At 62.8% G+C, this 46,486-nt stretch carries 31 protein-coding genes and 1 pseudogene; 18 read left to right on the forward strand and 14 right to left on the reverse strand.

The annotated features are described in order from the left end of the window. Nucleotides 1–98: 98 nt before the first annotated feature. Complete coding sequence (leuD, locus tag HX807_RS30740; RefSeq protein ID WP_003208984.1) at nucleotides 99–713, reverse strand: 3-isopropylmalate dehydratase small subunit; 615 nt, start codon at nucleotides 711–713, stop codon at nucleotides 99–101. Then, entirely contained in the window at nucleotides 710–2,131 is a 1,422-nt protein-coding gene (gene leuC, locus HX807_RS30745; RefSeq protein ID WP_177052110.1) for a 3-isopropylmalate dehydratase large subunit, read from the reverse strand. Before leuC ends, leuD begins: the two co-directional genes overlap by 4 nt. A 251-nt stretch (nucleotides 2,132–2,382) precedes the next feature. Here leuC and HX807_RS30750 point away from each other — a divergent pair, with 251 nt between their 5' ends. The 8 genes from HX807_RS30750 to HX807_RS30785 are packed head-to-tail and all read left to right on the forward strand — an operon-like array spanning nucleotide 2,383 to nucleotide 8,531. Beyond that, nucleotides 2,383–3,585, forward strand: coding sequence for a PepSY domain-containing protein (locus HX807_RS30750; protein ID WP_177036844.1), 1,203 nt, complete (start codon nucleotides 2,383–2,385; stop codon nucleotides 3,583–3,585). Next, nucleotides 3,582–4,121, forward strand: a complete 540-nt coding sequence (locus HX807_RS30755; protein ID WP_008431660.1) for a hypothetical protein — start codon at nucleotides 3,582–3,584, stop codon at nucleotides 4,119–4,121. The genes HX807_RS30750 and HX807_RS30755 overlap by 4 nt, the downstream gene beginning before the upstream one ends. Then, nucleotides 4,118–4,447 carry a hypothetical protein gene (locus HX807_RS30760; protein WP_003208992.1) on the forward strand — a complete coding sequence of 110 codons (330 nt, stop codon included), beginning with the start codon at nucleotides 4,118–4,120 and terminating at the stop codon, nucleotides 4,445–4,447. Before HX807_RS30755 ends, HX807_RS30760 begins: the two co-directional genes overlap by 4 nt. Next, the gene (locus tag HX807_RS30765) at nucleotides 4,444–5,004 is read left to right on the forward strand and encodes a DUF6162 family protein (protein ID WP_102605703.1); all 561 of its coding nucleotides are present in this window, start codon (nucleotides 4,444–4,446) and stop codon (nucleotides 5,002–5,004) included. The genes HX807_RS30760 and HX807_RS30765 overlap by 4 nt, the downstream gene beginning before the upstream one ends. Nucleotides 5,005–5,030: 26 nt before the next feature. Then, a complete protein-coding gene (locus HX807_RS30770; protein WP_023659272.1) occupies nucleotides 5,031–5,951 on the forward strand; it encodes a metal ABC transporter substrate-binding protein in 921 nt (306 codons plus the stop codon). Further along, complete coding sequence (locus tag HX807_RS30775; RefSeq protein WP_102369603.1) at nucleotides 5,948–6,694, forward strand: metal ABC transporter ATP-binding protein; 747 nt, start codon at nucleotides 5,948–5,950, stop codon at nucleotides 6,692–6,694. Before HX807_RS30770 ends, HX807_RS30775 begins: the two co-directional genes overlap by 4 nt. Beyond that, nucleotides 6,691–7,584, forward strand: coding sequence for a metal ABC transporter permease (locus HX807_RS30780; protein ID WP_177052113.1), 894 nt, complete (start codon nucleotides 6,691–6,693; stop codon nucleotides 7,582–7,584). Before HX807_RS30775 ends, HX807_RS30780 begins: the two co-directional genes overlap by 4 nt. Beyond that, complete coding sequence (locus tag HX807_RS30785; RefSeq protein ID WP_003208999.1) at nucleotides 7,584–8,531, forward strand: metal ABC transporter solute-binding protein, Zn/Mn family; 948 nt, start codon at nucleotides 7,584–7,586, stop codon at nucleotides 8,529–8,531. The genes HX807_RS30780 and HX807_RS30785 overlap by 1 nt, the downstream gene beginning before the upstream one ends. Nucleotides 8,532–8,680: 149 nt before the next feature. Here the strand turns inward: HX807_RS30785 and HX807_RS30790 are convergent, their stop codons facing one another. The 5 genes from HX807_RS30790 to HX807_RS30810 all read right to left on the reverse strand — a co-directional run bounded on the left by HX807_RS30790 (nucleotide 8,681) and on the right by HX807_RS30810 (nucleotide 13,433). Then, nucleotides 8,681–8,905, reverse strand: coding sequence for an MbtH family protein (locus tag HX807_RS30790; RefSeq protein ID WP_003209001.1), 225 nt, complete (start codon nucleotides 8,903–8,905; stop codon nucleotides 8,681–8,683). A gap of 80 nt (nucleotides 8,906–8,985) precedes the next feature. Further along, complete coding sequence (locus tag HX807_RS30795; RefSeq protein WP_087695097.1) at nucleotides 8,986–10,386, reverse strand: aspartate aminotransferase family protein; 1,401 nt, start codon at nucleotides 10,384–10,386, stop codon at nucleotides 8,986–8,988. A gap of 150 nt (nucleotides 10,387–10,536) precedes the next feature. Further along, nucleotides 10,537–11,310 carry an N-acetylmuramoyl-L-alanine amidase gene (locus HX807_RS30800; protein ID WP_003209007.1) on the reverse strand — a complete coding sequence of 258 codons (774 nt, stop codon included), beginning with the start codon at nucleotides 11,308–11,310 and terminating at the stop codon, nucleotides 10,537–10,539. Nucleotides 11,311–11,433: 123 nt separating this feature from the next. Then, the gene (locus tag HX807_RS30805) at nucleotides 11,434–12,753 is read right to left on the reverse strand and encodes an ATP-binding protein (protein ID WP_008431673.1); all 1,320 of its coding nucleotides are present in this window, start codon (nucleotides 12,751–12,753) and stop codon (nucleotides 11,434–11,436) included. Further along, the gene (locus HX807_RS30810; protein ID WP_003209011.1) at nucleotides 12,753–13,433 is read right to left on the reverse strand and encodes a response regulator; all 681 of its coding nucleotides are present in this window, start codon (nucleotides 13,431–13,433) and stop codon (nucleotides 12,753–12,755) included. The genes HX807_RS30805 and HX807_RS30810 overlap by 1 nt, the downstream gene beginning before the upstream one ends. Before the next feature lie 175 nt (nucleotides 13,434–13,608). Here HX807_RS30810 and dsbD point away from each other — a divergent pair, with 175 nt between their 5' ends. From dsbD to dsbG, 3 genes are read left to right on the forward strand one after another with little or no spacing between them, the layout of a single operon-like run. After that, nucleotides 13,609–15,339 carry a protein-disulfide reductase DsbD gene (gene dsbD / locus HX807_RS30815; protein ID WP_023659271.1) on the forward strand — a complete coding sequence of 577 codons (1,731 nt, stop codon included), beginning with the start codon at nucleotides 13,609–13,611 and terminating at the stop codon, nucleotides 15,337–15,339. After that, nucleotides 15,339–16,208 (forward strand): TlpA disulfide reductase family protein, encoded by an 870-nt coding sequence (locus tag HX807_RS30820; RefSeq protein ID WP_008431675.1) that lies wholly within the window; start codon nucleotides 15,339–15,341, stop codon nucleotides 16,206–16,208. The genes dsbD and HX807_RS30820 overlap by 1 nt, the downstream gene beginning before the upstream one ends. Next, nucleotides 16,184–16,945 carry a thiol:disulfide interchange protein DsbG gene (dsbG, locus tag HX807_RS30825; RefSeq protein ID WP_003209017.1) on the forward strand — a complete coding sequence of 254 codons (762 nt, stop codon included), beginning with the start codon at nucleotides 16,184–16,186 and terminating at the stop codon, nucleotides 16,943–16,945. The genes HX807_RS30820 and dsbG overlap by 25 nt, the downstream gene beginning before the upstream one ends. A 69-nt stretch (nucleotides 16,946–17,014) precedes the next feature. On the opposite strand, the gene HX807_RS30830 is transcribed toward dsbG, so the two are convergent. After that, nucleotides 17,015–19,603, reverse strand: coding sequence for a hypothetical protein (locus tag HX807_RS30830; RefSeq protein ID WP_102605700.1), 2,589 nt, complete (start codon nucleotides 19,601–19,603; stop codon nucleotides 17,015–17,017). Nucleotides 19,604–19,770: 167 nt separating this feature from the next. On the opposite strand from HX807_RS30830, the pseudogene HX807_RS30835 reads away from it, so the two are divergent. Further along, nucleotides 19,771–19,851: pseudogene (locus tag HX807_RS30835) on the forward strand (thiol:disulfide interchange protein DsbG); the annotation flags it as partial. 61 nt (nucleotides 19,852–19,912) lie between these two features. Here HX807_RS30835 and HX807_RS30840 read toward each other — a convergent pair. The 3 genes from HX807_RS30840 to HX807_RS30850 all read right to left on the reverse strand — a co-directional run bounded on the left by HX807_RS30840 (nucleotide 19,913) and on the right by HX807_RS30850 (nucleotide 36,393). Continuing rightward, a complete protein-coding gene (locus HX807_RS30840) occupies nucleotides 19,913–22,501 on the reverse strand; it encodes a hypothetical protein (protein WP_177052115.1) in 2,589 nt (862 codons plus the stop codon). A 132-nt stretch (nucleotides 22,502–22,633) separates the two neighbouring features. Beyond that, nucleotides 22,634–35,572 (reverse strand): non-ribosomal peptide synthetase, encoded by a 12,939-nt coding sequence (locus HX807_RS30845; protein ID WP_177052117.1) that lies wholly within the window; start codon nucleotides 35,570–35,572, stop codon nucleotides 22,634–22,636. 62 nt (nucleotides 35,573–35,634) lie between these two features. Further along, nucleotides 35,635–36,393: a thioesterase II family protein gene (locus HX807_RS30850; protein ID WP_003209023.1), complete on the reverse strand. Its 759-nt coding sequence runs from the start codon at nucleotides 36,391–36,393 to the stop codon at nucleotides 35,635–35,637. A 278-nt stretch (nucleotides 36,394–36,671) separates the two neighbouring features. Between HX807_RS30850 and HX807_RS30855 the strand changes: the two genes are divergently transcribed. Continuing rightward, complete coding sequence (locus HX807_RS30855) at nucleotides 36,672–37,223, forward strand: RNA polymerase factor sigma-70 (RefSeq protein ID WP_003209024.1); 552 nt, start codon at nucleotides 36,672–36,674, stop codon at nucleotides 37,221–37,223. Between the two features lie 138 nt (nucleotides 37,224–37,361). On the opposite strand, the gene HX807_RS30860 is transcribed toward HX807_RS30855, so the two are convergent. From HX807_RS30860 to HX807_RS30870, 3 genes are all read right to left on the reverse strand, one after another. Next, nucleotides 37,362–38,375, reverse strand: a complete 1,014-nt coding sequence (locus HX807_RS30860) for a GNAT family N-acetyltransferase (RefSeq protein ID WP_177052121.1) — start codon at nucleotides 38,373–38,375, stop codon at nucleotides 37,362–37,364. Between the two features lie 66 nt (nucleotides 38,376–38,441). Beyond that, nucleotides 38,442–39,230, reverse strand: coding sequence for an ABC transporter substrate-binding protein (locus HX807_RS30865; RefSeq protein ID WP_083853176.1), 789 nt, complete (start codon nucleotides 39,228–39,230; stop codon nucleotides 38,442–38,444). A gap of 99 nt (nucleotides 39,231–39,329) precedes the next feature. Beyond that, a complete protein-coding gene (locus HX807_RS30870) occupies nucleotides 39,330–39,953 on the reverse strand; it encodes a TetR/AcrR family transcriptional regulator (RefSeq protein ID WP_087695088.1) in 624 nt (207 codons plus the stop codon). Between the two features lie 154 nt (nucleotides 39,954–40,107). Between HX807_RS30870 and HX807_RS30875 the strand changes: the two genes are divergently transcribed. The 5 genes from HX807_RS30875 to HX807_RS30895 all read left to right on the forward strand — a co-directional run bounded on the left by HX807_RS30875 (nucleotide 40,108) and on the right by HX807_RS30895 (nucleotide 46,390). After that, on the forward strand, nucleotides 40,108–41,886 hold the full coding sequence (locus HX807_RS30875; RefSeq protein WP_177052123.1) for an acyclic terpene utilization AtuA family protein: 1,779 nt from the start codon (nucleotides 40,108–40,110) through the stop codon (nucleotides 41,884–41,886). Between the two features lie 12 nt (nucleotides 41,887–41,898). Further along, complete coding sequence (locus HX807_RS30880) at nucleotides 41,899–42,771, forward strand: SDR family oxidoreductase (RefSeq protein WP_177023351.1); 873 nt, start codon at nucleotides 41,899–41,901, stop codon at nucleotides 42,769–42,771. A gap of 3 nt (nucleotides 42,772–42,774) precedes the next feature. Then, a complete protein-coding gene (atuC, locus tag HX807_RS30885; protein ID WP_008431693.1) occupies nucleotides 42,775–44,391 on the forward strand; it encodes a geranyl-CoA carboxylase subunit beta in 1,617 nt (538 codons plus the stop codon). Nucleotides 44,392–44,462: 71 nt separating this feature from the next. After that, a complete protein-coding gene (gene atuD, locus HX807_RS30890) occupies nucleotides 44,463–45,620 on the forward strand; it encodes a citronellyl-CoA dehydrogenase (RefSeq protein WP_003209038.1) in 1,158 nt (385 codons plus the stop codon). Then, complete coding sequence (locus HX807_RS30895; RefSeq protein ID WP_008431696.1) at nucleotides 45,617–46,390, forward strand: enoyl-CoA hydratase/isomerase family protein; 774 nt, start codon at nucleotides 45,617–45,619, stop codon at nucleotides 46,388–46,390. Before atuD ends, HX807_RS30895 begins: the two co-directional genes overlap by 4 nt. Nucleotides 46,391–46,486 lie beyond the last annotated feature (96 nt).

The raw sequence follows: 46,486 nt of genomic DNA on the forward strand, positions 1-46,486 counted from the left end.
GGGAGGCCGCTGTGCTCTTGATTTTGATCTGACTGCCCCATCCAGCCCGAAGCCGAACGCAGGCAGTGCGCAGCAGCCAACCTGCAACTACAGCCCCATCACCCGAGCCAGGGATTGGCCGCCAAATGCTCCCGCTCAAACGCCTTGATCTGCTCACTGCGCTGCAACGTCGTGCCAATAGCATCCAACCCCAACAACAACGCAGTCTTGCGCAACGTATCGATCTGGAACGCAATCACCTGCCCGTCCGCCAAAAGAATCTCCTGCGCCTCCAGGTCCACACTGATCTGCGCCTGCTCAGGCTGACTCACCATCTGCCCCAACCGCTGCAACACCGCCTCCTCCAGCGTGATCAACAACACCCCGTTACGCTGGCAGTTGTCATAGAAAATCCCCGCAAAGCTGCTGCCGATCAACGCGCGAATGCCCATCTGCTTCAGGCCCCACACCGCATGCTCCCGGCTGGAACCACAGCCGAAGTTCGGCCCCACTACCATAAAGCTCGCGCCCTGCCAGGCCGGCTGGTTCAGCACAAACTGCGGGTCAGGCTCACCCGAGGGCAAAAAGCGCAAATCAAAGAACAACCCGCGGTCCAGCCCGTTGCGGTCGATGCCCTTGAGAAACTGCTTGGGCATGATCACGTCGGTGTCGATATTGGCCGCCAGCATCGGCGCCGCCTTGCCGGTGATCCGAGTGAAGGGTTGCAAGCTCATGTGCGGTCTCCAAAGTGGCGAATATCCGTCAGCCGGCCAGTGATGGCCGCAGCGGCGACCATGGCCGGGCTCATCAGGTGCGTGCGGGCACCCGCGCCCTGGCGGCCTTCGAAATTGCGGTTGGTGCTGGAAGCGCAGCGGTCGCCCGGCTCCAGCACGTCGTCGTTCATCGCCAGGCACATCGAGCAGCCCGACTGGCGCCATTCAAACCCGGCGTCGATAAAGATCGCGGCAAGGCCTTCGGCTTCGGCCTGGTCACGCACTTCGGTGGAGCCCGGCACGATCATCGCCCGCACATGGTCGGCCACGTGCTTGCCGCGCACCACGCTGGCGGCGTCGCGCAGGTCTTCGATACGGGCGTTGGTGCAGGAGCCGATAAACGCGTGGCTGATCACAATGTCGCTCAACGGCATGCCGGCTTCCAGGCCCATGTAGTTCAAGGCGCGGCGCATGTCCTGGCGCAGGATCAGGTCGCTGATGTCTTGCGGGTCCGGCACGCGGGCGCCGATGGGGGCGGCCTGGTCGGGGCTGGTGCCCCAGGTGACCATCGGCTCAAGGGCGCTGGCATCCAGCTGCACTTCGAGGTCGAACACCGCGTCGGCATCCGAGTGCAGTTGGCGCCAGCCCACCAGGGCGCGTTCCCACAACTCGCCCGTCGGCGCGCGTGGCTTGCCCTTGAGGTAGGCGAAGACTTTTTCATCCGGCGCCATGAACGCTCCACGTGCGCCGGCTTCCACCGCCATGTTGCAAATGGTCATGCGCGCCTCGACGCTCAAGGCATCGATGGTCGACCCACAAAACTCAATGGCGTAGCCGGTGGCTCCCGAAGCGCCGATCTTGCCGATCAGCGCCATGATCACGTCCTTGGAGGTCAGCCCACGGGCCAGTTCGCCGTCCACGGTCACACGCAGGCTTTTCAGACGCTTGTAGACCAGGGTTTGCGAGGCCAGCAAATGCTCGATTTCCGAAGTGCCAATGCCAAAGCCGAACGCGCCCAAGGCACCGTAGGTGGTGGTGTGGCTGTCGCCGGCGGCGATCACCATGCCCGGCAGGATAAAACCCTGTTCCGGGGCGATCACATGTTCGATGCCCTGGCGCTTGTCGAGGATATCCAACAGCTCGATCCCGAAATCCCGGCAGTTTTCCGCCAGGTACGACACCTGGCGCGCGCCGCCCGCATCCGGCATGGTCGCGATGCGCTTGGGCGTGGTGGGGTTCACATGGTCGACCACCGCCAGCGCCGTACCGGGCCGCCACACACCACGGCCCGCCTCGCGCAAGCCGCTGAAAGCTTGCGGGCTGGTGTATTCATTGATCACCTGGCGGTCGATGTACAGCAGCACATGGCCCTGGTCATCCAGGCGGCACACCGTGTGGGAATCGATGTGTTTGTCGTAGAGGGTTCTGGCAGAAGTCATTATGGGGCTCGCTCAACGGTATGACCCCATCATAGGCAGCGCCCCCGCCCCATCAATCCCGCCTTGGTGATGGCTCGGAACATGTTTCGTGTTGCATGAATGCGTATCTGAAACATTTACTTTCATATCCGCCTTAGGGTTTTGTGTTTCTCATCCGTCTTAACTTAGATACAGCCGCTCGCGTCAGCAAAAGCTACGGGTGGCGTTTTCCGGGCCTTTACCGCCTCCCTCCGATCAAGACCCTCATTCACATGTCGAAGAAGTCACGCTCAAAACTCTGGTTTCTCGTGCACAGCTGGCTGGCATTGCCCATCTGGTTCTTTGTGCTGATCGTCTGCGTCACCGGCACCCTGGCGGTGGTCAGCCAGGAGATCGTCTGGCTGGCCAACCCGGACATCCGCGCCAGCAAGCCGTCGGACAATGCCGAACCGCTCACCTACGACCAGGTGATCGGCGCCATCAAGCGCGCCGAACCCCAGGTGATCGTCGAATCCCTGAGCCGCCCGGACGAATCGCACTTCGCCCTCAGCGCCGACCTCAGCTACCCCGACGGGCGCTCGCTGGAGGTCTACGTCAACCCATACACCGGGGTGATCCAGGGCATCAGCCCATCGTTCAACTTCCAGCAATTTACCCGTGCCCTGCATGGCTGGTGGCTGGTGCCTTTCACCAATGGCTACAGCTGGGGCTGGTACCTGGTCTCGCTGCTGGGCTTGCCGCTGCTGGCCTCGCTGGTCACCGGCCTCGTGGTCTACAAGCGTTTCTGGAAAGGTTTTTTCAGGCCGACCCTGCGCATTCGTCACGGTGCGCGGATTTTCTGGGGCGACTTCCACCGGTTGAGTGGCATCTGGTCGATCTGGTTTATCGCGGTGATTTCCATCACAGGCACCTGGTTCCTGATCCAGGCGATCCTGGGTGATAACCAGATCACCATTTCCAGCGAGCCGATCGTCCCGGCGATTGCCCGCGACAAAGTGCCGATGTCCGCCCCGGGCGTACCGGCGCCCATGATTCCCCTGGACGAGGCGATCAACATCGCCACCCAGCGCATTCCCGGGCTTGAGGCCAGCTTCGTGAGCCTGCCCAGCAACGCCTACAGCCACCTGCGCATCGGCGGGCGTGGCTGGTACCCGCTGATGTTCCAGACCGCGGAAATCAACCCGTACAACGGCGAAATCGCCGCCTCGCACCTGCTGTCCGACCGATCGGCCCTGGAGTTCGTCACCGAATCCATGCGCCCGTTGCACACCGGGGACTTTGGCGGGATCTGGATCAAGCTGATCTGGGCCTTCTTCGGCCTGGTGCTGAGCATGATGGTCTTGAGCGGCTTGCTGATCTGGACCAAACGCACGGCCCTGGCCACCCTCAATGCGCTGAAACGCGAAGCCAAGGCAGCCCGTCAACCGGCGAAAACCCAGGCCTTGCAGGCTGAGACCACGGAGGCCAACCCATGAACAAGGCCATGACGGTTCAACCCCCCTCGCCCCTGCGGGCCTTCTGGCTCAAATGGCGATTCCACATCAATATCCTGCTGTTGCTGGTGCCCCTGGGCTTCATGCCCAAGTACTTTGCCGACGCGGCACTGTTTCGCGGCGACAGCGGCCTGGGTGAACGGGAGATCGGCGAAGTACAGGTCGGCCCCTGGAGCCTGAAGCTCGCCGAACTACGCAACGAGCCGCCGCGCCCGGACCCGGCAGGCCCGATGAAATCCTTCAACGCTGCCCTGTGTGCCACGTGCATCGACCAGGTCAAGGCGACCTACCTGCGTATCGGCAAGCCCCGCAGCCTGCGGGCGGCCGGGGTGATTTTCTTCGGCACCCCATACCGCATGGGCGCTGCGTTGCCGATCCCTGAGCGCACCCCGCTGGACGCCGAAGTGTGGATCACCATGGAAGGCTGGGACGGCGCCATGCACCAGGCCTCCATTCCCTTGAGCCAGGCATCGCCGGCCACCATCGACTGGCTGAAAAAACGAGGAGTTAAACCATGACTTTGCCGCAACTGGCCCGCACCGTTGGCGCGCTGATCCTCAGTGCCGGTTTCAGTACCGTCGCCCTCGCCCACAACCCGATGTGCGAATGCAAGGAAATCGCCGGCGAGCAGATCCAGTGCACCGGTGGTTTCTCCGATGGCAGCGGTGCCCCCGGCGTGACCCTGGATGTGATCGGCTACGACGAGACCATCCTGGTGCCAGGCAAGCTGGGAGAAGACTCGAAGCTGACCTTCAAGAAACCCTCCGCCGAGTTCTACGTGTTGTTTGATGCCGGCCCCGGCCACGTGGTGGAAATCGACCAAGCGGATATCCAGCCCCAATGAGCCGTACAACCCAAGTCGTGCGCCCGGCCGGTGCCGGGCACGAAACCCTGTATGTCCTGCTGTTGTGCCTGATCATCCTCGCCGTTGCCGGCACGGTGGTGGCCTTGCGCGGTGAAAGCCAGGAGATCGCCGCCGTGCCCAGCCACCAACTGGACGCCCGCCGCGACCTCAGCGCCGCCGAGCAAGGCATCTACGCCGACCTGCGGGTGACCCTGGATGAAATCCACTTGCTGCAGGAGGAACACAGCGCCCTGCCGACGCCTGAACAGCTGGCCGAAGAGGGCTTCGCGCCCTTCGCCCAGGACGCCAGTTCGGTGAGCCGTGGCGACCACCGCTGGCAGTTGCTGGACGCGGCCTATCTGGGCCTGAGCCAGACGCCGGACCTCAGCGGTTCGCTGTTGATGCGCATCCGCGGCGCCGAGCCGGATATCTGGCTCAACCGCAGCGCCCACCTCACCGCCCCCACCGACCTCACTGACCAGGCGCTGATCAGCGCGGGCTGGCAGCAGGTAGTCGCGCAATTCGATGCCGGTGTCACCCGCCAGCATCGTCACTGAATTCACGTTGCAGCCGAGAGAAGACCATGTCTATTTCATCTCCATTATTACGTCTGGTGCTGGTCGGCCTGATCACCGTGCTGCTGGCCCCGTTCGCCAGTGCCGACCCGGCAAAGCGCCTGCGCATCGGCATCACCCTGCACCCGTATTACAGCTACGTCGCCAATATCGTCGGCGACAAGGCTGAAGTTGTCCCGCTGATCCCGGCCGGTTTCAATCCCCATGCCTACGAACCCCGCGCCGAAGACATCAAACGCATCGGCACCCTTGATGTGATCGTGCTCAACGGCGTCGGCCATGACGATTTCGCCGACCGCATGATCGCCACCAGCGAGCGCCCGGACATCCCGGTGATCGAGGCCAACGCCAACGTGCCGCTGCTGGCCGCCACCGGCAACGCTGCGCGCGGTGCGGGCAAGGTGGTCAACCCGCACACCTTCCTGTCCATCAGCGCCTCGATTGCCCAGGTGAACAACATTGCCCGGGAACTGGGCAAGCTCGACCCGGACAACGCCAAGACCTACACCCAGAACGCCCGCGCCTACGGCAAGCGCCTGCGCCAGATGCGCGCCGACGCCCTGGCCAAGCTCACCAGCGCGCCCAACCCCGACCTGCGGGTGGCCACCGTGCACGCGGCATATGACTACCTGCTGCGGGAATTCGGCCTGGAAGTCACCGCCGTGGTGGAACCGGCCCACGGCATCGAGCCGAGCCCCAGCCAGTTGAAGAAGACCATCGACCAACTGCGGGAACTGGACGTGAAAGTGATCTTCTCGGAGATGGATTTCCCGTCCAGCTACGTCGACACCATCCAGCGTGAATCCGGGGTGAAGCTGTACCCGCTGTCGCATATTTCCTATGGCGACTACAGCGCGGAAAAATACGAAGTGGAAATGACCGGCAACCTCAACACCGTGGTGCGGGCGATTCAGGAGTCCGGGGCATGACGGCGGCTGAACACCTGAGTGTGGCCAGCGTTGGCCCGACCCTCGACTTCGATAACGTCGCGCTGACCCTGGGCCGTACGGTGATCCTCGATGCAGTGAGTTTCCAGGTGCAGCCCGGCAGCATCCATGCGCTGGTGGGCCCCAACGGCGGCGGCAAAAGCTCGCTGATCAAGACCCTGCTGGGGCAAACGCCGCACCAGGGCCAGTTGAGCCTGCATTGGCCGGATGCACCCGGCACCATCGGCTACGTGCCCCAGGCGCTGGAGTTCGACCGGGGCTTGCCGATGACCGTCGACGATTTCATGGCCGCGATGTGCCAGCGGCGTCCGGCGTTTCTCGGGCTGTCCAAACATTACGCCGCCGCGATTGGCGATGCACTGGAACGGGTCGGCATGCAGGACAAGCGCAAGCGGCGCATGGGTGCCCTGTCTGGCGGTGAACGCCAGCGGGTGCTGTTGGCCCAGGGCTTGATCCCGGCACCGCAATTGCTGGTGCTGGACGAACCGATGTCGGCGCTGGACGAAGCCGGGATCCAGGTGTTCGAGCGGCTGCTGAACGACTGGCGCCAGGCCGGGATCACCGTGCTGTGGATCGAACACGACCTGGAAGCCGTCGGCCGCCTGGCCGATCGCGTCACCGGCCTGAACCGCCGTGTGCTGTTCGACGCCACGCCGAAAGAGGCACTGACCCCGGACCGCCTGCTGACCCTGTTCTCCACCCACCCACGGAGCCCGGCCTTATGAGCTATGAAGCCTTTCGCCTGATGGTCCAGGGCTGGGCGTCTTCCGGGTATCTGCCGGAAGCGCTGGCCTATGGATTTGTAGTCAACGCCCTGCTCGCCGGCCTGCTGATCGGCCCGGTGCTGGGTGGTTTGGGCACCCTGGTGGTGGTCAAGCGCTTTGCGTTCTTTTCCGAAGCCGTGGGCCATGCCGCACTGACCGGCGTGGCCGTGGGCATTCTGCTGGGGGAACCGTATACCGGGCCTTACGGCAGCCTGTTCGGCTACTGCCTGCTGTTCGGGATCCTGCTCAACTACCTGCGCAACCGCACGGGCCTGGCGCCGGACACGCTGATCGGTGTATTCCTCTCGGTGTCCCTGGCCCTGGGCGCGAGCCTGCTGCTGATTCTGGCGGGCAAGATCAACGTGCACATTCTCGAAAACGTGCTGTTCGGCTCGGTGCTGACCGTCAACGGCAATGACCTGCTGGTGCTGGCGATTGTCGGCGCATTGGTGATGGCCCTGGCCCTGCCGCTGTACAACCGCATCATGCTCGCCAGCTTCAACCCGCAGTTGGCAGCGGTGCGCGGGGTGGCGGTGAAGACCCTGGACTACCTGTTCGTGATCCTGGTGACCCTGATCACCGTGGCGGCGGTCAAGGTCATCGGCGCGATCCTGGTGGGTGCGTTGCTGGTGATTCCGGCGGCCGCCGCACGCCTGTTGAGCCAGTCGCTCAAGGGCTTCTTCTGGATCTCGGTGGTGATCGCCACCGTCAGCACCCTGTGCGGGATCCTGCTGCCGATCATCTTCGACCTGCCGATTCCGTCCGGTGCCGCGATCATCCTGGTAGCCGGTATCGCCTTCGCCGCCATCGCCCGCGGCACGGTCCCCAGCCTGAAAGGGAATCTTGGATAATGCGCCCGATGTTTCGACCACTGCTTCTGGCCCTGGCCATCGCCACACCGGCATTCGCCGCCGACGGCGTCAAGCCACTACAGATCACCGCCAACCAAGGCGTTGGCCATGCTGCCTTGAACCAGGCCAAGGCGACAAAACCGGTGAAAGTCCTCGCCGCCTTGCCGATCACCTATGGCTTGGCGCAGGTGTTGCTCAAAGGCACTGATGTGCAGCTTGAGCGCGCGGCACCGGCCAACCTGCCCGGCTCGCGGCAAGTCGCCTATTTCACCGGGCGCGGTGCGCAGGCGCTGAACACCCTGGCGCTGGACGCCGATGCAGCCATCGGCCTGCGCTCGCTGTGGCCCGACGACCCGCTGTACCCGGTGGCCCGGCGCAGCAATATCCGCATCGTCGAAGTCGACGCCGCGCGCCCGGTGGACGGCGGCTTGCCGGGGATTGCCGTGCAGCCGGGCGCCACCGACGGCCTGAACAGCCAGCCGTGGCAAGCCAGCAACAACATGGGGCGCATGGCCGATGTGATGGCCGCCGACCTGAGCCGCCTGGCACCCGAGGCCAAGCCGCAGATCGAAGCCAACCTGGCCGCGCTCAAGCAACGCTTGCTCAAGCTCACCGCCGACAGCGAAGCGCGACTGGCCAAGGCCGATAACCTGACGGTGGCCAGCTTGAGCGATCACTTTGGTTATCTCGTCAGTGGCTTGAACCTGGAGCTGGTCAGCACCGATGCAAGGGCGGATACCGAGTGGACACCCGAGGCGTTGCAGCAACTGAGCGAAGGCTTGAAGGAGAATGAGGTGGCCGTGGTGCTGCATCACCGCAAGCCAAGCGATGCAGTGCAGGCGGCGGTCACGGCGGGCGGGGCGAAGTTGCTGGTGCTGGGCACCGATGGCGCCGACCCGGTGGCGGAACTGGAAGGCAATGTGGATCAGGTGATCAAGGCGCTGTAACGCGCCTCTCACCGGCGAAACACAGTAAATGTGGGAGCGGGCTTGCTCGCGAATGCGGTGTGACAGTCAACACATACGGTGACTGAAACAACGCCTTCGCGAGCAAGCCCGCTCCCACATTTGAGTCGGTGTTATGCCCGAGGTCCGGGTCAGCCGGCAAGTGCCTGGCTATCCATCTTCTGGCGCAGGCTCAGCGGACGCATGTCGGTCCACACTTCTTCGATGTAGGCCAGGCACTCTTTCTTCATCCCGCTCTTGCCCACGGTGCGCCAGCCTTCCGGCACGGCCTTGTAGTCGGGCCAGATGGAATATTGTTCTTCATGGTTGACCACTACCTGAAACAGGATGTCTTCGCGGTCGAATACTGAGGTCATTGCTGTTCTCCGTCGGGGTAAGGCTGGCTGCGCACCACGCACAGCTGATGTAAGAAGGAACGTGCCAGCCCGATAAAAAATTAGAGGCTGGTGACCGACGCCGCCAGGGCGCGACCAAAAATCTCGGCCACACGGTCGATTTCTGCGGCAGTAATCACCAGCGGCGGCAGGAAACGCACGACGCTGCCGTGTCGCCCGCCCAGTTCGAGAATCAACCCGCGCTTGAGGCATTCACGCTGCACCAGCGGCGCCAGTTGGCGATGCACCGGCGGGTGGCCCTGGGCATCAGGCGCACCGGCGGGGTCCACCAGTTCCACACCGAGCATCAGCCCACGGCCACGAATGTCTCCCAACTGCGGGAAGTCGCGCTGCAGGATGCGCAGGTGTTCACCGAGGCGCTCGCCCATGGCGGCCGCGTGGGCGGGAATGTCGTGGTCCTTGAGGTAACGCATCACCGCCGAGCCGGCCGCCATGGCCATCTGATTGCCACGGAAGGTCCCGGCATGGGCGCCCGGCAACCAGGTGTCGAGCCAGTCGCGATACACCACCACCGCCAGCGGCAGGCTGCCGCCGATGGCTTTGGACAGCACGACCACGTCCGGGACAATGCCGGCATGTTCGAAGGCAAACATCTTGCCGGTGCGACCAAAGCCGCTCTGGATTTCGTCGACAATCAACGCCACACCAGCCTGCTCGGTAATGCGCCGCAGGCCGCGCAGCCAGTCGAGATCAGCCGGGATCACGCCGCCCTCGCCTTGCACCACCTCGACGATCACCGCCGCCGGCAGCAATACACCGGCCTCGGGATCGTTGAGCAGGTTTTCCAGATAATGCAGGTTGACCTTGACCCCTTCCGCGCCGCCCAGCCCGAACGGGCAACGGTAGTCGTACGGGAATGGCAGGAATTGCACGCCATTGCCGAGCAAGGCGCCCAGTGGCTTCTTCGGCCCCAGGCTGCCCATCAGGCTCAGGGCGCCTTGGCTCATGCCGTGATAACCGCCCTGGAATGACAACACCGTGCTCCGCCCGGTGGCGGTGCGCACCAGTTTCAGCGCGGCTTCCACCGCATCGGTGCCGGTGGGGCCGCAGAACTGGATCTTGGCTTCCTGCGCCAGCGCCGGCGGCAGCAGGCCGAACAGGTCCTGCACGAATTGGTCCTTGACCGGCGTGGTCAGGTCCAGGGTGTGCAACGGCAATTCATCGCTCAGCACCTGGCGAATGGCATCGATCACCACCGGGTGGTTGTGCCCCAGCGCCAGGGTGCCGGCACCGGCCAGGCAATCGATAAAGCTGCGGCCTTCGACGTCCTCGACATAGATCCCTCGGGCGCGCTTGAGCGCCAGGGGAATGCGCCGTGGGTAGCTGCGGGCATTGGATTCCTGCTGGCGCTGGCGGGCCAGCAGCGGGGTTTCATCGAACTGGTAAAGCGTTTCCGCAGGGACCGCCTGGGTCTCTTCGATACGGCTGGTAGCGACTGACATCTCTCGATCCCTCAATACGCTGATGATGGTGACCAAACTGCCCACCCGTTGGCGCCAGGCCCAAGGGCCGCGCACGGATTTCCTGTTCTGGAAACGCATCAGCGAAGGGAGGATTTACACCTGTGGTCGTTAAAAACAGCTTTAGCGGATTTACCCGGCCACCCCGGTGTATTTTTCATTCAACGCATACAGGATCGCGCAGGTCTGCGCATCCAGCCGCCCACTGTAGTCAGAGGGCCGAAAATGCATCTGGAACGCACGGACACGTTGCTGGAAACCCAGGCGATTTTTCGCCGGGGCATAACCGTAGCGCTGGAACGCCCGCTCCACCTCAACCTCTGGCGGCAGGCCGATGTCGAACCGACGTTGATAGGCCATCTTGGCCACCTCTTCATACCAGGCCCCCACGCCCGCCTCGAACAGGCAGCGCCATGGCAAGCGGGGGCCGGGGTCGCTCTTGCGCCAATAGGCAATGTCGGAATGCCCGAGGATGTCGGTAGGACCGATCGCCGGGTAACGCACCTGAATGTCACGAATCAAGGCGATCAACACGTCAATCTGCTCTGCGCCATACGCCGGGAAGGTCAACACACCGGCGTCATCCCGGGCCTGGTTGACGATTTCAATGCCGATGGAGCGGCTGTTGAGGTTATCGCGCCCGGCCCAGTGGCTGGTGCCGGCGTGCCAGGCGCGTTGCGCTTCGTCCACCAGGCGAAATACCCGCAACTCGTCATAGCCGGCGGCGCGGTAGCTGGCGTCATGGGGATCGGCCAACAGGTAGTGGGCACTGAAACCGTCGCGGGTCAGTGCACGCAATGACGAGGCAAAGGGCGCGGCGGTGTAATGCACAATCACCTGGCGCACGGCCTGGCCATTGCGCTCATTGAAGTCGTTTGCGGGATAAGTGGAATCGATAACCAACATAGGGGCTGTCCTTTTCAACACAGGCCGAGTCATTCAGCCGGTTCAAACACAAAAAAATGACCGCCATCCTGAAGCGTTGCGCTTGAGGATGGCGGTAGCTATGTGTGCTGTGAAAAGAAGGTTTCAGCGCCGCAACGGCATGCCCAGGTCGACGCGCATGCCATCGGCCTGGCTGTCGAATTTCAGGGAGCACGAGCAGCGCTGCACGATGGCCTGGACGATCGCCAACCCCAGGCCGCAACCCGGGCTGTTGCCGTTGCGCCAGAAGCGCTGGGTCAAGTGTTGCAAGTCTTCGCTGGAAATCGGCGCGCCATGGTCACGCACCCGGAACACCACATTGTCGCCAGCGCTGGACACACTCAGCTCCACCCGGGTATCGGCCGGGGTGTGGCGCAACGCGTTGTCCAGCAGGTTGCGCAGGGCGGCGACGGCCAGGCCCACCGGCATTTCCAAAGGTTTTTCGGACAAACCGTCTGCCAGGATCAGGTCAATACGCTGATTGTCGCCGCCGTTGGCATCCTGGATCGCCAGTTGCGCAACTTGCTCGGCACTCGATTGCAGGCCGTCATCAAACGACAGGCTGCCTTCGACCCGCGCCAGCAGCAGCAACTGCTCAAGGGTGCGGTGCAAGCGGTCGGCGCCCTCTTCAGCATGGGCCAGGGACTGGTCACGGGCGGCGCCTTCGGTCATGCGCGCCACTTGCAGGTGGGTCTTGATCGCAGTCAACGGGCTGCGCAGTTCGTGGGCCGCGTCACCGGTCAAGCGGCGTTCGCGTTCGATGGTCTTGGCGATGCGTTGCAGCAACTGGTTCTGGGTGTCGAGCAGTGGCTTGAGTTCGCTGGGCAGCGGGCTGATCTGCAACGGTTCGAGGGAGTCGGCACTGCGGCGCATCAAGGCGTCACGCATGCGGTTGAGCGGCAACAGGCTCTGGCCGATCCCCAGCCACAACAGGCACAGGCAGCCCAACAATGCCACGCCCACCGGCACCGAGGCGGCCAGCAGGATCGACAGGTTCAACGCTTCACGCTCCACCTGCCGGTCGGCGGTGGTGATAAACAAATCGCCACGGGACAGGGTAAAGCTGCGCCAGCCCACGCCATCAATCATCTGGTCGCGAAAGCCGCTCTTGCGCGACTCCAGGCCCTGGTCCGGCGTGGTGTGGCTGCGGGCCAAAACCACGCCGCGCAAGGAACTGACCTGGCACGCCATACCGCCTGGCACGTTCAATTGTTCGGCGCTGAAGTGCGCGCCCTCCCCCGTGCTGGAAAGGCCGGGCATCTGCTCCATCAGGCCCGCCACCATGCGTGCCGACGCCACCAGGCGCTGGTCGAGGGAAAACATCATCTGGTTGCGCAGGTCGTTGAGCATCCACGCGGCGGCCAGGACCCAGATCAGCACGAAAGCTGCGCCGAGCTTGAAGGTCAGCCGCAGGCGCAGGCTCATCACGAAGCGTCCTCTCCACCGTCAGCCGGGCCCAGGCGATAGCCCAGGCCGCGCACGGTTTCGACGATGCCATTGCCGAGTTTGCGCCGCAGGTGGTGGATGTGCACGTTGAGGGCGTTGCTTTCCAGTTCATCGTTCAGGCCGTAGACGCTGTCCTTGAGCTGCTCGCTGGAGAGCACCCGGCCGCGGTTCTGCAACAGGGCCTGCAACAGCGCCTGCTCGCGGCGGGACAGGTCCACCGACTCACCGCCCAGCAACGTTTCGCGGCTGCTGGGGTTGTAGGTCAGGCGCCCGTGCTCGATCAGGTTGACGCTGCGGCCGGCTACCCGGCGCAACAGGGTGTGCAGGCGTGCGGCGAGTTCGCGCAGGTCGAAGGGCTTGAGCAGGTAGTCGTCGGCACCGGCCTGCAGGCCGTCGACGCGGTTGGTCACCGAATCCCGTGCGGTCAGGATCAGCACTGGAATCTCCAGGCCCTGGCTGCGCAGTTGCTGCAACAGCTTCAAGCCGTCTTCATCCGGCAGGCCGAGGTCGAGTACCATCACGTCGAATTCCGCCACCTTGAGCATCGCCCGGGCAGCCGCAGCCGTGCCGACGCGCTCGACCGTCAGGCCCTGGGCGCTGAGCCCGGCAACAATGCCGCTGGCGATCAGCTCGTCGTCTTCACAGACCAGTACGTGCATGGTGAACCCTTTGCAAAATGTGAGGGTGATTAAAAAGGCAGTGGATTAAGCGTGCATTATGCCGCCAACGCCAAGAATCCCGGATAATCGCTTCTTTCTAGGATAGCCCGGTTAATCATCGGTTAATCAACGCCACACATTGTGTGTCCCACTTGCTTCGAACTAAGGCTTGATCATGCGGCATCTGTTTATCTTTCTGCTGGTAGTGTTTGCTGGATTCGCCCAGGCCGCGCCTGGCAACAATCCATTCGAGACCAAACCCGACTTCCTCCCGGTGGGCAAAGCCTTCACCTTTACCTCCGAGCGTCTGGCCTCCGGCGAAACCCAGTTGTATTGGCAGATTGCCGACGGTTACTACCTGTACCAGCAACGCATGAAATTCGATGGCCTGGCTGAAAAGCCGACGTTGCCCCAGGGCGAAGCCCACAGCGACGAGTTCTTCGGCGAGCAGCAAGTCTATCGCCAGGGCCTGGAAGTGAAGATTCCCGCTGGCGCCACCGGCCAGGTCAAGCTCGGCTGGCAAGGCTGCGCCGATGCCGGCCTGTGCTACCCGCCGCAATCGATCACCGTGGACCTGGGCGGCAACCCTGCCGTCGCCGCCACCGGCCAGGCCCAGGACCAAAGCCTGGCGAGCGGCCTGCAACAACGCAGCCTGGGCTGGAGCCTGCTGGTGTTCTTCGGCCTGGGCCTGCTGCTGGCCTTTGCCCCGTGTTCCCTGCCGATGTTGCCGATCCTCGCCGGCCTTGTGGTCGGCAGCGGCGCCAGCCCACGGCGCGGCTTTGCCCTGGCCGCCAGCTACGTGGTGTGCATGGCGCTGGTGTATGCCGCGCTCGGTGTATTGGCTGCGCTGCTCGGCGGCAACCTCGCCGCCCTGCTGCAAACCCCGTGGATCCTCGGCAGCTTCGCTGCGTTGTTCGTGATCCTCGCCCTGCCGATGTTCGGCTTCTTTGAACTGCAACTGCCGGCCTTCCTGCGCGATCGCCTGGACAACGTCAGCCGCAACCAAAGCGGCGGCAGCCTGGTAGGCGCCGGCGTGCTCGGCGCCCTGTCCGGCTTGCTGGTGGGCCCGTGCATGACTGCGCCCCTGGCCGGCGCGCTGCTGTACATCGCCCAAAGCGGCAACGCCTTGCACGGCGGCTTGATCCTGTTTGCCATGGGCATCGGCATCGGTGTGCCGCTGTTGCTGCTGGTGACCGTGGGCAACCGCTTCCTGCCCAAGCCTGGCACCTGGATGAATATCCTCAAGGGCATCTTCGGCTTCCTGTTCCTCGCCACCGCCGTGCTGATGATTCGCCCGGTGGTCGGTGAAACCCTGTGGCTCGGCTTGTGGGGTGTGCTGGCGCTGGTCATGGCCTACTGCGGCTGGCGCCTGGCCCGCGATTTCGGGCGTACCGCCATGCTGTTCGGGGCCGGTTCGCTGGTGTTGGGCCTCTGGGGCAGCGTATTGGTGATCGGCGCGGCCGGCGGCAGCGACGACCTGTGGCAACCGCTGAAGGTCTACAGCGGCTCGCGGGTAGCCGGTGCTCCCAGCGCCCACGAAGCCTTCATGACCATCAACGACCCGGCCGTGCTGCAAAGCCAGCTCGACAGTGCCAAGGCCCAGGGCCAATGGGTACTGGTGGACTACTACGCCGACTGGTGCGTGTCGTGCAAGATCATGGAAAAACAGGTGTTCGGCAAACCCGAGGTACTGGACGCCCTCAAGGATGTGCGCCTGCTGCGCCTCGACGTCACCGCCGACAACGCCGCCAGCCGCGAGCTGCTGGGCCGCTACAAGGTCCCCGGCCCGCCGAGCTTCGTCTGGATCGGCCCCGACGGTGAAGAGCGCCGCGCCCAGCGCATCACCGGCGAAGTCGACGCCGCCGCCTTCCTGCAACGCTGGACCCAAGCCCGGGAAGCCCTCTGATGCTGACACTGACCATCGGCACCTTCGCCATCGCCCTGAATCACTTGCTGCTGATCACGGCGTTGATCCTCGCCACCCTGGTGGGCTGGCGGGTGGCCAAGCGCGGCGGCGAGAACCCCGAGTCGGTGCTGTTCACCCTGTTTCTGCTGGGCATGCTCGCCGCACGCATCAGCTTCGTGCTGATGTACTGGTCGTACTACCAGAATGACCCGCTGCAAATCGTCGACCTGCGCGACGGCGGTTTTCTCGCCTGGCCCGGCGTGATCGTGCTGATCATCGGCGCGCTGATCTACGGCTGGCGCCGCCCGCTGCTGCGCAAGCCACTGAGCGCCGGTGTGATCACCGGCCTGGCGTTCTGGGCCTTGACCAGCCTGTCCCTGACCCTCTACGAAAAAGGCACGCACCTGCCGGACATTGCCCTGCGCAACGCCAATGGCGAAACCGTGCAACTGGCCGACTACAAGGGCGGCCCGCTGGTGATCAACCTGTGGGCCACCTGGTGCCCGCCGTGCCGACGCGAAATGCCGGTACTGGAAAGTGCCCAGCGCCAGCGCCCGGACGTGACCTTCCTGTTCGTCAACCAGGCCGAAAGCATGCAAAGCGTCGCCACCTACCTGGCGACCCAGGGCCTGAACCTGGACAACGTGCTGTTCGACGCCAGCGGCCGCCTCGGCCAGGCCGTCGGCTCCATGGCCTTGCCGACGACCCTGTTCTACCAACCGGACGGCCGCCTGATCAACAGCCACCTGGGCGAGTTGTCCCAGGCCAGCCTGGCCCGCGCCATGGAACGCTTCGAGCCGACCCCCGCCAAACCGGCCTTGCCGGCCACCACAAGGAATTCGCCATGCTCCGCCTCCGCCACCTGCTGACACTCCTGCCCCTGACCCTGGCCGCCAGCCTGGTCCACGCCGAAGACTGGCCGGCGCCGATCAAGAATATCGAAGCCAAGGGGGCCAAGATCATCGGCAAGTTCGATGCGCCCAGCGGCCTCACAGGTTACGCGGCGCAATACCAGAACCGTGGCATGGCGCTGTACCTGACTGCCGATGGCAAAAGCGTGATTGCCGGCAACCTGTACGACGCCGATGGCAATGACCTGAGCACCGCGCCGCTGGAGAAACTGGTGTATGCGCCGATGGCCAAGGAAGTCTGGGCCAAGATGGAACACAGCAACTGGATCCAGGACGGCAACAAGGACGCGCCGCGCATCGTGTACCTGTTCAGCGACCCGAACTGCCCGTACTGCAATATGTTCTGGGAGCAGGCGCGGCCTTGGGTGAAGTCGGGCAAGGTACAGTTGCGGCACATCATGGTGGGGATTATCCGTGAAGACAGCCCGGGCAAGTCGGCCGCGCTGTTTGCCGCCAAGGACCCGCAACAGGCCTTGGAAGCCCATGAGTCGGCCGGTAAAGGCAGCAAGTTGCAGGCGCTGGAAAAGATCCCGGCGGATATCCAGGCCAAGCTTGATTCGAATATGAAGCTGATGGACGAGCTGGAGTTGTCGGCCACGCCGGCAATTTTCTATCTGGATGACAAGGGTGGATTGCAGCAACAGCAAGGAGCGCCGTCGCCGGATAAGCTGGTGAAGATTCTCGGTCCGAAATAAGCAGACTGTTGGAAAAGGCCTCCCAAAAGCCGGAGGCCTGTATCCTTCAAGCGACCAATTCCAAGCAGATCAAACCTCCTCCACAACCAGTAACGTCACATCGAAGTCATTGCCGGGGTTCCCCATCTGACGATTATCAACGCTGAGCCTTGTCGTTGAAGTGGCAGTAAAGGTTCCTTGGAGCAACTGCCAAGACAACCCAGGAGAGGTGATCGAAGTAATATCGGCCCCGTTTGCCACCAACACCATAGAAGGCTTTGGAGGTGAGCCGCTATTGTCACGTATCCAAGCACTGAACCTGTAAATACGGCCTGACTGCAGTTGAGTGTAGAGTTTGAAAAGCTTTTCGCGCTGTGTAACGGGGTTACTGGTGTACGTATTCCCCCAATCAAACAAGTAATACCCCGACGCTGCTCCCGGCACTGCCCCGGTTTTAAGTACCAGGTCACCCTGAGATGCTGCTCCCGCCCCTCTTTGCCAGTTATTCCAGCCTTTCTGGTTCGGGTTAAAGTCAGTTACATCTTTCATAGGCTTGGTAAAAACCAAACTCAGTACTGGGAAGACGATCTCCTGACCCGGGCTGGGACTGCCATCCGGCGTGCAGCCGAATGTCACGACCAACGGTGTAAGGTTACGCAACTGCTCCAACTCGGAGCGCAGGAGAACCCGTCTCAGGCCGTTCTCAACATCCCCCTCGGTAATCAGTTCGGCCATCATCACCCTGATGACATAGGCGCTCCCATCTTCCCTTGTGCCGTCTACTTGTAGCCAACCTCTCTGCCCCGCCAGGATAAACCACCATTTTTCCACAGTAATATGGGCATCTCCCGCGAATGTCCGCAGGTCCAGAATACCGCTTTGGGTCGCAGGTGGCGTGGCCTCGGGCACTACCGGCACCGGCAGCCGCACCGGTACACTGATGCGCAAATTGAGCGTTTTGGAGGGTGCCCGCTTGCAGGCACTGGTGACGGTGTAGTTAATCTGGATCGTTTTACCGGCGCCTTGAATCACCGCTTCACGGGGGATTGGGAAATCCACATAACCCGGGTCGCCGTTGCCGGGCTCCGGCGCCAACGGCAAGCGGGTACCGTCCGACCGAATCCAGTCCAGGCTGATCATTTGCCCCGAGCTGATGTGTGCATACTCCACACGCACCGTCACACCGTCCCGACCGTTCCAAATCGTCAGGTCCTGGCCGACTGCCTCCAGCACCCTTGGTGCGTCGAGCACCAGCGCTTCCTGTTCAAGCTCCAAGTGCAACACCGGGAACCGTTCAGCGCTGGCCAGATCAACCTGGCCATTGAAGTTCACCGCAAAGTGCACGCTCAACCCACTGCAATCCGCCAGTTTTTGCAGCTCATGCCGCGACAGCACCGCACTGACGCCGTCGTGCAACCACTCCTCGGCCAGCGGCTCCCCCTCCAGCACATCAAAATGATAAGGCGTGCCATCGTCCAATTCACCGGTGGCCCATAACCAGCAAGGCTGGCCCAAGGCACGATAAGGGAAAGGAATCACCAGGGCTTGTGCGTCACCGTGGAAGGTATTGAGGTCCAGTACATGGCCTGTGGCCTGGAGAACCTGCGGTGCAGGCAACTCGCTGACATTGAGAATTTGCACATGGCGTTCAGGCGATGGCCACGTCTGACCTTCCCGCTGGACCGTGTAATGGACCGTGACCTGTTCATTGAAATTGGCGCTGATAGCCGAGGGTGGCACGTGAAATTCCACAAACGCCTCATCGCCAGCATTTTTACATTCCAGCTGCGGGCTACCCGCCCCGGGCGTGCCCTCCCAATAGGCACACACCCAGTCGCATGGGCACATCTGCTCATAACTGACCCGGATGGTAGCCCCCTCCTGGGCATTGACCGGATTGAGTGCATAGTGTTCAGGCGAAATCAGCGTCGCTTCAACCAGCGTAGGTGCCACGAGATTCAAATGGGGTTCAGTGAGCACCGTCAATGTGGTACTCGGAAAAAGTCTGGATGCATCATCCTCCGGACCGTTAAAGGCCACGATAAATACCAGGGTCAGTTGACTGCCCTGTTTAAGCCCCCGCAGTTTGTCCAAGGGTAAAGCTCTGCGCCATCCCTCATGCACCTCGGCTTCTGTCACCTGCTCGTGATTGACCAGGCGAAGCGTAAAGGCGCTCCCGTCCGCCAGGGTGCCATGGAGGTCCAGCCAAACGAACTGAATCGGATCAATAAACACCCAAGGCGTCACATACACCTGCGGGTCTTGCCCACACAATACTGTAAGGTCCAACACCCCATCGACCGCCTGAGGCACGTCAGGATGGGGAAGATCGTTGAACGGCAATGTCACATAAATATCGCTCTCACTGCTGGAAAACTCCTCGCCATTATGGGTAACCACACAACGAAACAGCGCAAAGCGATTGATACGCAGCCCGACGTAATAGGGCGGGATATGAAAATCCACACACCCCTCTGTCACACCATGCAGGGGCTCAGGCGCATATTCTTCCCCTGGCAAGCTCTTCCAGAACACCCGAATGAGGTCATCCTCACTCATTCCTTCATAACAAACTCGAAGCGTTGCGCCGTCGATCGCATCAAGCGGATCCAGCCTTCGTCCCACAGCTTGAACCAATGTAACCTCAGGAACGATGGCGGTTGCAGATTTGGCAGGCATACCTAAACTCCTTTTCCATGAGAAGAGCGCCTCATGACGGACTGAAACCAGTCCGACTGGCGAGCCCTTATCAAATGCTGAAAAAGAAACCGAATCTACTGTCAGAATTCACAGTTCCAACCTCAAAAACCACGCCGCACGACGAGTGGCACGTCGTGGCACGAGTGATTTTCTATCTGGATGACAAGGGCGAACAGCAAGGAGCGCCGTCGCCGGATAAGCTGGTGAAGATTCTCGGTCCGAAATAATCAGCCCTAGCCTGAAAAGACAATGCCCGCATCGAAGCGGGCATTGTCTTTTCAGCGCGGATTAAATCCCCTCTACCAGGAAATCATCCATGTACCAATCGTTGCCGCTCGTAGCGCCTTCATGGCTATAGATTTCCAGCAGCACGGGAGCGATGGTTGGCGTAAAGGTGAAGCTCAGTGTGTGCCAGTTCAGGTCAACCAACTCTTCCACCGGTGTTTGTTGAATGGAGTCTTTGCGCAACGATAACTTGGGCGTCGCGAACGCAACGCTGTACCGTCGAACCCGTACGGAAAACCGGTAAGTAAAACCGCTCTCCAAATCCAAGAAGCGCCGCTGCAGGATCGGGCCGAAACTGTTATTGGTGTATGTGAAATTCCTGACTGCGTAATCGGGCTTGCCGTCAGGTCCCGTCCCCATATATTCAATGCTGATATCCCTGGCATCGGGTGCGCCTGACCCTACGGTCCATAAACCCAAGGTCTGATCGTTGAAATCCGTCAGGTCTCTGTACTGCTTGCGCAACAGCAACATCAGCACAGGGAACACAATTGCTTCGCTCACATGGGAGCTGCCGTCCGCCGTAACCTTGAACACGATGTTCAATACGGACCTGTGGCGAAACTTTTCCAGTTCCTCACGAGGCAGAACGTGCGACAACCCATGGTTTGCCTGCTCTTGCGTGATCGGCTCATTGACCAGCAGCTTGAGGGTATGGGACGACCCGTCGAGCAAGGTTCCCGTACATTCCAGCCAGCCCTTTTGCCCCGCCAGGATGAACCACCAGGCTTGCAGCGTAATCTCGGCATCCCCGGTAAAGGTGCGCAAGTCCAGTGTCCCCTGGCCACCGGGCAATTGAGTGGCCTGCGGCACCTCTGGCGCAGGCAAGCGCTGCGGGACACTGATCTGTAGCTCCAGGTCAGCTGACGTGACGTGCTTGCATGCGCTCGCGACGCTGTAACTGACGGGCACTGTTTTGCCGCTTCCAGCGATTACAGCCTCGCGGGGAATGGTGAAGTCAACGTACTTCGGATCAGTGTTACCCGGCTTGGGTGGCAACGGCAGGCAACTACCGTCCGATTGTGTCCAACACACGCTGATCTCGTCATGAGCACTGATGTGGTCATATTCCACCCGTGCCGTCACGCCATCACGGCCATTCCATACCGTCAACTGCGAGCCCACGGCCTCCCGAATGGTCAAGGGTTTCAGGACCAGGTCTTCCTGATGAATATCCAGGTGCAGCACAGGAAACGGCTCGGCGCTGGCCCTGTCGGACCGGCCATCGAAGTTCACCGCAAAATGCACGTCAAAGCGGCTGCAATCGGCCAGTTTTTGCAGGTCGCGCCGGGACAGCAGCGTACTGACGCCCTCCTGCAGCCATTGCTCGGAGAGCGGCTCGCCATCCAGCACATCGAAGCGATAAGGCGCGCCATCTTCCCGCTCACCGGTTACCCACATCCAGCAGGGCTGCCCCAAGGCGCCGTAGGCATAGGCCGCCACCGTCAGTTGCGCGTCCCCCTGGAACGTATTGAGGTCCAGCGTACTGCCCGTGGCCTGTTCCACCTGCGGCTTGGGCAGGCCGGAGATATTCAGGATTTTTACCGGTCGCGGCAGCGCCGACCAGGTTTGCCCTTCCCGTCGGACGGTGTAGCGGACCGACACCTGCTTATTGAAATTGGCGCTGATGGCTGACGCCGGCACATTAAAATCAACAACGTCCCGATTGTCGGCCTGCTTGCACTCGATTACCGGAGTGCCTGCCCCGGCAGTCCCTTCCCAGAAGGCGCAAACCCAGTCGCAAGGGCACATATGCTCATAGCTGACCCGGATGGTCGCACCGTCCTGGGTATTGACCGGATTCAATACGAAATTTTCAGGTGTGATTTGCGTGGCTTCCACCACCGTGGGCGCTACGAGATCCAAATGAGGCTCGATGAGCAACGTCAACACCAAACCAGAAATCAGCCGATACACCGGCCTGGAATCCGCACGCGGCAAAAACTCAACGTAGAACGCAATATAAAGCTCACTGTCATGCTTGAGCGTGGCCAGCTCGGCACGGGACAACTTTCGGGTCCAACCGTGGCGCATGTCCTCATCTGTTACCGGTGCATCTTCATAAGGGTAGAGACTGGCCTTGGACCCATCAGGGTAAATCCCCCCGATATAGACCTGAGCCACTTGAACCGGGTCGATGAACGGCCAGGCGTCGACATGCAGAACCGGGTCTTCACCGCACAAAAAGGACAGGTCCAGAACACCGCCTGAGGCTTGAAAGATCTGCAGTTGCGGCAAATTGGACGGCAACTTGATGAACACGTCGGCAACGGGGGAAGGATGTTCCTCGCCATCGCGGGTAACGACATAGGAAAACAGCGCGAAGTTATCAATGCGCAGCCCTACGTAATACGGGGGTACGTGGAACTCGACCGAGCCTGCTTCGACGCCATCCAGGGAGGCAATCGGCGCGTATTCCCCCGGTGTCGACTCCCAGCGCAACGCAATACTGTCGGTGCTGAGCATCCCTTCGTAGAACACCCGGACAGTAGCCCCCTCCAGCAACTGGAGCGGGTCAACCCGGGGCTCTCCCTCGGCTTCGACCAACTGTGGCTTGGGCAGGTCAAGGGTCAACGGTGATGACTTGGGCATGATAGAACTCCATTTCAACGAGTGATGGTGTTGCCCATCACACGCCGAAATGCCCCCCTTGCCTACTGTCAGAATTCACAGTTCGAACCTTAAAAACCGCGCCACCCGACGAGTGGCGCGTTGCGATCCGAGTTAAAAACCCTCCAGCTCCGCCATCAAATCACTCAACCGATCCACCTTCTCGGCGCTGATCTCATTCGCCGCCAGCCCGTCGATATACCCCGCCAACGCCTCCACCGTGCTGCACTCGAACATCGCCCGCAACGGCACATCCCGCTGCAGCGTCTTCTGCACCCGTGAAGCTATCTGCGTGGCCAGCAACGAATGCCCGCCCAGTTCGAAGAAGTTGTCCTGCACGCCGACGCGCTCGACCTTGAGCACCTCGGCCCAGATCCCGGCCAGCGTCTGCTCCAGCTCATTGCGCGGCGCCAGATATTCCTGGCTGTGCAACTGGCCGATCTCCAGTGCCGGCAAGGCCTTGCGGTCCAGCTTGCCGTTGGCGTTCAGCGGCAACCGGTCGAGCCACAACCAATGCAACGGCACCATGTATTCCGGCAGCTCGGCCCGCAGGCGTTGCTTGATGCGATCGAGGCGCTCACCCGGGTTGAGCTGCGCATCCGCCGCCACCAGGTAGCCCACCAGATGCTTGCCGTTGACGCCCTCCTGCACGCCCACCGCCGCATCCCGCACTTCAGGCTGCTCATGCAGGCGCGCTTCGATTTCACCCAGCTCGATCCGGTAACCGCGAATCTTCACCTGATGGTCGATGCGCCCGACGTACTCCAACACACCGTCGCTGCGACGGCGGGCCAAATCCCCTGTTCGATACAACCGGTCCGCACCCAATGGATTCGGCACAAACGCTTGCGCCGTGCGCAGCGGATCGCTGACATAACCACGACCCACGCCGGTCCCGGCCACGCACAACTCGCCGACGGCGCCTTGAGGCACCAGTTCCAGCGCACCGTCCAGCAGGTACAACCGGTTATTGTCGGTCGGCGTACCAATCGGCAGATAAGTGCCACGGGTCGACGCCAGGTCGACGCGGAAGAACGCCACGTCGTCCGAACATTCCGCCGGGCCATACGCGTTGACCAGGCCAATCTGCGGATAACGCAGCAACCACTGGTGCGCCAGTTCCGGCGGCATCGCCTCACCCGTCGGCAGCATCCAGCGCAAGCCATCCAGGCTCATGCGGTCCTGGGCGAGCATGCCCTGGATCAGTGACGGCACGCTTTCCAGCACGGTAATGCCCTGGGCCTGGACGTGAGCGAGCAAGCCTTGCGGATCATGGGCAATGGTATTCGGCACAATGTCCACCCTCGCCCCGAACAGCGGCGCCGCGAGGAACTGCCACACCGAGATATCGAAACTTTGCGAGGCGGTCTGGGCGATCACATCGTGCTCAGTCAGTTGCAGATACGGCACCTTGCTCAACTGGTTATTGAGCATGCCGCGCTGTTCGACCATCACGCCCTTGGGCAGGCCAGTGGAGCCCGAGGTGTAGATCACGTAGGCCAGGTTATCCGGCGCGCTGTAGATGCCCGGGTTCTGCTCTGAACCCACCAGCTCCTCCCATACCAGCAGCCTCGGTCGCGAGCCACAGGCAAACTCTTCCAGCAACAGATCCGCCTGTTCCCGACAAGCCTCGGTGCACACCAGCAACGGCGTACGACTGAGGTCGATGATCCGGCTCAAGCGCTGGGTCGGCAGCCCCGGATCCAGCGGCAAGTAACCCGCGCCGGCCTTGAAGCTGCCGATGATCATGCCCAGCAAATCCAGATTACGTTCAGCCAGCAACGCCACCGGTTGGTCCAGCCCGACACCCGCGGCAATCAGCGCATGGCCCAGGCGGTTACTGCGCCGGTTCAGCTCAGAGTAGGTCCATTGCTGATCCAGGCAACTGGCGGCAATCCGCTGTGGATGCTGTGCCACCTGGGCTTCGAACAGCTCGATGTAACTGCGCTCCAGCGGATATTCATGCTCGCTCTGGTTGCAGCCGTCCACCAAGAACTCACGCTCCTGCTCGCCAATCAGCGGCAAGTCGGCCATGTCGCCATGGAAGCCCTGCACCAGCGCCAGCAGCAGCCGCTTGAATTCAGCGAGCATGCCTTGCACGGTGGTTTCATCGAAATAACGCTGGTCGTAGGACAGGTGCAAGCCCAGGTCATCGCCCGGGTAGCACACGGCCGTCAGCGGGAAGTTGGTGTGGGTGCGACCGGAATCCGAGGTGGCATTCAGGCTTTGCGCACGGTCCAGTACCGAGACTTCCACCGGGGCGTTCTCGAACACGAACAGGCTGTCGAACAGCGGCTGGCCTTTCGGCAGTTCGCTGTGCTCCTGGATGGTCACCAGCGGCAGGTACTCGTACTCGCGCAGTTGCATATTGCTGTCGAGCAGGCCGCTCAACCATTGGCGCACGCTGCACTGCTGATCGTCCTCCGGCAGCTTGACCCGCAAGGCGATACTGTTGATAAACAGCCCGACAGTGCGCTGCATCTCGGGCATTTCTACCGGGCGCCCTGCCACGGTGACGCCGAACAGCACGTCGCGATCGCCACTCAAGCGCCGCAGCACCAGGGCCCATGCCGCCTGGGCGAAGGTGTTCACCGTCAATTGATGAGCCTGGGCCAGCTCGCGCAATTGCGCGCCGTCGCGCACATCCAGGCGGGTGTAGCAGTCGCCTACCACCATGCCGCCGCTGTGGCCGGCATGCTCGCGCAGGAACGGCCGGTCGCTCGGAATCGGTGTGGTGCGTTCGAACCCTTGCAGGTTCTGCTGCCACCACTGGCGCGCCTCGGCGAGGTTCTGGCGTTGCAGCCAGGCGATGTAATCGCGGTAACGCGGTGGCGTCGCCAGTTGCGCTTCGCGACCTTCGCCGAGGGCCATGTAGATGTCGAAGAAATCGTTCATCAGCAGCGAGCGGCACCACGCATCGATCAGGATGTGGTGGTTGCTCATCATGAACCAGTAGCGGGCTTCGCCTACGCGGATCAGCCGCAGGTGGAAGGGCGCCTGGTTAAGCAGATCGAAACCGGCTTCACGCTCGCTTTTGAGCAACGCTTGCAGGCGCGGTTCCTGCTCGCTTTCCGGCACCTGGCTCCAGTCGAGGTACTCGATCGGCGTGCTGCCGGGCTTGTGGATAACCTGCAACATGTCTTCGCCGACGTTCCAGCAGAACGAGGCGCGCAAGGCTTCATGACGGGCGATCACCGCCTGCCAGGCCTGGGCGAAACGCTCGGGGTCCAGGGCGCTGTTGATGCGGTAGCGGTCCTGCATGTAGTAGAGGCCGGTGCCCGGTTCCAGCAGGGTGTGCAGCAGCAAGCCTTCCTGCATCGGGGTCAGCGGGTACACGTCTTCGATGGCATTGGCCGGCACCGGCAGCGCATCGAGTTGCCCCTGGGTCAGGTGCGCCAGCGGGAAGTCCGACGGCGTAAGGCCGCCCGCGTCTGCCTTGAGGCAATGTTCGATCAGGCTTTGCAGTTCCGCCAGGTAAGCGTCCGCCAGTTCAGCGATGGTCTGGCTGTGGTGACGCTCGCGGCTGAAGGTCCAGCGCAGCACCAGCTCACCGCCGTACACCTGGCTGTCGACACTCAGCGCGTTGGGCAACGGCGCGTCCGGGTCGTGGGCGATTCCGGCGGACTCGTCCAGCGGGTGGAACAGTGCGTCGGCGCCAAAGCTCTGATCGAACTGGCCGAGGTAGTTGAAGGTGATACTGGCGGTCGGCAACGCGGCCATGGTCTGGCGGCACAGGTCGTCGGCCAGGTAGCGCAGCACGCCATAACCCAACCCTTTGTGGGGCACGCCGCGCAGTTGCTCCTTGATCGCCTTGATCGAGGCGCCCTGCCCGGCGGCCTCTTCGATATGCAGCGGGGTCAGGCGCAGCGGGTAGGCGCTGGTGAACCAGCCGACGCTGCGGGTCAGGTCGATCTCGTCGAACAGGGTCTCGCGGCCGTGGCCTTCCAGCTGGATCAATGCGGATTCATGGCCACTCCAACGGCACAGCACACGGGCCAGGGCCGTCAGCAGCAAATCGTTGACCTGGGTGCGGTAGGCACTTGGCGCCTGCTGCAACAACTGGCGGGTGCGCTCGGCATCCAGGCGCACGCTGACGGTATCGGCGTCGCGATTGCGCAGCGAACCCTGTGGGTGATCCACCGGCAATTCAACGGCAGGGCCGGCCAACTGTTGCTGCCACACGTGCAGCTCCTCACGCAGGGATTCGCTGCCGGCATACGCCTGCAACCGCGCCGCCCAGTCGCGCAAGGCGCTGGTCTTGGCCGGCAGGTTGACCGGCTGGCCGTCGCTCAACTGGCGATACACGGTCTGCAAATCTTCCAGCAATACCCGCCAGGAAACGCCGTCCACCACCAGGTGATGGATCGCGATCAGCAGCCGGCGCTGGCCTTGCGGGCCGTCCACCAGCAGCGCGCGCAACAACGGGCCATGGGCGAGGTTGAGGCTGCGCTGGGTGTCGGTGAACAGCGCGCTGCACTGCTCCATGTCCGCTACCTGGGCTTGCAACAGCAGGCCGCCTTCCGGCACCGCCAAGTGTTCGGCGTGCCATTGGGCGTCGCGCTGGGTGAAGCTCAGGCGCAGGGCGTCGTGATGTTCCAGCACCGCCAGCAACGCTTGTTCCAGGCGATGAGGTTCCAGGGCCTGAACCGGCTCCAGCAGCAATGCCTGGTTCCAGTGTTGGCGCTCCGGGATGTCGGTGTCGAAGAACCAGTGCTGGATCGGCGTCAGCCCGGACGCGCCGGTCAACACGCCTTGTTCGGCGCTGACCTGCTCGCTGCGGGTCGCCACGGCGGCCAGGGTTTGCACGGTCTGGTGCTGGAACAAATCACGCGGGCTGAAATGAGTCCCCGCCTGCCGGGCCCGGCTGACCACCTGGATCGACAGGATCGAGTCGCCGCCCAACTCGAAGAAGTTGTCGTCAAGGCCTACCTGTTGCACGTTCAGTACCGCGCACCAGATGGCCGCCAGGGTTTGCTCCAGCTCGTTGCGCGGCGCCACGTACTGTTGACGATTCGCCTCGGGGTCCGGCTGCGGCAAGGCGCGGCGGTCGAGTTTGCCGTTGGCGGTCAGCGGCATGCTGTCGAGAACGATCAGGTGCGCGGGCACCATGTAGTCCGGCAGCTGCGCTTTCAGATGCGCCTTTAGGGATTCACGCAGCGCGCCCTGCTCCTGGTCGCTGACCAGATAGGCCACCAACTGCTTGCCGCTCGGAGAGTCCAGCGCCAACACCACCGCTTCACGCACCGCCTCGTGTTCCAGCAGGCGGGTTTCAATTTCTCCCAACTCGATACGGAAACCACGAATCTTCACTTGATGGTCGATACGACCGAGGTATTCCACCAGGCCATCGGCACGCTGGCGCACCAGGTCACCGGTGCGATACAGGCGACCGCCATTCGTGGCAAACGGATCCGCGACAAACCGCTCCGCCGTCATCCCCGGACGCTGGTGATACCCCTGGGCCAGGCCGGCACCGCCGACGTACAACTCACCCGTCGCGCCTTGCGGCACCAGCGCCAGATCCGCATCCAGAATGTAGGCCACACGCGCGCCGATGATGCTGCCGATCGGCACGCTGCCGGCGCCCTCTTCCAGGGCTTCCGGGGCCAGGCTGGCCAACGGCATCACCACGGTTTCAGTCGGACCATAGGCGTTGAAAAACAGCGCCGGCTTGAATGCCGCGCGAATGCGCTGCAAGTGTTCGCCAGTCAGGGCCTCACCGCCGGTGATGCACATGCGCACCGCCAGGGTCTGGTCTTGCGTGGCCAGCCATTGCGCCAACTGGCTGCCATAGCTTGGGGTGAAGCCCAGGATATTGATGCGGTGCCGACGAATCAGCCCGCAGATTTCTTCCGCGTCCCACTGGCCCTGGGCCCGCAACACCACCTGGGCACCACTGAGCAACGGCACCAGCAGACGCTCGGTGGCAGCGTCAAAGTTGATGGAATAGAAGTGCAGCTCGCAGTCATCCGGGCGCATGCCGAAGCGCTCGATCACCGCCTGGCAATGCATGGCGATTTCGCCGTGGGACACCACCACGCCCTTGGGCTTGCCGGTGGAACCGGAGGTGTAGATCAAGTAGGCCTGATGTTGCGGCAGGCTGATGAAAGGCAACTCGCTTGCCGGGTAGTCCGCCAGGGTCAGCAGGTCATCTTCCAGGCACCAGCGGCCGACACTCTCAGGCAGTTCGCCCAATGCGTCGAACATCGCGGCATCGCTGAGCAACAGGCCGATGCCACTGTCTTCGATCATGTAGTGCAGGCGGTCCAGCGGGTATTCCGGGTCCAGCGGCACATAGGCGCCGCCGGCCTTGAGGATTGCCAGCAGGCCAACCACCATCTCCAGCGAACGCGGCAACGCCAGGCCGACCCGCACCTGCGGGCCCACGCCGCGCTCGCGGAGCATCCAGGCCAGGCGATTGGCACGGCTATCGAGTTCGCTGTAGCTCAGGGTCTGCCCGGCAAAGGTCAACGCCGGTGCATCGGCACGGGCCAGGGCCTGCTCGCTGAACAGGTGATGGATGCACTGGTCGAGGCGATGCTCGCCAGCCTCAATGCCGAGGCTGTCTTGCAGGGCGCGCTGTTCGCCAGCCTCCAGCAACGGCAACTCACTCAGGCGCTGTTGCGGATCGGCGAGCAAGGCTTCCAGCAGGTTTTGCCAATGCGCCGCCATGCGCGCAATGCGCGGCTCGTCGAACAGGTCGGTGCTGTAGGTCAGGCAGCAACCCAGGCGATGATCGAGGTCGGTGACTTCCAGGTTGAGGTCGAACTTGGTGGCGCGGGCGTCGTTGGCCAGGTATTCGACGGTCATCCCGGCCAGGGTGCGGCTTTGCTGGAATTCCCAGCGCTGCACGTTGCACATCACCTGGAACAGCGGGTTGTATGCCGCGCTGCGGGTTGGTTGCAGGGCCTCCACCAGATGGTCGAACGGCAGGTCCTGATGGGACTGGCCTTCGATCACGGTGTGGCGAACCTGGTCAAACAGTTCGCCGACACTCATCTGCCCGTTGAGCTGGCAACGCAGCACCTGGGTGTTGAGAAACGCGCCGATCAGCCCTTCGCTTTCCGGGCGAATGCGGTTGGCCACCGGCGCGCCGATGCGCAGGTCGGTCTGGCCGCTGTAGCGGTAGAGCAATACCGCGAGGGTGGCGGTCATGGTCATGAACAGGGTCAGGCCGCGTTCGGCGTTGAAGGCACGCACGCGGGCGGCGAGGTCATCGCTCAAATCGAAACGGTACAGCTCGCCCTGGTGACTTTGCACCGGCGGACGCGGCCGGTCGGCCGGCAGTTCCAGCAGCGGATGTTCGGTGCCCAGTTGCGCGGTCCAGTAATCCAGTTGGCGCTGGCGTTCGCCGGACTCCAGCCACTGGCGCTGCCACACGCTGTAGTCGAGGTACTGCACCGGCACTGGCGCCAGTGGCGATTCGCGGTCGTCGATGAACGCTTCGTACAGCGCGCTGAGTTCACGGGCAAAGATGTCCATGGCCCAGCCTTCGGTGACGATATGGTGCAGGGTCAGCACCAGGTAATGTTCCTGCTCGCCGGCCTTGACCAGGCAGGCGCGCAGCAATGGGCCGGTTTCCAGATTGAAAGGCGAGTGGGCTTCATGGTCGGCCAGTTGTTGCACTCGCCGTTGGCGCTCGGCCTCATTCAACGCAGAGAAGTCCTGCCAATCCATGCGCACGCCGGTTTGCGCCGCGACCTTCTGCTGCGCCACGCCATTGATGCTCGGGAAAGTCGTGCGCAGGGTTTCATGACGCATGATCAAGGCCTGCAACGCCGCCTCGAAACGGCCCACGTCCAGCACCCCGCGAAAGCGCGCCATGCCGCCGACGTTATACGCCGGGCTGTCGGGCTCCATCTGCCAGAGGAACCACATGCGCTGCTGGGAATAGGACAGTGGCACCGGTTGGCTGCGGTCGACCTTGCCGATGGCCAGCTGTTGGTTACGTTGCCCGGCGGCCTGGATCAGCCGGACCTGCTCGGCGAAAGCCCCCAGCTCGCTGGCGTCGAACAGCGTGCGCAACGGCAGTTCGACGTCACAGGCCTGGCGGGTGCGGGAGATGATTTGCGTCGCCAGCAACGAATGGCCGCCAAGGGCGAAGAAGTCGTCCCGCAGGCCGATGCGTGGCAGCGCCAGGACTTCACGCCAGATCGCGGCGATTTGCTGTTCCAGCGCTGTTTCAGGTTCGACGTGCTCACGTACCTGCCACACCGGTTCCGGCAAGGCGCGACGATCCAGTTTGCCGCTTGGGCTCAGGGGCATCGCGTCCAGGCGCATCAATTGCGCCGGGACCATGTACTCCGGCAGCTCGGCGGCCAGGGCGGTTTTTACGTCCTGTTCATCCAACGGTTCGCTGGCGGTGTAGTAGCCGATCAACTGCGCACCGGCTGCGGTTTCCCGCACCAGCACCACCGCTTGGGCGATGCCGTCGAGAGCCAGCAGGCGGGCTTCGATTTCTTCAGGCTCGACACGGAAGCCACGCAGTTTGACCTGCTGATCCAGGCGCCCGAGGTATTCCAGCACACCGTCGGTGCTCCAGCGCACGCGGTCACCGGTGCGATACAGGCGTGCGCCCGCCTCACCCAACGGGTCGGCGACAAAGCGTTCGGCGGTCAGCCCCGCACGCACGAGGTAACCCCGGGCCAGGCCGATGCCACCGATGCACAACTCACCCGGCACACCCGCCGGCAGCGGCTCGAACTGATCATCCAGCACCCGGCAAATCACATTGCCCAGCGGCCGGCCAATCGGCGAACGCTCGCCGTCCTCGGCCTGGCAATGCCAGTGCGTCACGTTGATCGCGGTTTCGGTGGGGCCATACCGATTGTGCAACTGCACCGCCGGCAACTGCGCCAGCACCCGGTTGCGCAACTCGGCAGGCAGCGCTTCACCGCCGGAGAACAGGCGACGCAGGCTGGTGCATTCGGCAGCCAACGGTTCGTCGACAAACAGCTGCAACAGCGGCGGCACAAAGTGCAGCGTGGTCACGCCGTGTTCCTGCACCAACTGCGCGATGCGATGGGGATCGCGATGCTCGCCGGGGCCGGCCAGCACCAGGCGGCAACCGGTGATCAGCGGCCAGAAACACTCCCACACCGACACGTCGAAACTGATGGGCGCCTTTTGCATCAGCACATCGGTTTCATCCAATTGGTAGGTGGCTTGCATCCACTGCAAGCGCTCGGCCAGCGCGGCATGGGTGTTGCCCACGCCCTTGGGCTGGCCGGTGGAGCCGGAGGTGTAGATCACATAGGCGAGGTTGTCGCCATTGAGGTGCAAACCCGGCGCGTGGGTCGGCCAACTGTCGAGCTTGAGGCTGTCCATGGCGATGACGCACACGCCTTGCGCCGTGGGCAGTTGTTCCAGCAGTGAAGTCTGGGTCAGCAGCAGTTGCACGCCGCTGTCCTTGAGCATGTAGCCCAGGCGTTCGGCGGGATAATCCGGGTCCAGCGGCACATAGGCGCCGCCGGCCTTGATGATTGCCAGCAGGCCGATCAGCAGTTGCGGCGAACGCTCGGCGGCGATGGCCACGCACACGTCCGGGCCCACGCCCTTGTCCCGCAGGTAATGGGCCAGGCGGTTGGCCTGGGTGTGCAATTGCGCGAAGGTCAGGCTGCCGTCCTGCCACACCACTGCGGTGCGTTCCGAGACGTGTTGGTTGAGTTGTTCCGGCAGCCAGCGCTGCGCCGGTGTGCACGGCGCAGCGCTCCACTGCTGTTGTTGGCGCTGCTCGTCGGCGTGCAACAGCTTCAGGTCGCCGATGGCCTGTTGCGGCTGTTCGCAGATGGCTTGCAGCAGGTTGATGAAGTGCCCGGCCAGGCGTTCGATGGTGGCGGCGTCGAACAGCTCATCGGCGTAGTCGAAGGACAGGCTCAGGCGCCCGTTGCGGTCTTCTTCCGTGTGCAGTTGCAGGTCGAACTTGGCTTCGCGGCTGTGCCATGCCAGCTCGTCGGCAAGCAGGCCCGGCAAGCGGCGCAGGGCGCCGAGGTCACGCTGCTGGTGGTTGAACATCACCTGGAACAGGCCTTGTTCCCGGGCTTGGGGGAAGGCTTCCAGCAGCTGTTCGAAAGGCAGGTCCTGATGGGCCTGGGCACCCAGCGCTGCGGTGCGGGTTGCCGTCAGCAACTCGGCGAAGGGCAGGCGCGCATCCAGTTCGGCGCGCAGTACGAGGGTGTTGATAAAGAACCCGATCAGGCCTTGGGTTTCCTGGCGCGGACGGTTGGCGTTGGGCACGCCGATGCGGATATCGCGCTGGCCGCTGTAGCGATAGAGCAGGCTCTGGAACGCCGCGAGCAACAGCATGAACGGCGTGGATTCGTGGCTTTGGGCAGTCTTGCGAATGGCTTCGCCGAGGCTCGCGCTCACACGCACACTGTGACGCGAGGCACTGCGCAGGTGCTGCGCCGAACGCGGGTGATCGGTGGCCAGGCTCAGGGTTGGGTGCTCGTCGCCCAGTTGTTGTTTCCAGTAAGCCAGTTGCCGCTGGCCCTCGCCTTCGGCCAGCCACTGGCGCTGCCAACTTCCGTAGTCGGCGTATTGCAGGGCCAGCGCTGGCAGTTCCAGGGGTTGGCCCTGGGACGCAGCGGCGTACAGTCGCGAGAATTCGTCGATCAACACGTTGAGCGACCAGCCGTCCGCGATGATGTGGTGCATCGTCACCAGCAGTTGGTGGTCTTCGTCATCCAGGCGCACCAGCGTTACCCACAGCAGCGGGCCTTTCTCCAGGTCGAACTGGGTGCGGGCTTCGTCTTCACGAATCTGCTTGGCACGGGCTTCCCGCTCGGCGGCAGGCAAATCGCTGAGGTCGATGACTTGCAGATCGAAATCAGCCTTGGCGTCGACCCGCTGGAAGGCCTGGCCATCGCGCTCGAAGAAGCGCGTGCGCAGGGCTTCGTGGCGCTGGATCAATTGCTGGAAGCTTGAGCGCACCGCGTCTTCATCCAGCTCGCCGCGCAACCGCAAGGCGCCGGGAATGGTGTAGGCGCTGCTGTGCGGGTCGAGTTGCCAGGTGATCCACAGACGGTTCTGCGCGAGGGATTGCGGCAGGTCTTCCTGTCGCGACAACCCATGGATTGCGCCTTGGGCCACGCCGCCGTCCTGCTGCAATTGCCCGACGCTGGTGGCGAAGGCAGCCAGGATGGGCGCTTCGAACAACAGGCGCAGGTTCAGTTCCAGGCCGAGGGTTTCCCGCAGCTGGGCGACGACCTGGGTGGCGCTGATGGAGTTGCCCCCCAGCAGGAAGAAGTGATCGTCGGCGGCGACCTGCGTCACCTGCAATTGCTCGCACCAGATCGCGGCAATCTGGTTTTGCAGTTCGGATTGCAGGACAGCATCGCCGACCGGTGCCTGCACGCCGGGGAACTGCGCATAACTGTCGAGGCTGCCGTCCGCCAGGCGTGTGCGGCAGGCCGAGCGCTGCACCTTGCCGCTGGACGTTTTCGGCAAGCCACCGGGGTTGAGCAGCACCACCACGCTCGGCGCTTCCTGGCAGGCTTCGGCCACCGCCTGACGAATCGCCTTGATCAGTGCTTCCGGCGGCAGGATTTTCTGCACGCTGCGGCTGATTTCGGCGGCGATGCCAATGCCTTCCAGGCCCTGGGCATTCACCGCGAACGCGGCGACCCGGCCCTTGCGCACCACTTCCACTTCGCGCTCGATGGCTTGCTCGATGTCCTGGGGATACAGGTTGTGGCCCCGCACGATCAGCAGGTCTTTCAGCCGGCCGGTGATGAACACTTCACCTTCGCGGATAAACCCGAGGTCGCCGGTCCGCAGCCAGGTACGGCCTTCGTGCTGAACGAAAGTCTTGGCGGTGGCTTCAGGGTTGCGCCAGTAGCCGTGGGCGATGCTCGGGCCGGTGGCCCAGATTTCACCGACGGCATTGTCGGGGAGCGTCGCCAGGGTGGCGGGGTCGGCAATCAGCACCGCGTGCTCGGGCTGGCTGGTGCCGCAACTCATGATCGCCGCGCCCTGACCGGGCTCGGCGCGGTTGGCGGCCAGGGCCTGTTCGTCCAGGCGCAGGGCCGGGATGCCGTGGCCACGGGTGCCGCCGGCAACGAACAAGGTGGCCTCCGCCAAGCCGTAGGAGGCGAAGAAATTGTTCGGGGTAAAACCGCAGGCGGCGAACTTCTCGGCGAAGCGTTCGAGGGTGTCGAGGCGGATCGGCTCGGAGCCGGAGTACGCCACGCGCCACTTGCTCAAATCCAGGCGATCCAATGCCGATTCGCTGACTCGCTCGCTGCACAAGCGATAGGCGAAGTCCGGCCCGCCGCTGATGGTGCCGCCGTATTCGCTGATCGCTTCGAGCCAGCGCAATGGCCGGCCAAGGAAGTACGCCGGCGACATCAATACGCACGGCACACCGCTGAAGATCGGCTGCAGCAGCCCGCCGATCAGGCCCATGTCGTGGTAAAGCGGCAACCAACTGACGATCACGTCGTCGGGGTTCAGGTCGATGCCGAAGCCCCGGCGAATCAGCAGCTCGTTGGCCACCAGGTTGCCGTGGGTCACTTGCACGCCCTTGGGCAACGCAGTGGAGCCGGAGGTGTACTGCAGGAAGGCGATGTCATCGTCTTGCAAGTTGGGCGCAACCCAATGGCTCGCGATTTCGGCATTGAGGCTGTCGACGCACAGCAACTGCGGCGCGCCTTCGAGTTGCGCCAGCGAATCACCGAGGCTGGACGTGGTCAGCAGCAACCGCGGCTCGGCGTCTGCAATGATCGACAGCAGCCGCTCCTGATGATGACGGCGGGCGGACTCCGGCGGATAGGCCGGCACCGCGATGACCCCGGCGTACAGGCAACCAAAGAACGCCGCGACGTAATCCGGCCCGCTGGGGAACAGCAGCACCGCACGATCGCCCAGCCCGGCGTCGGCCTGCAAGGCGGCGGCAATGGTGCGGGCGCGCAGGTCGAGGTCGCGGTAACTGAGGACAACGCTCTGTTCGGCCGTCTCGGCAAGGAAGCGCAACGCCAGTCGATCCGGGGTTTGCGCGGCGCGGCGTTGAAGGGACTGAACCAGGGTGCGGGGAAGTTCGAAGGCGTCCATCATGGGGTTCCTGCCTGAAATCGGCTTACTGGGAAATCGGGGAATGTGTGGCCGGGGGGGCTTGTTCAGCCGGTTGCCCGGGCCATCTGCCGCGCGGCGTCGTTGCGCCAGCGGGCCAGGTGTTCGTCGGCGTAACGCCGCACACAGCGCAGTACGGAACTCTCGTGCTGCACCAGGAAGAAGTGGTGACCGTCGAACATGTCGAGGGAGAAACCGCTGGCGGTGTCTTGCTGCCAGTCCAGCAGTTGATCGGCGCGCACCGTGTCCTGCTTGCCGCCGAATACATGGATGGGCAGGCTCAGCGGCTCACGCTCGCCGTATTCGAAACTGCCGCACAGCAGGAAGTCGGCCCGCAGGATCGGCAGCATCAACTGCATCAGTTCGGCGTTGGCCAGCACGTCTTCGCCCGTGCCCTTGAGTTCTCGCAGGCGGGCGATCAGTTGTTCGTCGTTTTTCTCGATGGCGTACTCGCTGACATCGCGACAGGCCGGGCCGGCGGTACCCGAGGCAAACAGCGCCAATGGCGGCGGCGCGCCCCGTTCGCGCAGGGCATGGGCCAGCTCGAAGGCCAGCAGGCCGCCGAGGCTGTGGCCGAACAAGGCGTAGGGGCCGTCCAGCTCGGCGCGGATCTCATCAGCCAGTTGCCCGGCCAGGTTTTTGATATCGCGCTGCAACGGCTCGTCCATGCGCATGCCGCGCCCCGGCAACTCCAGCGGCCGCACCTGCAACCACTCCGGCAGCGCCCGCCGCCAGCGGCTGTAGACCATGGCGCTGGCGCCGGAGTAAGGCAGGCAAAACAGGCGTAATCGAGCCGGCGTGTTCATTTCAGACCACTCCCGCTCACACGATAAAAACCCATTTTGTCCTCCTCCAGGCGCTGATCCTTGGCCGGTTTGTTAACTGGCCTTTCACCCATGAGAACGGATGGCACCGGGAAATAATTAGTCAGCGAGACGCCGTTCACACCTCTCGATAAAGCATAAGATTAGTTCGTCTTCTCATTTGACAATCATTATCATTAAGCATAATTTGTTGCCCGATGTGTAGGAGGCCTCAGCAAGGACGCCCTCCCCCAACCTTCTCTTGCAACAAGGTGATTTCCATGACGGAACAAGTATCCACAGGCAGGTGCGACTCACCCCTACTCCAGGCCTTCGTCGACAATCGACTGATCCTGGTCAAGATCGCAGCGCGTATTACCGGCTGCCGATCCCGCGCCGAAGACGTGGTGCAAGACGCCTACTTCCGGTTGCAATCGGCCCCCACCATCACGTCATCGTTCAAGGCGCAGCTCAGTTACCTGTTCCAGATCGTGCGCAACCTGGCTATTGATCACTACCGCAAGCAGGCGCTGGAGCTGAAATATTCCGGCACGGAAGAGGAAGGCTTGAATGTGGTTATTCACGGCGCTTCACCTGAGACCTCGCACATCAACTTTTCGACGCTGGAGAACATTGCCGACGCCTTGACCGAGTTGCCTCAGCGCACGCGTTACGCGTTTGAGATGTACCGGCTGCACGGGGTGCCGCAGAAGGATATTGCCAAGGAGCTGGGGGTTTCACCGACGTTGGTGAACTTTATGATTCGCGATGCGCTGGTGCATTGCCGGAAGGTTTCCGGGACCCATAGCGACACGTTTGCGCGGCGGGCCTGACGCGCCACACATCCCATGTGGGAGCGGGCTTGCTCGCGAAAGCGGTGGATCAGTCACACATGCATTGACTGACACTGCGCTTTCGCGAGCAAGCCCGCTCCCACATTTGATCTTCGTGCACTCAGATTTTTTGCTCAGTCAAACCAACCCACACCGCTCAAAAAACCGCTCCCGCCCCAGAATCATCAACGCCGCCCGCTTATGAGGAAAATCAAACTCCTTCTCACAGTGGAAACACTGATTCTGCATATGCCCAATCATCTTCTCGTTATCCGCCCGAGGCTCAGCCACTACACGCTGCGTACGCGGATCATCGAGAAACAAGTAATGCACCAGCGCCGACAACCAGCTCGCTACCTTGTGCGGACCACGGTGGTGCTCTTCGCCCACCAGCATATGAATCCCGCGATCGTAATCCGCTGCATCATAAAACGGCGCAATCCGATCCTCCTTCGCCCAATACGCCTCGAAATAAGCAAACGGCTCATCATCGAAACAGCCAATCAACGTCAACGCATGGGGATCCGCTTCCAGCTTGTCCAGATATTCCCGATGCTGTTCCAGGCTGCCGGTTTCCTGCCAGAAATTCGCCACCCGAGCACTGTTCTGCCAACGATTGAAGCGCGCCAGATCAACATCAATCTCCACCGTACGCAGTGAAATCCACGCCCCCAGCCGCGCATCAAACCGCCGATACACCTCGCCCCGCGGCTTCGGCGCACGGGCAGGATGACGCTTGCCGCCGCTGATGATCATCTGCTGCGGATAAGTCCCCGTGAGAGATTGCCCCAGCCACGGTTGCGGCAACTGCCAGAACAACGTGCGCTCGCAATGAAACTGCCCGGCAACCCCGGTCGCCACCAGCAACCCACTGCGCAAGGCATCTTCCGGCGCATGCTCAAGACACCAGACCAGTCGCTGACGCCCGGGCTCCCTGGCAAACAGCCAATAACACGCCGCCCACAAGGCACGGGCAGCCGGCACACTGGCGGGCTCCTGCAAATGCACCTGCACCTCATCACCCCGCTCAAGGCGCAGGCGAATCAGCGGCTGGCCCTCAAGGGTGAGGCTCAGGCGGCTATCAGTTTCATCAGCATTCAGGGCGGGTCCCGCCGGCAAGGGCAGCACTGACAGGTCATTCAGATTGGACATGGGATGGGCTCACGAATCGTCGACAGTTCAACAAGTGACGTGAGCCGAGGGCAAAAATTTAGACGATCACGGTACCGGCATTACATCGATGCGGTAAGGCTCGAAGATCTTCAGCAACTGGCCGTTGTCCCTCAGCTGCTTGAGCAGCCCGGCGAACGCCGGCCCCGTGATCGGCGCCTTGGGCCGCAGCAACGCATAGTGGTGGTACACCTGGTCGATCCGCTCGGACACCAGGAACTGCCCCGCCGTATCGGCATTGCGCACCAGGAAATCGCTGAGGTAGGAACGCGTCACCAGGGCGATGTCGGCCCGGCCCCGGGCGACCATCAGCAGGTTGCTGTCGTGGGAATAGGTCAAGGTGGCGTTGAAGTGCTCCGCCATGTACTTGGGGTCGGGGTTGAAATTGGCGAACGCGTAGTGATAGCCGCTGAACACCGCCAGGCGCTTGCCGGTCAGGTCGGCGAAATACGATTGGTCGCGACCGGGCTCCTGCTGGGCCACGAAGATTTCCGCATCCTCCAGGCCCATGTCGACATCGGTGTGGGCAATATCCTGCCAGCCCCACTTGGGGTTTTCGAAGATCGCCATGTCCACCCGACCTTGCTGGAAGTCGCGAAAACGCCGGGGAATCGAGGTGGGTACCAGCACAAACTGGTAGTCGGTTTGCAGGGCGTTCAAGGCTTCCACCAGTTGCGGCAGCAACCCGGTGTCGGCGCCCTGCTCCGGGCGCACGGTGTATGGCGGGAAATGCGCAGCACCGACCCTCACCAGTTGGGCGGCCGAGGCAGGCATCAGCCACAGTGCGCCAAGTGCCCATATTGAGAGTCCTGCAGCCAATCGCCAAGGCGAAAACATCAAGGCACACACCGTCGAAAACTTTGATCCCGCTAAGCTAGGCGTTTTTGTCTATCGAGACAACTTTCTGCCACACAATTAATAGCTTGCGCGAAAGGGCTAGTCAGCTTTCAACACCATCAGCAAGGCTTCGTCGGCCAGTTGCTCCAGGGTCATGCTGCCCTGGGCGCGAAACCAGGTGGTGGTCCAGGACAAGGCGCCCGTCAGGAAACGCCGCGTGATAAACACATCGCCCTTGATGTAACCGGCGTTTTTCGCCTCCCCCAGCACCTGCAACCAGATCTCTTCGTAGATATCGCGCAAGGCCAGCACCTGGGCCTGGCCCTCGGCCGACAGGGAACGCCATTCATACACCAGCACCGCCATGGCCTCGCCACTGCCGCCCATGATCGACTGCAATTCGCAACGAATCAGCGCCAGCACCCGCTCGCGCACGTTGCTCGCCTCGGCCAGGGAAGCGCGCATCAGGGCGGTGTTGTAGTGGATGGTTTCCTCCATCACCGCCCGCAGGATTTCGTCCTTGCTCTTGAAGTGATGAAAGATGCTGCCGGACTGGATCCCGACCGCGCCGGCCAGGTCACGCACGGTGGTGCGCTCAAAACCCTTGTTGCGAAACAGGTGGGCCGCGGTTTGCAGCAGCTTGCCACGGGCACTGTCGGGGTCGGTCAATTGGCCGGCGTCGACCATGGTGCGCATCACCCGCAGGGCTTTTTGCTCATCCATGCTGCTCTCCTTAACTTCTGGTTACGTCTTGGGCGGCAATTTAGGCCGTGGCAGCCAACCAAGCAAGCGCTTGGGGCAAAGTTATGACCAGAGTTTACAAACCAAGCGCTTGCTTGGTAGTGTTGGTATCAGCAAACCAGAGGAAGGACGCCCCATGAACAAGACGGTACGCATCGGCTGCGCCAGCGCCTTCTGGGGCGACACCTGCACCGCCGCTGCGCAGTTGGTGCACGGCGGCACGCTGGATTACCTGGTGTTCGACTACCTGGCGGAAGTCACCCTGTCGATCCTCGCCGGAGCGCGAATGAAAGACCCCCAGGCCGGCTATGCCACGGATTTCGTCGAGGTGCTGACGCCGCTGCTGGCGGATATCCAGCGCCAGGGCATCCGCGTGATCAGCAACGCTGGCGGGATCAACCCCCAGGCCTGCGCCGCCGCGTTGCAGGCGGCCTGCGACCAGGCCCGAATCCCGTTGAAGATCGCCGTACTGCTGGGGGATGACCTGCAACCGCAGTTCAAGCAACTGCACGGCGTCACCGACATGTTCAGCGGCGCGCCCTTTCCGCCGATGTGCGTATCCACCAACGCCTACCTCGGCGCGCCCGGTATCGTGCAGGCGCTGGAGCTGGGTGCCGATATCGTCATCACCGGCCGTGTGGTGGACAGCGCGGTGGTCAGCGCGGCGCTGGTGCATGAGTTCGACTGGTCCTGGCAGGACTACGACCACCTGGCCCAGGCGGCATTGGCCGGGCATATCATCGAATGCGGCGCGCAGTGCACCGGCGGCAACTTCACCGATTGGCGGGAGGTGCCGGACTACGAACACATCGGTTTCCCGATTGTGGAGGTCAGTGCCGACGGCCAGTTCACCGTCAGCAAGGTCGAGGGCACCGGCGGACTGATCAGCGAACTGAGCGTCGCCGAGCAACTGCTGTATGAAATCGGCGACCCGCGCGCCTACCTGTTGCCCGACGTGATCTGCGACTTCAGCCAGGTCAAGCTCCGGCAACAAGGCAAAAACCGCGTGCACCTGCACGGCGCCAAAGGCCTGCCGCCCACCGACCAGTACAAGGTCAGCGCCACCTACCCGGATGGTTTTCGCTGCACCGCCAGTTGCCTGATCGCCGGGATCGACGCGGTGGCCAAGGCCGAACGGGTCAGCCAGGCGATCATCAACAAGACCTCAGAGCTGTTCAGCCAGCGCGGCTGGGCGCCCTACACCGACATCAACATCGAACTGCTGGGCAGCGAAGCCACCTACGGCCCCCATGCCCAACGCCAGGACTGCCGCGAAGTGGTGGTGAAACTGGCGGTGCGTCACCCCAGCAAACAGGCGCTGGTGCTGTTCGCCCGGGAGATTGCCCAGGCGGCCACCGGCATGGCGCCGGGGCTCACCGGGATCGTCGGCGGGCGACCCACGGTGTACCCGCTGATTCGGTTGTTTTCATTCCTGATCGATAAAAGCGCCTGCCAATTGCAGGTCGACTTCCTTGGCGAACGGCATGCCTGCGAATTGCCCGTCGCCAAACCGCTGAACACCTCGATCGCATTGATCGACCCGCCCAAACCCCAAGGCCGCGCCGACGCCAACGTGCCGCTGGTCAAGCTGGCCGTGGCCCGCTCCGGCGACAAGGGCAACCACAGCAACATCGGGGTGATCGCCCGCCAGCCCGAGTACCTGCCGTGGATCGCCGAGGCGCTGACGCCCGAAGTGATCGTCGACTGGATGAGCCACGTGCTCGACCCGATCCACGGCCGCGTCGAGCGCTGGTATTTGCCCGGCAGCCACAGCCTGAACTTCCTGCTGGAAAACGCCCTGGGTGGCGGCGGGATTGCCAGCCTGCGCATCGATCCCCAAGGCAAGGCCTTCGCCCAGCAACTGCTGGAAATCCCGATTGCCGTGCCGCAGCACATTGCCGATCAATTCACTTAAAGGACCCACGCCGTGGCCTTCGACTCGATCTTCAAAGCCGACCTGTTCCAGGGGCAGACCATCATCGTTACCGGCGGCGGCAGTGGCATTGGCCGTTGCACCGCCCACGAGCTGGCAGCCCTCGGCGCCCATGTGATCCTGGTGGGGCGCAAGCCGGAAAAACTGCAAACGGTGGCGGCGGAGGTCAGTGAGGACGGCGGTCGCGCCAGCTGGCAGGCCTGCGATATTCGTGATGAAGAAGCGGTCAAGGCGCTGGTCGGCCAGGTCCTGCAGGAGCACGGCCCGATTCATGGCCTGGTGAACAACGCCGGCGGCCAGTACCCCTCGCCGCTCGCGTCGATCAACCAGAAGGGCTTTGAAACCGTGTTGCGCACCAACCTGGTGGGCGGTTTCCTGATGGCCCGGGAAGTGTTCAACCAGAGCATGAGCAAGCACGGCGGGTCCATCGTCAACATGCTCGCCGACATGTGGGGCGGCATGCCCGGCATGGGCCACTCCGGTGCGGCACGTTCGGGCATGGACAACCTCACCAAGACCGCCGCCGTTGAATGGGGTTACGCCGGGGTGCGGGTCAACGCCGTGGCGCCGGGCTGGATTGCCTCCAGCGGCATGGACACCTACGAAGGCGCATTCAAGGCGGTGATCCCGACCTTGCGCGAGCATGTTCCGCTCAAGCGCATCGGCACCGAATCGGAAGTCAGCGCGGCGATTGTGTTCTTGCTCAGCCCCGCCGCCGCGTTCGTCAGCGGCAGCACCTTGCGTATCGACGGCGCCGCCAGCCTGGGCAGCCGCGCCTGGCCGCTGCACAAGGCGCAACCGCCGAGCGTGTCCTTTAATGGTTTCCACCGGGCTTACTTGCCGGACGTGCTCAAGGAGGAGAAATAAGCCATGCCGGTGATCGACTCGCAACTCGACGCCCACAGCCCGCAATTCGCGCAGAACCGCGAAGCGATGCTCACGGGCGTCAATCAATTGCGCCAGCTGGAGCAAAACCTGCTGGGCAAGGCCGCCGAAGCCAAGGCCAGGTTCGACAAGCGCGGGCAACTGCTGCCACGGGAACGCCTGAATTTATTGCTCGACCCCGGCGCGCCGTTCCTCGAACTGGCGAGCCTAGCCGGCTACAAACTGCACGATGACAAGGACGGCAGCGCCGCTGGCGGCGGGTTGATCGCCGGCATCGGCTACGTCAGCGGCGTGCGCATGCTGGTGGTGGCCAACAACAGCGCGATCAAGGGCGGGACCATTTCCCCCTCTGGCCTGAAAAAATCCCTGCGCCTGCAACAGATCGCCATGGAAAACAAACTGCCGGTGGTGACGCTGGCAGAAAGCGGCGGCGCCAACCTCAACTACGCCGCCGAGATTTTCGTCGAAGGCGCCCGCAGCTTCGCCAACCAGGCGCGGATGTCGGCCATGGGCTTGCCGCAGATCACCGTGGTGCATGGCTCGGCCACGGCGGGCGGCGCTTATCAGCCGGGTCTTTCGGATTACGTGGTGGTGGTGCGTGGCAAGGCCAAGCTGTTCCTGGCCGGCCCGCCGCTGCTCAAGGCCGCCACCGGCGAAGTCGCCACCGATGAAGAACTGGGCGGCGCCGAGATGCATGCGCAAACCGCCGGCACCGCTGAATACCTGGCGGAAAACGACGCTGACGGCGTGCGCATCGTGCGTGAGATTGTCAGCCTGTTGCCGTGGGATGACCGCTTGCCGCCTGTGCCAAAGCGCGCTTACAGCGAGCCGCTGTACCCGATTGACGAGCTGTTGGGGCTGATCCCCGACGATCCGAAAAAGCCCTACGACGTGCGCGAAATCCTCGCGCGGTTGGCGGACGCTTCCAACTTCCTCGAATTCAAGGGCGAGTTCGACCCGCACACCGTCTGCGGCCACCTGCATATCCAGGGCCGCGCCTGTGGCTTTATCGGCAACAACGGGCCGATCACCCCGAAGGGTGCGAGCAAGGCCGCGCAATTTATCCAGCTGTGCGACCAGAGCCAGACACCGCTGCTGTTCTTCCACAACACCACCGGCTTCATGGTGGGCACCGAGTCGGAACAGCAAGGCGTGATCAAGCACGGCGCGAAGATGATCCAGGCGGTGGCCAATGCCCGGGTGCCGAAACTGACCATCGTCGTCGGCGGCTCCTATGGTGCCGGCAACTATGCGATGTGCGGCCGTGGGCTCGACCCGCGTTTTATCTTCGCCTGGCCCAACAGTCGCACCGCCGTGATGGGCGGCGCCCAGGCGGGCAAGGTGCTGCGGATCGTCACCGAAGCCAAGCAACTGAAAGACGGCCTGGTGCCCGACCCCAAGGTGCTCGACATGCTCGAACAGGTCACCGCACAGAAACTCGACAGCCAGTCCACCGCCCTTTATGGCAGCGCGAACCTGTGGGACGACGGGCTGATTGATCCACGTGATACACGAACCTTGCTCGGGTTTCTGCTGGACATCTGCCACGAGGCCGAGGTGCGGCAACTACAGCCCAACAGCTTTGGTGCAGCGCGGTTTTGATGATCGTTCCCACGCCCCGCGTGGGAATGCAGCCCGGGACGCCCCGCGTCCCCATAGGGAGAACAATAAAAATGATCTTCACCCAGGAACACGAAGCACTGCGTCGCACCGTCCGTGGCTTTGTCGAGCGCGAGATCAACCCGCATGTGGATGAGTGGGAAAAGGCCGGACGCTTTCCGATCCACGAGATCTTCCGCAAGGCCGGCGACCTCGGTTTGCTGGGTATTTCCAAGCCGGAAAAATTCGGTGGCATGGGCCTCGACTACAGCTACTCGATCGTCGCCGCCGAAGAGTTCGGCAGCATTCGCTGCGGCGGCATCCCGATGTCCATCGGCGTGCAGACCGACATGTGCACCCCGGCCCTCGCCCGCTTCGGCTCCGATGAATTGCGCGAAGAATTCCTGCGCCCGGCCATCAGCGGCGAACAGGTGGGCTGCATCGGCGTTTCGGAAACCGGCGCCGGCTCCGACGTGGCCGGGCTGAAAACCCATGCCCGCAAGGACGGCACCGACTACGTGATCAACGGCAGCAAGATGTGGATCACCAACTCACCGAGCGCCGACTTCATCTGCCTGCTGGCCAACACCTCCGACGACAAGCCGCACATCAACAAGTCGCTGATCATGGTGCCGATGAACACCCCCGGCATCAGCGTCAGCCCGCCCCTGGAAAAGCTCGGCATGCACAGCTCGGAAACCGCCCAGGTGTTTTTCGACGACGTGCGCATCCCCCAGCGCAACCGCATCGGCCATGAAGGTGCGGGATTCATGATGCAGATGCTGCAGTTCCAGGAAGAGCGGCTGTTCGGCGCGGCCAATATGGTCAAGGGCCTGGAGTACTGCATCGACAGCACCATCGATTACTGCAAGGAACGCAAGACCTTCGGCAAGGCGCTGATCGACAACCAGGTGATCCACTTCCGCCTGGCCGAACTGTCCACCGAAATCGAATGCCTGCGGGCGCTGGTGTACCAGGCCACCGAGCAGTACATCAAGGGCCAGGACGTGACGCGCCTGGCCTCCATGGCCAAGCTCAAGGCCGGCCGCCTGGGCCGGGAAGTCAGCGACAGTTGCCTGCAATATTGGGGCGGCATGGGGTTCATGTGGGACAACCCGGTGGCCCGGGCTTATCGCGATGTGCGGCTGGTGTCGATTGGTGGTGGGGCGGACGAGATCATGCTGGGGATCATCTGTAAATTGATGGGCACCCTGCCGGGGAAAAAGTCGTGAACACGTTGTTGCTGGAGCCGCATAACGGGGTGCTGCATGTGACCCTCAATCGGCCGGACAGCCGCAATGCCATGAGCCTGGAAATGGTCAACGAACTGCGTGCGGTACTGGCCGATGTGGCTGGGGACAAGAGCGTGCGGGCGTTGGTTATCAGCGGCGCGGGTGGGCATTTTTCGGCCGGTGGCGATGTGAAGGACATGGCTCGCGCGGGAGCCGCGGGAGGCTTGCAGGCGTTGAACCGGGCGTTCGGTACGCTGTTGCAGGAAGTGGAGGCGCTGCCGCAGGTGGTGATTGTGGTGCTTGAGGGTGCCGTGTTGGGCGGCGGGTTTGGGTTGGTGTGTGTCAGTGATGTGGCGATTGCGGATCATCAGGCGCAGTTTGGGTTGCCGGAGACCGGCCTTGGGTTGTTGCCGGCGCAGATTGCGCCGTTCGTGGTGAAGCGTATCGGGCTGACCCAGGCGCGGCGGCTGGCTTTGACGGCGGCGCGGTTTGATGGGGTTGAGGCGCTGCGGTTGGGGTTGGTGCATTTTGTGGAGCACGATCCGCAGGCGTTGGCGGAGCGGCTGGATGAGGTGTTGGGGCAGGTTTTGCGATGTGCTCCGGGGGCTAATGCGCGGACCAAGGCGTTGCTGCTGGCCAGTGGTGAGCAGGTTTTGGGGCCGTTGTTGGACCAGGCTGCCGAGTGGTTTGCCGAGGCGGTTTGTGGTGAGGAAGGGGTTGAGGGGACTCAGGCGTTTGTGCAGAAGCGCAGGCCGGGGTGGGCGCGATGAATCGGGGGCATATCCGTTATTTTTGTAATGGCGACTATGGGTTCCGCTCTTACAGCGGGTCACTTTTGAAAAGCGCAAAAGTAACCAAAACGCTCT

The organism is Pseudomonas sp. D8002 (assembly GCF_013385695.1).
In the GTDB taxonomy this organism is placed as follows: Bacteria; Pseudomonadota; Gammaproteobacteria; order Pseudomonadales; family Pseudomonadaceae; genus Aquipseudomonas.

Excerpts from the sequence above, each read along its gene's own strand:
- leuD (WP_003208984.1), bottom strand. The coding sequence starts at position 713 with ATGAGCTTGCAACCCTTCACTCGGATCACCGGCAAGGCGGCGCCGATG.
- leuC (WP_177052110.1), bottom strand. The coding sequence starts at position 2,131 with ATGACTTCTGCCAGAACCCTCTACGACAAACACATCGATTCCCACACG.
- HX807_RS30750 (WP_177036844.1), top strand. The coding sequence starts at position 2,383 with ATGTCGAAGAAGTCACGCTCAAAACTCTGGTTTCTCGTGCACAGCTGG.
- HX807_RS30755 (WP_008431660.1), top strand. The coding sequence starts at position 3,582 with ATGAACAAGGCCATGACGGTTCAACCCCCCTCGCCCCTGCGGGCCTTC.
- HX807_RS30760 (WP_003208992.1), top strand. The coding sequence starts at position 4,118 with ATGACTTTGCCGCAACTGGCCCGCACCGTTGGCGCGCTGATCCTCAGT.
- HX807_RS30765 (WP_102605703.1), top strand. The coding sequence starts at position 4,444 with ATGAGCCGTACAACCCAAGTCGTGCGCCCGGCCGGTGCCGGGCACGAA.
- HX807_RS30770 (WP_023659272.1), top strand. The coding sequence starts at position 5,031 with ATGTCTATTTCATCTCCATTATTACGTCTGGTGCTGGTCGGCCTGATC.
- HX807_RS30775 (WP_102369603.1), top strand. The coding sequence starts at position 5,948 with ATGACGGCGGCTGAACACCTGAGTGTGGCCAGCGTTGGCCCGACCCTC.
- HX807_RS30780 (WP_177052113.1), top strand. The coding sequence starts at position 6,691 with ATGAGCTATGAAGCCTTTCGCCTGATGGTCCAGGGCTGGGCGTCTTCC.
- HX807_RS30785 (WP_003208999.1), top strand. The coding sequence starts at position 7,584 with ATGCGCCCGATGTTTCGACCACTGCTTCTGGCCCTGGCCATCGCCACA.
- HX807_RS30790 (WP_003209001.1), bottom strand. The coding sequence starts at position 8,905 with ATGACCTCAGTATTCGACCGCGAAGACATCCTGTTTCAGGTAGTGGTC.
- HX807_RS30795 (WP_087695097.1), bottom strand. The coding sequence starts at position 10,386 with ATGTCAGTCGCTACCAGCCGTATCGAAGAGACCCAGGCGGTCCCTGCG.
- HX807_RS30800 (WP_003209007.1), bottom strand. The coding sequence starts at position 11,310 with ATGTTGGTTATCGATTCCACTTATCCCGCAAACGACTTCAATGAGCGC.
- HX807_RS30805 (WP_008431673.1), bottom strand. The coding sequence starts at position 12,753 with ATGAGCCTGCGCCTGCGGCTGACCTTCAAGCTCGGCGCAGCTTTCGTG.
- HX807_RS30810 (WP_003209011.1), bottom strand. The coding sequence starts at position 13,433 with ATGCACGTACTGGTCTGTGAAGACGACGAGCTGATCGCCAGCGGCATT.
- dsbD (WP_023659271.1), top strand. The coding sequence starts at position 13,609 with ATGCGGCATCTGTTTATCTTTCTGCTGGTAGTGTTTGCTGGATTCGCC.
- HX807_RS30820 (WP_008431675.1), top strand. The coding sequence starts at position 15,339 with ATGCTGACACTGACCATCGGCACCTTCGCCATCGCCCTGAATCACTTG.
- dsbG (WP_003209017.1), top strand. The coding sequence starts at position 16,184 with ATGCTCCGCCTCCGCCACCTGCTGACACTCCTGCCCCTGACCCTGGCC.
- HX807_RS30830 (WP_102605700.1), bottom strand. The coding sequence starts at position 19,603 with ATGCCTGCCAAATCTGCAACCGCCATCGTTCCTGAGGTTACATTGGTT.
- HX807_RS30840 (WP_177052115.1), bottom strand. The coding sequence starts at position 22,501 with ATGCCCAAGTCATCACCGTTGACCCTTGACCTGCCCAAGCCACAGTTG.
- HX807_RS30845 (WP_177052117.1), bottom strand. The coding sequence starts at position 35,572 with ATGATGGACGCCTTCGAACTTCCCCGCACCCTGGTTCAGTCCCTTCAA.
- HX807_RS30850 (WP_003209023.1), bottom strand. The coding sequence starts at position 36,393 with ATGAACACGCCGGCTCGATTACGCCTGTTTTGCCTGCCTTACTCCGGC.
- HX807_RS30855 (WP_003209024.1), top strand. The coding sequence starts at position 36,672 with ATGACGGAACAAGTATCCACAGGCAGGTGCGACTCACCCCTACTCCAG.
- HX807_RS30860 (WP_177052121.1), bottom strand. The coding sequence starts at position 38,375 with ATGTCCAATCTGAATGACCTGTCAGTGCTGCCCTTGCCGGCGGGACCC.
- HX807_RS30865 (WP_083853176.1), bottom strand. The coding sequence starts at position 39,230 with ATGTTTTCGCCTTGGCGATTGGCTGCAGGACTCTCAATATGGGCACTT.
- HX807_RS30870 (WP_087695088.1), bottom strand. The coding sequence starts at position 39,953 with ATGGATGAGCAAAAAGCCCTGCGGGTGATGCGCACCATGGTCGACGCC.
- HX807_RS30875 (WP_177052123.1), top strand. The coding sequence starts at position 40,108 with ATGAACAAGACGGTACGCATCGGCTGCGCCAGCGCCTTCTGGGGCGAC.
- atuC (WP_008431693.1), top strand. The coding sequence starts at position 42,775 with ATGCCGGTGATCGACTCGCAACTCGACGCCCACAGCCCGCAATTCGCG.
- atuD (WP_003209038.1), top strand. The coding sequence starts at position 44,463 with ATGATCTTCACCCAGGAACACGAAGCACTGCGTCGCACCGTCCGTGGC.